We start from the raw sequence: 55,932 nt of genomic DNA, 5'->3' as shown, positions 1-55,932 counted from the left end.
TGATGTTGTCAGCCAGGACGCTGTCCAGGCCGAAGCTGTGTTCCAGACCGAAGCGTTCGCGGGTGACGGTGTCGTTGCCGGTACGGGATTTATAGAAGCCGAAACCGCGTCCTGCGTTGAACGGGCCGCCCACTGCGCTCAGCTGGTTGGTGTCGCGGTCATCCTTGTAGTGCTCGTAAGTCAGGCCGAAGCGCGCATCGTCGGCGTAGTCCCAGCCCAGTTTGGCCAGCACGTTGGTGGTGCGCACATCCTCGGGGTTGGCCTCGGTGCGGTTCAGGCCGGTTCCGCCGGTTTCACCGTAGGACTCTGTTTCATGACCATTGCGCTGACTCAAGTGCAACAGGCCGTCGAAGTCGCCGGTGCGGCCGGCCACGGTGCCGGAGGTCAACCAGCTGTCGTCGGCCGAGCTGTAGCCGGTTTTCAGGCGTGCGCCGACATCCTTGCCCGGTTTGATGATGTCGTCCGGGTCCAGCGTGTAGTAGCTGACCGCGCCGCCGATGGCGTTGCTGCCGTAAAGCACGGATGCCGGGCCGCGCAGAATCTCGACGCGCTTGACGATCTCAGGATCGACGTAGTTGCGGTTGGTCTGGGCGTATGGGCCGTTGAAGAAGCTGTCGGGCACTTGCACACCGTCGATCTGGGTCAGTACGCGGTCGCCGTCGATACCGCGGATGTTGTAGCCCGTGAGACCGGCGCGTTGACCGGCGCCGCCCACCGAAACACCGGGCTCGTAGCGCACCAGATCCTTGATGTTATTCACGTTGTTGCGGTCCAGCTCTTCGCGGGTGTAGACGGTGACAGTGCTCGGCACGCTGTTCACGTCCTGTTCCTGGCGGGTGGCGCTGATGGTCACCTGGTCCAGGTTGAGCGCGTTGCTGTTGCTGCGCTTCTCCAGCACGATGTTGTTGGTGCCCAGTTTGCGATAGCTCAGGTTGGTCCCCACCAACAGGCGATCGAGGGCTTTCTCTGGCGGCAGCGAACCCCGTACGCCCGGCGAGGCCACGCCTTCAGCCAGTTCTGCCGGCAAGCCGACTTGCCAACCCGTCACGGCGGTAAAGGCATTGAGCGCCGAGACCAGCGACTGCTGAGGGATGGTGAACGCGTAATCGCCCATGTTGCGGGTCGGTTGCTCTGCCGCGGTGGCGGCGCAGAGCTGCGCGCTGCCGGCCATCAGGATAGCGGCGGTCAGCAGCGACAGCACGCGAGAAGGTGAAGAAGGTTGGCGGGTAAGGCGAGAGGACATCGATAGCGCTCCGTGTCGCACGAATCTTTATAGGTGCTGATCCGAATCCGTAGATAAGAATCAATTGCATTGGCTATAACGAGACGTACGGGATTTGGCTATCGAGTAAAAATAATTCTCATTTAGTTCAAAATCACCAGCGCCGGGAATTCCCGGAGCCGCGCCGAAGTGATGTGAGCCAGCGAACGGACCACGTCCAACGGCTGGTCGAGGCGGTAATTGCCGGTGACGGAGATGTCGGCCAACTGCTCGTTGTTGTTGATGATCCAGCCTGGGTAGTAACGACTTAGCTCCGCCAGCACCTGGCTCAGCGGGCAGTTTTCGAACACCAGTCGACCCTGGACCCACGCCAGGTCGGTCGCGGCATCGAGTTTGGCGGGGCGATCGAAACCGTTTGGGCCGATGCGGACGCTTTCTCCGGCGGACAATCGGATTCGCGCGTCGTCGCGGGTCGCTCGCAAGTCGACATCCCCACGCTGCACCCGGATCTGTGCCACACCGTCCAGATAACGCACCGCAAACGCGGTGTCCCGAACGCTGGCCTTGACCGGCCCTGCGTCGATTTCCAGCGGCTGGCCACGATTGGCCGCGACCTCGAAAAACGCCTCGCCCTGATACAAACGGGCCACGCGCTGTTGATCGTTGATGGTGCTGGAGAAGGCCGAATTGGTATTGAGCAGGACCTTCGAGCCGTCCTCCAGTTGCAGCCGCTGGCGTTCACCGACCACGGTCAGGTGATCAGCCTGCAGGCGAATCGGCAGATTACTGAAGCTGAACAAACCGAGGATCAGCACGGCGGCGGTGGCCAAGGGTTTCCAGTGGGGGCGCAGGCGCGACAGGACGGTCACTTTCGGCGGCCGGGCGGCCAGGCTTTGCGCGCATTGCACGACCTGCGGGCCTTCCCAGATCGCCTGAGCCTTGGCGAACGCCTCGGCATGCAACGGATCGGCGGCCAGCCATTCGTGAAACTGTCGGGTCTGTTCCTCGCTCGGACTGTCCAGCACGATCAGCCAGTCCAGGGCCTGGTCCATCGCACTTGCGGGGTCCCGCGCCGGGGAGGGCGGAAGGGAGCGGTGGGTGTCCGTCACGGTGTTTCCTCGGCAGTGTCTTGGCACCGCTGTTTTTTTAGTGAAGCTTGAAAGTGGGGCAAGGGTAGCAAAGCCCGATAGTCAGTGCAGGTCATCCTCACACATGGAGAATTAACCTACAGATTCAGTCGCCGTTTAACCGTTCGGCCACGCCGATGCAGATCGCCATGATCAATTTCAGCTCCTTTTGCACGGTGCTCAATGACACGCCGAGCTTTTCGGCGATCTCCAGATAGCTGTGCCCGTGCAGACGGCTGAGGATGAAAATCTGCTGCTGACGGGCGCTGAGTTCATTGAGGCTCACGTTCAAGCGCTCGAGCAATTGTTCGGCATGGGCGGCGTCCTCGGCACTGCTGGCAGGGGCGGCGACGCTTTCCACCACGTCCAGCGGCACGTCGTCGAGCATCGTGCGCGACTGAATGCGCCGCGCACGCAAATGGTCCAGCGCCAGGTTGCGGGCGGTCTGGAAAACGAACGGTTCAAGGTGATCGATGGCCCGCTCACTGAGCGCCCGGGTCACTCGCAGGTAGGTCTCCTGCAGGAGGTCTTCGGCGGTGCTGTGATTGTTGACCATCCGCTCCAATGTGCGCAGCAGAGAGACTCGCTGGGCGATGAAGACGTGATTGAAGCGAGATTGACTCACGGGAGAACCTGATCCATTTCGAGCGAATGATAATGCTTATCATCCGCTCGAGTGGTCAAGTATTGATTTGTGAAGCTGATTTGCGAAGGGCTAGGCGCGGCCCAGCAGATAGGTCGCGTAATCGGGGATCCGATGTTCGTGCGCCTGCTCCATCATCGGGCTGCTGAGCAGGTAGTCGGCGCTGCATTCGTTGCAGGCGACGGGAATGTTCCAGACCGCCGCGACTCGTAATAACGCCTTGATGTCCGGGTCGTGCGGCTGTGGTTCGAACGGGTCCCAGAAGAACACCAGCATGTCGACCCGCTGCTCGGCGATTCGCGCACCGAGTTGCTGGTCGCCGCCCAATGGGCCGCTGATCATGCTCTCCACAGGCAAATCCAGGCGTTGTTGCAACAACAACCCGGTGGTGCCGGTGGCGACCAGTTCATGCTGTGCGAGCCTGTCTTTCTGCCGCTCGGCCCAGTCCAGCAAAAACACTTTGCAGTGGTCATGGGCGACCAAGGCAATACGCTTGCGCGCTGCCATGGTCTTTTGCGTAAAGCTGATACCGATCATCGGTTGCTGCTCCTACTCGTAAGCTTCGCTTACTCTGCGTTGCACAGCGCCAGGCAGTTATCGAGCATGCGGTTGGAGAAGCCCCATTCGTTGTCGTACCAGGCCAGTACCTTGAGCAGCTTGCCGCTGGACTTGGTGTGGTTGGCGTCAAAGATCGACGACAGCGGGTTGTGGTTGAAGTCGCTGGAGACCAGCGGCAGGGTGTTGTAACCGAGAATCTTCGAGTGCTGGCTGGCTTCTTTCAGCAGCGCGTTCACTTCATCGGCCGACGCTTCGCGTTTGAGTTGCACGGTCAGGTCCACCAGCGACACGTTGATTACCGGCACGCGCACCGACATACCGGTCAGTTTGCCCGCCAGTTCCGGCAGCACCAGACCGACCGCTTCAGCCGCGCCGGTTTTGCTCGGGATCATGTTCTGGGTGGCCGAACGCGCACGATACGGATCGACATGATAGACGTCGGTCAGGTGCTGATCGTTGGTGTAGGCGTGAATAGTGGTCATCAGGCCGCTTTCGATTCCCAGCTCGCGGTGTAACACCTGGGCCACCGGGGCCAGGCAGTTGGTGGTGCACGACGCGTTGGAAATAATCTGGTGCGATTGGCGCAGAATGTCGTGGTTAACGCCATACACCACCGTGGCGTCGGCGCCTTTGGCCGGGGCCGAGATGATCACTTTGCGTGCGCCGGCCGTAATATGCGCGGCGGCTTTGGCGCGGTCGGTGAACAAACCGGTGCATTCGAATACGACGTCGATCTGCTCGGCAGCCCACGGCAGCTCGGCCGGGTTGCGAATGGCGCTGACAGAAATACGGTCACCGTTGACGGTCAGGGTTTCCAGATCGTGCTGGACATCGGCATCGAACGTGCCGTGAACAGTGTCGTACTTGAGCAGATGAGCGTTCATCGCGCTATCGCCCAGGTCATTGATGGCAACGATCTGCAGATCCTGGCGATACCCTTGGGTATACAGTGCGCGCAGGACGTTACGGCCAATTCGGCCAAAACCATTGATTGCGATTCGAAGAGTCATTTAACAGGGCCGCCGTCGTTTTGTTGTTGGAATTACAAGATTATTCGCATAAAAATAGAAAACAAGCCTTTTTAATGGCAATATTTTGTTCAATCTACAACGAGTGACCTGAATCAACTGGTCCGACCGATCAAGAAAACCGTCTGTCATCCCATCGACAACGGCTCTTGTTCAGCATAGACAATCAGGTCGCCACATCCGTTAGCCTGGAGTTCTAAACATGCATCCCCGCGTCCTTGAGGTCACCGAACGGCTTATCGCCCGTAGCCGCGCCACGCGTGAGGCTTACCTTGCACTGATTCGTGGTGCTGCCAGCGACGGTCCCATGCGCGGCAAGCTGCAATGCGCCAACTTCGCCCACGGCGTGGCCGGTTGCGGCACCGACGACAAGAACAGTCTGCGGATGATGAACTCCGCGAACATTGCGATTGTTTCGTCCTATAACGACATGCTCTCGGCGCACCAGCCGTACGAAGTCTTTCCTGAACAGATCAAAAAGGCCCTGCGCGAAATCGGTTCCGTCGGCCAGTTCGCCGGCGGCACCCCGGCCATGTGCGATGGCGTGACCCAAGGCGAACCGGGCATGGAACTGAGCCTGCCGAGCCGCGAAGTGATTGCGCTGTCCACTGCCGTGGCGCTGTCTCACAACATGTTCGACGGCGCGCTGATGCTCGGCATCTGCGACAAAATCGTGCCGGGTCTGATGATGGGCGCGCTGCGCTTCGGTCACTTGCCGACGATCTTCGTGCCGGGCGGTCCGATGGTCTCGGGTATTTCCAACAAGCAGAAAGCCGACGTCCGCCAGCGCTACGCCGAAGGCAAGGCCAGCCGCGAAGAGCTGCTGGAATCGGAGATGAAGTCCTACCACAGCCCGGGTACCTGCACCTTTTACGGCACCGCCAACACCAACCAGTTGCTGATGGAAGTCATGGGCCTGCACTTGCCGGGCGCCTCTTTCGTCAATCCGAACACCCCGTTGCGTGATGCCCTGACCCGCGAAGCGGCGCATCAGGTCACGCGTCTGACCAAGCAGAGCGGCGACTTCATGCCGATCGGCGAAATCGTCGACGAGCGTTCGCTGGTCAACTCGATTGTCGCGTTGCACGCCACCGGCGGCTCGACCAACCACACCTTGCACATGCCGGCGATCGCCATGGCGGCGGGCATTCAATTGACCTGGCAGGACATGGCCGACCTCTCCGAGGTGGTGCCGACCCTGAGCCACGTCTACCCGAACGGCAAAGCCGACATCAACCACTTCCAGGCGGCGGGCGGCATGTCGTTCCTGATCCGCGAACTGCTGGAAGCCGGGTTGCTGCACGAAAACGTCAACACGGTGCTGGGCCACGGCCTGAGCCGCTACACCATGGAACCGTTCCTTGAAAACGGCGAACTGGTCTGGCGCGAAGGCCCGATCGAAAGCCTCGACGAAACCATCCTGCGTCCGGTCGCGCGCGCGTTCTCGCCAGAGGGCGGCTTGCGGGTCATGGAAGGCAACCTCGGTCGCGGTGTGATGAAAGTGTCCGCCGTTGCTTTGGAAAACCAGGTCGTCGAAGCACCGGCCATGGTGTTCCAGGATCAACAGGACTTGGCCGATGCGTTCAAGGCCGGTTTGCTCGAGAAGGATTTCGTCGCCGTGATGCGCTTCCAGGGCCCGCGCTCCAACGGCATGCCGGAGCTGCACAAGATGACGCCGTTCCTCGGCGTGCTGCAGGATCGCGGCTTCAAAGTCGCGCTGGTCACCGACGGGCGCATGTCCGGTGCGTCGGGGAAAATCCCGGCGGCGATTCATGTCAGCCCCGAAGCCTATGTGGGCGGCGCTTTGGCGCGGGTGCAAGAGGGCGATATCATCCGCGTCGATGGCGTCAAAGGCACTCTGGAGCTTAAGGTGGACGCCGACGAATTCGCAGCGCGCGAACCTGCCAAGGGCCTGTTGGGCAATAACATTGGCAGCGGTCGCGAACTGTTTGGTTTCATGCGCATGGCCTTCAGCTCGGCGGAGCAGGGCGCCAGCGCCTTTACTTCTGCCCTGGAGACGCTTAATTGAAACTGGCTTTGGTCGGTGACATCGGTGGGACCAACGCACGTTTCGCGTTGTGGAAAAACCAGCAGCTGGAATCGATCCAGGTGCTGGCAACGGCCGACCATGCCAGCCCGGAAGAGGCGATTGCCCTCTACCTGAGCGGGCTTGGCCTGGCGCCGGGTTCGATCGGTTCGGTGTGCCTGTCGGTGGCCGGCCCCGTCAGCGGCGATGAATTCAAGTTCACCAATAATCACTGGCGACTGAGCCGCAAGGGGTTCTGCCAGACCTTGCAGGTGGATCAACTGTTGCTGGTCAACGACTTCTCGGCCATGGCGCTGGGCATGACTCGTTTGCAGCCGGACGAGTTTCGGGTGGTCTGCGAAGGCACGCCGGAACCGTTGCGGCCGGCGGTGGTGATCGGTCCGGGGACTGGCCTCGGTGTTGGCACGTTGCTGGATCTGGGCGAAGGTCGTTTCGCCGCGTTGCCGGGGGAGGGCGGCCACGTCGATTTGCCGCTGAGCAGCCCACGGGAAACTCAGTTGTGGCAGCACATCTTCAATGAGATCGGCCATGTCAGCGCTGAAACGGCGTTGAGCGGCAGCGGTTTGCCGCGGGTCTATCGGGCGATTTGTGCGGTGGACGGTCATGAACCGGTGCTGGATTCCCCCGAGTCAATTACCGCGGCCGGACTGGCCGGCGATCCGATTGCCCTGGAAGTGCTCGAGCAATTCTGCTGCTGGCTGGGTCGTGTGGCCGGCAACAATGTGCTGACCACCGGTGCGCGTGGTGGCGTGTACATCGTGGGCGGGGTGATTCCGCGGTTCGCCGATTTCTTCATCGAAAGCGGCTTTGCCCGGTGCTTTGCCGACAAGGGCTGCATGAGCGATTACTTCAAAGGCATCCCGGTGTGGCTGGTGACGGCGCCGTATTCCGGCCTGGTTGGCGCGGGTGTTGCGCTCGAGCAGGCCTGAAATGCGATCAAAAATGTGGGAGCGGCGGTGCGACGATTCGACTTGCTCGCGAAAGCGGACTGACATTCAACATTGATGTCGACTGATACACCGCTTTCGCGAGCAAGCCCGCTCCCACATGGGTTTTGTGGTGTTTGTAGATTCCGCGCTTAAGGCATAATCCGCCCAATTCAAACAACAAGGACGCCGCCCCGTGAGCTCAGTCAACAAGTCGATTTTGTTGGTCGATGACGATCAAGAGATACGCGAGTTGCTGGACACCTACCTGACCCGCGCCGGTTTCCAGGTTCGTACCACGCCTGATGGTGCGGGCTTTCGTCAGGCGTTGAACGAGGCGCCGAGCGATCTGGTGATCCTCGACGTGATGCTGCCGGACGAAGACGGCTTCAGCCTCTGCCGCTGGATCCGTCAGCACCCGCGTCAGGCGCAGGTGCCAATCATCATGCTCACGGCCAGTTCCGACGAGGCCGACCGCGTCATCGGTCTGGAATTGGGCGCCGACGATTACCTCGGCAAACCGTTCAGTCCACGCGAATTACAGGCGCGCATCAAAGCCCTGTTGCGTCGCGCGCAGTTCGGTCAGGAGCGCTCCGGCAGTGAAGTGCTGGCCTTCGATGATTGGCGGCTGGACATGGTCAGCCATCGGCTGTTCCACATCGACGGCGAAGAAGTGATTCTCTCCGGCGCCGATTTCGCGCTGCTGAAACTGTTCCTCGATCACCCTCAGGAAATCCTCGATCGCGACACCATCGGCAACGCCACCCGTGGTCGTGATTTGATGCCGCTGGATCGCATCGTCGACATGGCCGTCAGCCGTTTGCGCCAGCGTCTGCGCGACACCGAAAAACCACCGCGACTGATCCGTACCGTGCGCGGCAGCGGCTACCAACTGGCTGCCAATGTGGTTGCCAGCAATGGCCACTGAGTTTTTCCGCAAGCTCGCCGCACGGATTCCCGTGCCGCGTTCGCTGCTCGGGCGGATGTTGCTGCTGACGCTGTTGGCGGTGTTGTTCGCCCAGACACTGTCGAGCGTGATCTGGGTCTCGCAATTGCGCGCCACGCAGCTTGAAGGCCTGGTCACCAGCGCTCGTAGCCTCGCTCATTCGATGACCGCCAGCGTCAGCTACTTCCGCTCTCTGCCGGTCGCGTTTCGGCCATTGGTACTCGACCAGCTGCGCAGCATGGGTGGCACCCGTTTTGTGGTGACGCTCAACGACAAACCCTTGGGCATGGAAGTGCTGCCGATCACCCCGCGCAAGCAAGCGGTGCTCAAAGCGGTGGACGAAGTGCTGCGCCAGTCCCTGGGTCAGGACACGGATATCTCGGTGACGTTCGTCAGCCCCGAAGACCTGCGGATCTTCAACGGCGGCCTGAAACTCGATGAATTGCCGCGCTCCTGGGCGCATTACGCGCTGACCCTGGAACCGGTGAACCCGCCGGTATTGGTCACCCAAATCCAGATGGCACCGGGCGAGTGGCTGTACATCGCCTCGCTGTTGCCCGAGCCCTACACCAGTCTTGAAGAACAAGGCCTGCCGGCGCAGCAAGTCTGGTTCATCGTGCTCACCAGCGGCTTTCTGCTGTTGTTCATCGGCCTGCTGGTGCACTGGCAGAGCCGGCCGCTCAAGCGCTTGGCGCGAGCTGCACGGGACATGTCCCTTGGCGCGGAAGTCGAACCCGTGGCGGAGGGCGGAGGCAGTGAAGTGGTCGAAGTCGGCCGCGCCTTCAATGCGATGCGCGAACGCATCAGCCGTTACCTGACCGAGCGCAGCCAGTTATTCAGCGCGATTTCCCATGACTTGCGCACGCCGATTACCCGCTTGCGATTGCGGGTTGAATTGCTCGAAGACGAAACGCTGCAAGCCAAGTTCGGCCGTGATCTGGATGAGCTGGAGCTGCTGGTCAAAGGCGCGCTGCAATGCGTGAAAGACACCGACATCCACGAAAACATCGAGCCGGTGGACCTCAACCATGTGCTTGATTGTCTGGTGGAACCGTATCTGGCGCCCAACGGCAATGGTCGCGTCACCCAGCAAGGGCGTGCGCTGGCGGCGTATCCGGGGAAGCCGCTGGCGCTCAAGCGTTGCATCGGCAACCTGATCGACAATGCCCTGAAATATGGGCAGAAAGCGCATTTGCACATTGATGACGACCAGAGTGCGTTCATCCTGCATGTGGACGATGAAGGGCCAGGCGTGCCGGAACAGCGGATGGAGCAGGTGTTCGAGCCGCACTTCCGCCTGGCCGGGCAGCAGCAGGGTTATGGGTTGGGGTTGGGGATTGCGCGAAATATTGCGCATAGCCATGGGGGGGAGGTCAGCCTGCAGAATTTGCGCGAGGGTGGGTTAAGGGTGACGTTGCATTTGCCTCGATCGATCGATTGACGCGGATCCTGTGGCGAGGGAGCTTGCTCCCGCTGGGGCGCGAAGCGGCCCCAAAAGAAGGACTGCTGCGCAGTCCAGCGGGAGCAAGCTCCCTCGCCACAAATAATCACCCACCACAAAATCTGTATGTCACAACCTGGTGACATAACTCGCCCCCTTCGTTACAAGGCCGCCATCGCCTGTTGTTTAGACTCCCTCCAGTCATAACAACAAAAAAGGCACCCCATGGACACCTTCCAACCCGCGTTCAGCAGTTGGCTGAACGCACCCGCCCATCAGCAATGGCTCGCCGCCGAAGGCCTGCGCCTGCTGGCGTTTGCCAAGGCTTCAAAGCTTCCCGAAGGCTTCGGTAATCTCGATGAAAAGGGCTGCCTCCCAGCCAACGCCCACGCCGAAACCATGAACACCGCGCGCATGACCCACAGCTTCGCCATGGCCCACATTCAGGGTCTGCCAGGTTTTGCGGAACTGGTGGATCACGGCATCAAAGCCCTCAGCGGCCCATTGCGTGACGCCGAACACGGCGGCTGGTTCGCTGCCCCCGAGCATCGCGACGGCAACACCGATAAAGCCGCTTACCTGCACGCCTTCGTCGCGCTGGCCGCCAGTTCTGCGGTCGTCGCTCAGCGTCCCGGCGCACAGGCCTTGCTCGACGATGCCATCCACATCATCGACGCGCATTTCTGGAGCGAGGAGGAGGGCGCAATGCGCGAATCCTTCAATCGCGACTGGAGTGAAGAGGAACGCTATCGCGGCGCCAACAGCAACATGCACGCCACCGAAGCCTTTCTCGCATTGGCTGATGTCACCGACGACAACCGCTGGCTGTGCCGCGCCCAGCGCATCGTCGAGCGCGTCATCCATGGTCACGCGGCTGCCAACGATTACCTGGTGGTCGAGCATTTCGACCGCGACTGGCAACCCTTGCGCGATTACAACCACGACAACCCGGCCGATGGTTTTCGCCCCTACGGCACCACGCCGGGCCACGGTTTCGAATGGGCCCGGCTGATGCTGCATCTCGAAGCGGCGCGGGTTAAGGCCGGGATGCTGACGCCGGGCTGGCTCGCCACCGATGCGCAGAAACTCTTCGACCACAACTGCCGACACGGCTGGGATGTCGACGGGGCGCCGGGGATTGTCTACACCCTCGACTGGGACAATCGCGCCGTGGTTCGCCATCGTCTGCACTGGACCCATTGCGAAGCCAGCGCCGCCGCCAGTGCGCTGCTTAAACGCACAGGCGATGCGCAATACGAACGCTGGTACCGACTGTTTTGGGAATTCTGCGACAGCCATTTCATCGACCGCGAAAGTGGCAGCTGGCGCCACGAACTCGATCCGCAGAACCGTCCGAGCGCCGATATCTGGGCTGGTAAGCCTGATCTTTATCACGCCTGGCAAGCCGTATTGATCCCGCGATTGCCCCTGGCGCCGAGTATGGCGACTGCCCTGGCACAGTTATCCCAGAGCGTTCCTGTGTAACCATGTGGTGACATTCGAACGTCCCTTCGTTACCTGCGAAGGGATCACTCCTGTTTAAAATCCTATGCAGCGCAAGCACCAGACTTGCATGCATAACAACAAGAAAGGTACTACTAGATGAATGCGATTTCTCGCCTCGCTACTGTCATTTCTCTCGCCTCACTGCTTCCCCTGTCTGCATTCCCGCTGAGTACGCTTGCTGCCGATTCCAAAGGTTCGGTGGAAGTCGTTCACTGGTGGACCTCTGGTGGTGAAAAGGCCGCGGTCGATGTCCTGAAGGCTCAAGTCGAAAAAGACGGCTTCACCTGGAAGGATGGCGCAGTCGCCGGTGGCGGCGGTTCCACTGCCATGACCGTACTCAAAAGCCGTGCCGTCGCCGGTAACCCGCCGGGCGTTGCACAGATCAAAGGTCCGGACATCCAGGAGTGGGGCAGCACTGGCCTGCTCAGCACCGATACCCTGAAAGACGTTTCCAAATCCGAAGGCTGGGATGGCCTGCTGTCGAAGAAAGTCTCCGACACCGTCAAATACGAAGGTGACTACGTCGCCGTGCCGGTGAACATTCACCGCGTCAACTGGCTGTGGATCAACCCGGAAGTCTTCAAGAAAGCCGGGATCGAAAAAGCCCCGACCACCCTCGCCGAATTCTATGCCGCTGGCGACAAGCTGAAAGCCGCAGGCTTCATCGCGCTCGCCCACGGTGGCCAGCCTTGGCAGGACAGCACCGTGTTTGAAGACGTGGTGCTCTCGGTCATGGGCGCTGACGGTTACAAGAAAGCCCTGGTAGACCTGGATCAGAAAACTCTCTCGGGTGCCGAGATGACCAAGTCGTTCACCGAGCTGAAAAAACTCACCGGCTACATGGACCCGAACCGCGCCGGTCGTGACTGGAACATCGCGGCGGCCGACGTCATCAGCGGCAAGGCCGGTATGCAGATGATGGGCGACTGGGCCAAGAGCGAATGGACCGCTGCCAAGAAAGTAGCGGGCAAGGACTACCAATGCGTGCCATTCCCGGGCACCGAAAAAGCCTTCACCTACAACATCGATTCCCTGGCCGTGTTCAAGCTCAAAGCGGATCGCAAGGGTGACATCGCCGCTCAGCAAGACCTGGCCAAGGTCGCATTGGGCACTGACTTCCAGAAAGTCTTCAGCATGAACAAAGGGTCGATCCCGGTGCGTAACGACATGCTGAATGAAATGGACAAGCTCGGCTTCGACGAGTGCGCCCAGAAGTCGGCCAAGGATTTCCTTGCAGACGAGAAGACTGGCGGCCTGCAACCGAGCATGGCGCACAACATGGCCACTTCCCTGGCCGTGCAGGGCGCGATCTTCGATGTGGTGACCAACTTCATGAACGACAAGGATGCTGACCCGGCCAAGGCCAGCGCCCAACTGGCATCGGCCGTCAAAGCCGCCCAGTAATCCCTGACACCGCGTGACTCCTGTGGGAGCGGGCTTGCTCGCGAATGCGGTCTGACATTCAACACGGATGTCGACTGATACACCGCCTTCGCGAGCAAGCCCGCTCCCACAAGGGATCGCCGTGCGGATTTCATTTCTCTTCACCTGGATTATCCCGATGAGCTCTGTGGCGGTTTTCAGCAAAGCCTCACCGTTCGACGCACTGCAGCGCTGGCTCCCCAAACTGGTTTTGGCGCCAAGCATGCTGATCGTCCTGGTTGGTTTTTACGGTTACATCATCTGGACATTCGTTCTGTCCTTCACCAACTCCAGCTTCATGCCGAGCTACAAATGGGTCGGCCTGCAGCAATACATCCGCCTGATGGACAACGATCGCTGGTGGGTCGCGAGCAAAAACCTCGCGGTCTTCGGCGGCATGTTCATCGGCATCAGCCTGGTGCTGGGGGTGTTCCTGGCGGTGTTGCTGGATCAGCGCATTCGCAAGGAAGGCTTCATCCGCACCGTTTACCTGTACCCGATGGCGCTCTCGATGATCGTCACCGGTACCGCGTGGAAATGGCTGCTCAACCCAGGCCTGGGCCTGGACAAAATGCTGCGTGACTGGGGCTGGGAAGGCTTCCGTCTCGACTGGCTGGTGGATCAGGATCGCGTGGTGTATTGCCTGGTGATCGCCGCCGTATGGCAAGCCTCCGGGTTTGTAATGGCGATGTTCCTCGCCGGTCTTCGCGGTGTCGATCAATCGATCATCCGTGCCGCGCAAGTCGACGGTGCGAGCCTGCCGACCATCTATTTGAGAATCGTGTTGCCGAGCCTGCGCCCGGTGTTCTTCAGCGCCTTCATGATCCTCGCGCACATCGCGATCAAGAGCTTCGACCTGGTGGCGGCCATGACGGCTGGCGGCCCGGGCTACTCGTCCGACCTGCCCGCGATGTTCATGTATTCCTTCACCTTCAGCCGTGGCCAGATGGGCATTGGTTCGGCGAGCGCCATGATGATGCTCGGCGCGATCCTGGCGATTCTGGTGCCGTACCTGTACTCCGAATTGCGAGGCAAACGCCATGAGTAATCAACTCGGAAAACCGGCGATCAGCTTCAGTCGCATCGCGATCTACGCAACCTTGTTGCTGGCCGCCGCGATCTATTTGATCCCGCTGGTGGTGATGCTGCTGACCAGTTTCAAATCCCCGGAAGACATCCGCACCGGCAACCTGCTGAGCTGGCCGCAAGTGATTGATGGCATCGGCTGGATCAAAGCCTGGGACGTCGTCGGCGGCTACTTCTGGAACTCGGTGAAAATCACCGTGCCGGCAGTGCTGATCTCCACGTTCATCGGTGCCATGAACGGTTACGTGCTGTCGATGTGGCGTTTCCGTGGTTCGCAACTGTTCTTCGGTCTGTTGCTGTTCGGCTGCTTCCTGCCGTTCCAGACCGTGCTGCTGCCAGCCTCGTTCACCGTCGGCAAACTCGGCCTGGCCAACACCACCACCGGTTTGGTGTTGGTGCACATCGTCTACGGCCTGGCGTTCACGACGCTGTTCTTCCGCAACTACTACGTGAGCATTCCGGATGCGCTGGTCAAGGCTGCACGCCTTGATGGCGCGGGCTTCTTCACGATTTTCTGGAAGATCCTGCTGCCGATGTCGATCCCGATCGTGATGGTCTGCCTGATCTGGCAGTTCACCCAGATCTGGAATGACTTCCTGTTCGGCGTGGTTTTCGCCAGTGGTGATGCCCAGCCGATTACCGTGGCCCTGAACAACCTGGTCAACACCAGCACCGGGGCCAAGGAATACAACGTTGATATGGCCGCCGCGATGATCGCCGGGCTGCCGACACTGCTGGTCTACATATTCGCTGGCAAGTATTTCCTGCGTGGGCTGACGTCCGGCGCGGTCAAGGGGTAGAACAATGGCAACTCTCGAATTACGCAACGTCAACAAGACCTACGGCGCCGGTTTGCCGGACACCCTGAAAAACATCGAACTGAAGATCGATGACGGTGAGTTCCTGATTCTGGTCGGTCCCTCGGGCTGCGGTAAATCCACGCTGATGAACTGCATCGCCGGTCTGGAAAACATCAGCGGCGGCGCCATCCTGGTGGACGACGCCGACATCAGCGGCATGAGCCCGAAAGATCGCGATATCGCCATGGTGTTCCAGTCCTACGCGCTGTACCCGACCATGAGCGTGCGCGACAACATCGCGTTCGGCCTGAAGATTCGCAAAATGCCCGCCGCTGAAATCGACGAAGAAGTCGCTCGCGTGGCCAAGCTGTTGCAGATCGAACATTTGCTCGGCCGCAAACCCGGCCAGCTCTCCGGTGGTCAGCAACAGCGCGTGGCGATGGGCCGTGCCCTGGCGCGGCGGCCGAAGATTTACCTGTTCGACGAACCGCTGTCCAACCTCGACGCCAAGCTGCGTGTCGAGATGCGCACCGAAATGAAACTGATGCACCAGCGCCTGAAAACCACCACGGTTTACGTGACCCACGACCAGATCGAAGCCATGACCCTGGGCGACAAAGTGGCGGTGATGAAGGACGGGATCATCCAGCAATTCGGCACGCCGAAAGACATCTACAACAACCCGGCCAACCTGTTCGTGGCGAGCTTCATCGGTTCGCCACCGATGAACTTCATCCCGCTGCGTTTGCAACGCAAGGACGGTCGTCTGGTGGCGCTGCTCGACAGTGGTCAGGCGCGCTGCGAATTGCCATTGGGCATGCAGGACGCCGGTCTTGAGGACCGCGAAGTGATCCTCGGCATGCGCCCGGAGCAAATCGTGTTGGCGGGCAGCGAGCCGAATGGTTTGCCGATCATTCGCGCCGAAGTCCAGGTCACCGAGCCGACCGGTCCCGACACCCTGGTGTTCGTCAATCTCAACGAAACCAAAGTCTGCTGCCGTCTGGCGCCGGACGTTGCACCGGCCGTGGGCGAGACCCTGACCCTGCAATTCGATCCATCGAAAGTGCTGCTGTTCGATGCCAAGACCGGTGAGCGCCTGGGGGTGGCCGGTCAACCGCAAGCCGAAACACGAGCTGCCAACGTCACCCAGTTCAAAGGCCGCTGAAGAACAAAATGTGGGAGCTCGCTCCCACAGGGGATCTAGATGTCACCGCGTTAAATAAAAACAGTTAATAACAATAAAACGAGGATGTAGGGATGAAGAAGAACAACAACGCTCAGCTTATCTGCCAGTTGTCAGCCGTTGCGGCAATGATGCTGGCCGGTAGTGTGCACGCGGCTGACGCGTTCAGCGCCGATTCCGAGTGGATGACCGGTGATTGGGGGGGCGAGCGGACCAGGCTGATCGAGCAGGGTATCGACATCAAGATGGACTACGTCGGTGAAGTGGGCGCCAACCTCCACGGCGGCTACAACGACGACAAGACTGCGCGTTACGCCGACCAGTTTGGGCTGGGCGTGGCGCTGGACCTGCAAAAACTGTGGGGCTGGGATAACACCCAGGCCAAGATCCAGTTCACCAACCGTAACGGTGAGAACATCTCCAATGACCGTGTTGGCGATCCGCGTGCCGGCACCTTGAGTTCGTCCCAGGAAGTCTACGGTCGTGGCCATATGGTCCGTCTGACTCAACTGTGGATCAAGCACCAGTTCCTCGACGGTAAACTGGACGTCAAGGCCGGTTACTTCGGCGAAGGCGAGGACTTCAACACCTTCCCGTGCGAGTTCCAGAACCTGGCGTTCTGCGGTTCCCAAGCGGGTAACTGGGCCACCAACATCTGGTACAACTGGCCGGTCATGCAGGCTGCGGTCCGCGTGAAGTACAACATCTCGCCAGAGTTCTATGCGCAGATCGGCGCGTACAACCAGAACCCGTCGCAACTGGAACACGGTAACGGCTTCAAGCTGAGTGGCAGTGGTACCGCAGGTACCGTGCTGCCGGTCGAACTGGTCTGGTTGCCGAACCCAGGCAACCTGCCGGGCGAATACCGTGTCGGTTACTACAAAAGCACGGCCAATGCCGATGACGTCCTCAAGGATGAAAACGGCAATGATGCAGCAACCAGCGGTAACGCTTATCGCAGCCACGATAGCAAGCACGGTTACTGGTTCGTTGCACAGCAACAACTCACCAGCCACAACGGTGATGCGTCCCGCGGTCTGAACATCGCAGCCAACGCCACTTTCCACGACAAGGACACCAACTTCGTCGACAACTACCAGTCGCTGATGTTTGTGTACAAGGGCCCGTTCGATGCACGTCCAAAAGATGACATGGGGATCGGTTTCGCCCGTATCCATGTCAACGATGACGTGAAGAAAAACGCCGAGCTGGTCAACGCCTCCAATGGTGTCACCGAGTACGAGGATCCACTGTTCTCGCCGCTGCGTAGCACTGAGTACAACTACGAGATCAACTACGGCTTCCACGTTACCAACTGGCTGACCGTGCGTCCTAACCTGCAATACATCACTCACCCGGGTGGTGTTGATGAAGTCGACAACGCGCTGGTCGCCGGCCTGAAAATTCAGTCGGTGTTCTAACGCTGTTGCGATAAGCTCCTCTCCATGTGCGCATTTTTGCGGACAGCCCAGGCTGTCCGCTTTTTTTTGGGGGCTGCGCACCCCGGGTGATTTTCAGGACCGTGGCACATGCATGAGCATCCGCTACAACGCTTCTTCAAATCCTTGCGCGAACGTCCGGTGTTTGCGTGGGAGCGCTATCAGAAGCGCGATGTGCTGGTGATCGACCATCCGCTGTGTCAGGCGGTGTTCAGTCGGCAGGGTGCGCAGTTGCTGCACTTCCAGCCAAAGGGTCAGAAACCCTGGCTCTGGTGCGCGGCGAAGTGGCCGCAGGTCGGCGCGATTCGTGGTGGCGTTCCGGTGTGCTGGCCGTGGTATGGCCGTCATCCGAGCGAAAATGCGTGGCCGTCCCATGGCTGGGCGCGGTTGATCGACTGGAAGCTGCTGGACAGCAGCACTGATGACGATGGCGTGCGCTTGCACTGGCAACTTCAGTTGTGCGACTGGCAAGTGGACCTGCACGCGCACTTGGGCGAACGCATGGATTTACGCCTGAGTACCGAGCATCAGGACAGCCTGCCGTGCCAATTGAGTCAGGCGTTGCATGCGTATTGGCGTATTGGTGACGTCGGCGAGGTAGCGCTGTCTGGCCTCGACGGGGCGCAGGGTTACGACCAGTTGAACCGCCAGATTTGTCATCAGGAAGGCGAGTTGCGGGTAGAGGGTGGCTGTCAGCGGGTGTTCCAGCATGACGGCGAATTACAGATCAAGGATCACGCCTGGCAGCGCGAGTTGTGCATCGATACCGGCAACCATGCGGACACGGTGGTTTGGCATCCGGGCTCACGGCCGTTGCTGGGGGTGAGCTGGAACGAGATTTCGGAGTTTGTCTGTGTGGAAGCCGCGAGTGGCGGGACCGATAGTCTGAGCCTGGCACCGGGGGAGAGGGCGCATTTGAGTTTGCAGGCAAGGGTTGGGGCGTAGGATCAAAAGATCGCAGCCTCGCTTCGCTCGACAGCTCCTACAGCGAAGCGAGGCTGCGATCTTTTTAATTAAACTCATCCCCAATCGGATACCGACTGGCATTCAGACTTTCCTTGATCTTGCGCAAATGCGGCTGGAAATCCACGCCTCGGCGCAAGGTCATGCCGGTGGCGAGCACATCCAGCACGGTCAGCTGAATGATCCGCGACGTCATCGGCATATAGATGTCGGTGTCTTCCGGCAGCGGAATGTTCAGGCTCAACGTGCTGGCCTTGGCCAGTGGTGAGCCCTCGGCCGTCAGGCCCAGTACCGAAGCGCCATTTTCCCGGGCAATACGCGCGACCTCCACCAGTTCGCGGGTACGGCCGGTGTAGGAAATGATCACGAACAACTCGCCGGTGTGCGCCACCGACGCAATCATGCGCTGCATCAGCACGTCCGCGTGGGCGGTGACCGCCAGGTTGAAGCGGAAGAACTTGTGCTGCGCATCCAGCGCCACCGGGGCCGAGGCGCCGAGGCCGAAGAAGTGGATCTGCCGGGCCTGGATCAACAGGTCGACGGCGCGGCTGATCAGGTTCGGGTCAAGCGCCTGTAAAGCACTGTCTAAAGAGGCGATGGCGCTGCCGAAAATCTTTTTGGTATAGGCTTCCGGATTGTCGTCAGCCTCGACCGCACGGCTGACATACGCCGCACCGCTGGCCAGGCTCTGGGCCAATTGAAGCTTGAGTTCCGGGTAGCCGCTGACGCCGAACGAACGGCAGAAACGGTTGACCGTGGGCTCGCTGACCTTGGAGGCCTGGGCGAGGGCGGCGATGCTGAACCGGGTGGCCTGCTCTGGGTTGAGCAGGATTACTTCGGCGACTTTGCGTTCCGCCTTGTTCAGGTCTTCAAGGCGATTCTGGATCTGTTCCAGTAAATTTCGCACGCGGTCCATATATGTTCCTTAGCTCCGCAAACATGAGAGCAATGCAAATAAGGGCCCCGGCTATGCAAATTGGGACTTTGATCGGGCCCGTAACGGTGGCCTATCCTACTGATGGCTCCGACCGACCACCACTCGGAATCTGTATTTTGCGAAAATGTTGTGGTTATTACTACATTTTCCCTTGAGTGATGCCTTAAAAAAAGGTATTTGTAGCTTAACTTGATAAAAGAACAAACATCATGCCTTCGATTACGGTTGAACCGTGCACCTTTGCCTTGTTCGGCGCCCTCGGCGATCTGGCCCTGCGCAAGCTGTTTCCTGCCCTTTATCAGCTCGATGGCGCAGGCCTGTTGCACGAGGACACGCGAATTATCGCGCTGGCCCGTGAGCCTGGCAGCGAGCAGCAGCATTTGGCGTTCATCGCCTCCGAGCTGCGTCGCTACGTCGTCGCCAAAGAGCTGGACGAAGCGGTGGTCGAACGCTTCCTGTCCCGCCTGAGTTACCTGCACGTCGACTTCCTCAAGGCTGACGATTACGTCGCCCTGGCCGAAATGGCCGGCAGCGCCCAGCGAGTGATTGCCTACTTCGCGACACCGGCCGCCGTTTACGGCGCGATCTGCGAGAACCTGTCGAAAGTCGGTTTGACCGAAAACACCCGCGTGGTGCTGGAAAAACCCATCGGTTCGGACCTGGAATCCTCGCGCAAGGTGAACGACGCCGTGGCGCAGTTCTTCCCGGAGAACCGCACCTACCGCATCGACCACTACCTGGGCAAAGAAACCGTCCAGAACCTGATCGCCCTGCGTTTCGCCAACAGCCTGTTCGAAACCCAGTGGAACCAGAATTATATCTCCCACGTGGAAATCACCGTGGCCGAGAAAGTCGGGATCGAAGGTCGCTGGGGTTACTTCGACAAGGCCGGCCAGCTGCGGGACATGATCCAGAATCACCTGCTGCAACTGCTTTGCCTGATCGCCATGGACCCGCCGGCCGACCTGTCCGCCGACAGCATCCGTGACGAGAAAGTCAAAGTGCTCAAGGCGCTGGCGCCGATCAGCCCGGAAGGCCTGACCACTCAGGTCGTGCGCGGTCAGTACATCGCCGGTTACAGCGAAGGCAAATCGGTTCCCGGTTACCTGGAAGAGCCGAACTCCAACACCCAGAGCGACACCGAAACCTTCGTTGCGCTGCGTGCCGATATCCGCAACTGGCGTTGGGCCGGTGTGCCGTTTTACCTGCGTACCGGCAAGCGCATGCCGCAGAAGCTGTCGCAGATCGTCATCCACTTCAAGGAACCGTCCCACTACATCTTCGCTCCCGAGCAGCGCCTGCAGATCAGCAACAAGCTGATTATCCGCCTGCAACCGGACGAAGGCATTTCCTTGCGCGTGATGACCAAAGAACAAGGCCTGGACAAGGGCATGCAGCTGCGCAGCGGTCCGTTGCAGCTGAATTTTTCCGACACTTATCGCAGCGCACGGATTCCCGATGCCTACGAGCGGTTGTTGCTGGAAGTGATGCGCGGCAATCAGAACCTGTTTGTCCGTAAAGATGAAATCGAAGCCGCGTGGAAGTGGTGTGACCAGTTGATCGCCGGGTGGAAAAAATCCGGTGATGCGCCCAAGCCGTACGCGGCCGGGTCGTGGGGGCCAATGAGCTCCATTGCATTGATCACGCGGGATGGGAGGTCGTGGTATGGCGATATCTGAATTGAAACTGCCTCAGGGCGTCAGCGCCCATGAGTTCAAAAGCCCGGTGCTGCTGGCCGAAGGCCTGGCGCTGAATGTAGCCAAGCAACTGAGTGACGCGATCGACGCGCGCGGCACCGCGACCTTGGTGGTTTCCGGTGGACGCAGTCCGGTGGCGTTTTTCCAGCACCTGGCCAAGCAGACGCTGGACTGGTCCAAGGTTGTCGTCACCCTGGCCGACGAGCGCTGGGTACCGGTTGAACACGCCGACAGCAATGCCGGTCTGCTCAAGCGTTACCTGTTGCAAGGTCCGGCGGCCAAGGCTCAGTTCCTGAGTCTGTACAGCGCCACTGCCAACCTTGAGCTGGCGGCCGAGCAGGCGGATCGCTTGCTCGCGGAATTGCCTTCGATCGACGTGCTGATACTCGGCATGGGCGACGACGGTCACACCGCCTCGCTGTTCCCCAACAGCCCGAACCTGAGCGATGCCTTGAAAGCCGACGGCACACGTCGTTGCTACCCGATGCTGGCGCCGACCGTGCCGCATCAGCGCCTGACCATGAGCCGCGCGCTTCTGGCCTCGGCCAAGGCCACCGTTCTATCGATTTCCGGTCAGTCCAAGCTGACCACCCTGAGTGCCGCATTGGCCGGTGACGATGTCGCCGCCATGCCGATTCGCGCGTTTCTGCAACCTACGTTAGAGATTTACTGGTGCCCATGAACCAAGGATCAGCCGCTATGACAACCCCATCCCCGACCGTTTCCATGGCGGACAAAGTTGCCCTGATCGACAGCCTCTGCGCCAAGGCGCGGATCCTGCCGGTGATCACCATCGCTCGCGAGCAGGACATCCTGCCGCTGGCCGACGCCCTCGCGGCCGGTGGCCTGACAGCCCTGGAAGTGACCTTGCGTTCACAGTTCGGCCTCAAGGCTATCCAGATTCTGCGCGAGCAACGCCCGGAACTGGTGACCGGTGCCGGCACTGTGCTGGATCGCAACATGCTGTCGGCTGCCGAAGCGGCCGGTTCGCAGTTCATCGTCACGCCGGGCATCACCCGTGACCTGCTCGAAGCCAGCGTCAACAGCCCGATTCCGCTGTTGCCGGGCATCAGCAACGCCTCCGGCATCATGGAAGGCTACGGCCTGGGTTATCGCCGCTTCAAGCTGTTCCCGGCGGAAGTCAGCGGCGGCGTCGCGGCCATCAAGGCCCTGGGCGGCCCGTTCGGCGAAGTGAAATTCTGCCCGACTGGCGGCGTCAGCCCGGCCAACATCAAGAGCTACATGGCGTTGAAAAACGTGATGTGCGTGGGCGGTAGCTGGATGCTTGATCCCGAGTGGATCAAGAACGGCGACTGGGCCCGCATTCAGGAATGCACCGCCGAGGCACTGGCCTTGCTGGACTGATCGGCTTTTACCAAACACTTCGTTGTGTGTTCTACGGCTTTACGGTGCGCTTGGTCGGTGCACCGTTTTTTTTGCCCGGTGAAAACCGTGCGGTGCGATAAATAATTACCGCACATCGGGTTTCGTCCCGCCCTAACCTGCGTTCATCTTATGGAAGAGAGAACGTCATGGACGACAACATCCCGGTTTCACCCGCATCAGCGGTTTACCTGCTTTCACCCGAACAGATCGCCGGTCCTTATTTCCGAAATCCGAAATTGATCAGACGAAACATCAGCGAAGGGATGGATGGCATCCCTTTGGTGCTGAGGCTGGCGATTGTCGATGCCATGACCGGTCAACCGGTGACTGACGCGTTGGTGGATATCTGGCACTGCAACGCACGCGGTGCATATTCGGGCTGGAGCAAGATCAATCCGGACAAGGAAGTCGACGCCGACGACATAGGCTCGATCCCGCGCACTGACGACGACACTTACCTGCGAGGCGGGCAATTTACGGACAAGCACGGCATCGTGCGGTTTACCACGATCTATCCGGGGTTCTATGCCGGTCGTGCCCTGCACATTCACGTCGTCGTACGCATTGCAGCAGGCAGTAACTATCTGGAAGAACGGCATGTCGCCTGGGTCGGTCAACTCTACTTTCCCGAGGTGGCCTCGCGCTCGGTACTCAACGCCAGGGAGTACCGGGGGCGGGCCGTTTCGCCACTGACCAACGATCAAGACTTTTTCTATGAAAGCATGGGCGGCGAAGCCTCGACCCTGAACGTTCACACCCTGGGTCGAGATTCGAAAGAAGACGGCTTTTTCGGGCACATGACCATCGCTATCGACACCTTCGCGGTGTCGACGCAGATCAAACCCGAGGACTTCGACAAATACACGGTGTGACGTCAGCGCAGTTCGGTGAGCGCCCGGGCCAGCAAATCCATGTCTGCAGCGGTGGTGGTGAGCCCCGGCGTTATGCGAATGCACGGACCACTCGCGGCACCACTGCGCGCCACCGTAAACAGGTTGTAGTCCTTGAGCAGCCGCTCGACCATCGCCTGTTGATCGGCATGCCGGGTAAAGCGCATCGAAGTGATGCCGCAATACAGTCGCGGGTCGTCCGGGGTCATGACTTCGATCCCCGGCAACTCGCGTACCGCGCTCACCCAGCGGTTGCGCAGGTAATTGAGCCGAGCGCCCTTGGCGGCGGAACCGCCCATGGCCTGATGTTCCTCGAACACCAGCGGCAGTGTCAGCAGCGCCGGGATGTTGGGCGTGCTGTACGGCGTGCGGGCGCGAATATCGGTAACCGGGAAATGCATCTCGCCCATGTCCGGGTCGATGTCGGCCAAGCGCTCGGGAGCGATATAAATGAAGCCCAGGGTCAGCGGCGCACCGATCCATTTGTGCAGGTTGTAGCCAGCAAAGGCGATGCCCAGTTCATCGAGATTGAACTCGAACTGGCCGAGCGCATGGGCACCGTCGAGGATCACGTCGATGCCATGTTCCCTGGCGGCTGCGGCAATGGCCTGCACCGGCATTACCAACCCGGAGCGATGGGTGACGTGGGTCAGGGCCATCAGTTTGAGTCGCGGATAACGCACGAAGGTTTCGCGGTAAGTGGCCAGCAAACTGTCGAAACTGGCGGGGTGCGAGTGTTCGATCTCGATCACCTCGACATCGCGATGACGTGCCAGCCAGCGCATGGCCCCTTTGACCGTGTCGTATTCCAGATCACAGATCAGCACCTGATCGCCCGGCGTCAGACGGTTGTAGTTGCGGATCAGCGATTGCAGACCGTCCGAGGCGTTGCGGGTGAGGGCGACGGTGTCGGCGGGTACGCCCACCAGATCGGCGAGCTGTTTGCGAATCTCCAGGCTTTCGCCCTGTTCGAAGCGTTGGCGCACGTGCACCGAGTTGCTGCGATTGATCAGTTCGATGTTGCGCTGATACTCCTCGACCACCGTGCGCGACATGCGCCCGAAGTATCCGTTTTCGAGGTTGACCGGGCCGGGTTCAACCGCGTATCGGTCGGCAAAGGTTCGCCAGAAAGCTTCATCACGGGCACGGCGGGTGTTATCGGGCATAGGCTACTCAATCAGGGGCCAGGTCTGGGTGTCGGGTCAATGGCGAGGGGCGGGTTTGCCATGTTTGGCACGCAGCGGTTCGAGCAGCTCCGACAGGCCGTTATGATCGATTTCCTGCATCAAGGCCAGCAAGCCGCCGAGTTCGCCATGGGGGAAACCTTCCCGAGCGAACCAGTTCAGGTATTGGCCGGGGAGGTCGGCAATGATTCGGCCCTTGTATTTGCCGAAGGGCATTTCACGGGTAATCAACAGTTCGAGTTTTTCAGGGTTCATCAATCAGTCGTCTTGATTCAAACAGTCTGGAAAATACAGGCATTCTGCATGCAGGCCAAATGACAGATCATGCAAAAAAAGCGGATACAGATTTCGCGTTAACCGATAAGCGATTGAAATATAAGTAGTAAGTAGTCGGTTCAAAGCTGGCATGCAGGGTGCAATACCTATTGCATCTCTCATCAACCCGCGAGGAACTGAAAATGACCGACATGAATAAAGAAGCCATCTCTGTACTCAACGACCTGATTGAAACCAGCAAAGACGGTCAGGAAGGGTTCAAGACTTGCGCTGAAGACATCAAGCACCCAGAACTGAAATCGCTGTTCATGCAGCGTTCGGCGGACTGCGCCACTGCGGCTTCCGAACTGCAAGCGCAGGTGCGTTCGCTAGGCGGCGATCCGGAAACCTCCACCAGCGTCAGCGGCGATATGCACCGTCGCTGGGTCGACGTGAAGGCGATGTTCACTGGCAAGGATGAAGAGGCAGTGCTGAACGAAGCCGAACGTGGTGAAGACCACGCGCTGAAGGCTTACAAGGACGCACTGGAAAAAATCAACAAGGACAACCTGGTGAGCATTCGTGACATCGTTGAACGCCAGTATCACGGCGTACAACGTAACCACGATCAGGTGAAAGCCCTGCGTAATCAGGCTCGCGCACGCTCATAAGCGTTCGTTATCTGTCAAAAACGCCAGCCAGCCTGGCGTTTTTTTGTGTTCGGCATTTAACGCTGGACGGAACATACGTGCCCATCACTTTGCAGGCCTTGTTCGCACCTGACCGCCGCGCCTTGCAGTTCGCGATCAAGACTTTGATCGACGGAGAACTGGCGCTGCAGAGCGTCACTAGTGGGGGTGAATTCTGGACAGCGTAATGGCTACTTAGTAGCATTCGCCGCATACGGATCTTTCTCCTGCACGTCGATCGACGTGGGTCAATCAAGGAATCGAAATGCACGACTTCACCCATGGCGATAAAACCGTTTCTTTCACTGTCTTGAGCGGTGAAGTGGTGGGCAGCGAAAAACTCAGCGAGACCCGCGTGACATCCACGGGCGGCGTTCATGTGAACGGTAACGATGGTGATGTGACGCCTGTGCGCATCAGTTCTGTTTCGATCATCAATCATGAGTTCTGGGTCAGAACCCCGGACGGCGTCGAGCACGATGTAAAGCTGCGCGGCGTGGACATTCCTTTGCGCACAGGTCAGGAAATCTCTTTGATCAGTGCCTTGAAGAAGGATGGTTCGCCGCTGCACACCATTTTGCAAAACCACACGGCGTCCAAGCGCTGGGTGCTGCGTGACGCGAACGCGCTGAATACCGAGTTGGAGCTGTCGCCCTTTAACTGGAAGACGGTGCTGATCGTGCTTGGATTGTGCGTCGCCGGTCTTGCTACAGCCGGGCTAGGCTTCCTGGCGGCGACGGGCTATTTTTGCTACGCGTGGTATCAGGGCTCCCAGCGCAAGAAACTGCTGATTAGCGATTTGAACGCCTACATCGAGAAGCTGGACAATCGGGTCGCCAGTCGCGGCCAGGCGCCAAGCCCTGTTCAAATTGAAAGCCCGGTCCAGGCTGAAATCTCTTTCCAGGTCGAAAGTCCTGCACCGGCGCAACCCCCTGCCGAGACTGAAAGCCCTGCGCTGAACAGTGAGAGCGTGCGCAGGGCGTTATCGCGCAATCTCTGATTTGGCTCAGAGGCAGCAAGGGGGAGCAAGCTCCCCCTTCAGTTTTTCCCGGACTCCAGTGACGCGGAGCCTGGGAACGATCAGCGGACTTGCAAATCAGCCGATGCTGATCGCCGGCAACGTCGGCAACGTCACGGTCTGTTGCTTACGCGGCGCCAGAATCTCCGCCTCGCCATCCACTACCAATTCATCGCGCTGGTTAAACACGCGAGTGGCAATCCGCACACGAAACTTCGGCAGCTTCTCAAGAATCTCCAGACGCACTGTCAGCGTGTCGCCAATTTTCACCGGCTTCTGAAAGCTCATTTGCTGACCGATATAAATAGTCCCCGGCCCAGGCAACTCGCAGGCAACGGCAGCACTGATCAGCGCACCGCTGAACATGCCGTGAGCAATGCGCTCCTTGAACATGGTGCCGGCGGCGAATTCAGCGTCCAGGTGCACCGGGTTGTGGTCGCCGGACATCGCGGCGAACAACTGAATGTCGCGCTCTTCGACCGTCTTGCTGTAGCTGGCGGTCTGGCCGACTTCAAGGGCCTCGTAAGGGGTGTTAGTAACCTGGGTCATCTGTTTCAATTCCTGTCACGAATAAATAAATTCAAAAAAACTATTCCGATCTGGGTGGTCGACGGTGGCTCAGCGCCTGGGCGATCCAGCTCAACACGTCATTGATCACTTCATCGCGGTTGCTCTCGTTGAACAGTTCATGCCGTGCCTGCGGGTAAATGGTCAGTTGCAGGCTCTGGCTGCCGGTAGCGCGTAGCGCATGGGCCAGATCTTTCAGACGCTTGCCTTCGCTCACCGGATCACATTCACCGCCGATGACCAGCAACGGCAGGCCCGGATCAATCTGAGCGAGATTGGACGCTTTGCTGATTTGCTGCAACCCACCGAGCAAATCGATCCACAGCTGATTGGTGCAGCGAAAGCCGCAGAGCGGGTCGTTGGCGTACAGGTCGACCTCCGCCGGGTCGCGGCTGAGCCAGTCGAACTTAGTGCGCGCCGGTTTGAATTTTTTGTTGAACGAACCGAACGACAACCATTCGATCAGCGCACTGCGACCCTTCGGGCCCTGGCGCAAACGTTCTAACCGCGCAATCTGCCGCGCCGCGCGATAGAGCGCCACCGGTTGGAAGTTCGACCCGCTGAGAACGGCCCCGTGCAGGCTGGCGCTGTGGTGCAGCAGATAGGCTTGGGCGATGTAGCTGCCCATGCTGTGACCGAGCAGCACAATCGGCACTCCCGGATGTTGTTGGCCGATGTGCTGGTTGAGGCTCGCCAAGTCGCCGACCACCTTGCACCAACCGTCATCGTCGGCGAAATGGCCGAGTGTCCCGTTTTCGGCAGTTTTGCCATGTCCACGCAGGTCCGGCGCGTACACGCCGTAGCCCTGATCACAGAGTTTTTCCGCCAGACGCGCGTAGCGGCCACTGTGTTCCGCCATGCCGTGGGCCAGCAGGATCACTGCTTTTAATGGCGCGGCGGGCAGCCACTGGTTGACGAAGAGGCGGCTGCGGTCGCTCGCGGTCAGCCAGAAAGTGTCGTGGATCATGGCGGTTCCTTTGCATAGGGCTGCATGTGGCATGGACGTCGTTGCATTGTATAGCGCATCCAAAGCGTGCCGTCTGATCAGGCCACGCCGTGGCAGCAAGATTCACACGATCAATGTCGACCGTGCGCATGTTTGCCTGATTCGCCATAGCTGCTAGTGTCCGTGAAGCTCCGTTTTTCGCTTTTTCTGCTTTTTGAGGGATAAGAGAGGAAGGACAGAAAAGCGGCCCCGGATAGGTTCAGGTAAAGAGGACAAGAACAATGCAACCTGATTTCTGGAATGACAAACGCCCGGCCGGCGTGCCCCTGGACATCGATCAAGGGGCCTATAAGTCGGTGATCGAGGTGTTCGAGCGTTCCTGCAAGAAATTTGCTGACCGCCCGGCATTCAGCAACATGGGTGTAACCCTGACCTACGCCGAACTGGAACGCTACAGCGCAGCGTTCGCCGGTTACCTGCAAGCCCATACCGACCTGGTGCCCGGGGATCGCATTGCGGTGCAGATGCCCAACGTCCTGCATTACCCGATTGCCGTATTCGGCGCCTTGCGCGCCGGGCTGATCGTGGTCAATACCAACCCGCTGTACACCGCGCGGGAGATGCGTCATCAGTTCAAGGACTCCGGTGCCCGGGCGCTGGTCTACCTGAACATGTTCGGAGCCAAAGTCCAGGAAGTGCTGCCCGACACCGACATCCAGTACCTGATCGAAGCAAAGATGGGCGACCTGATGCCCACCGCCAAGGGCTGGCTGGTCAATACGATGGTGAGCAAGGTCAAGAAGATGGTCCCGGCGTACTCCTTGCCGCAGGCCATTTCTTTCAAGAGCGCGCTGCGTCTGGGTCGGGGCCTGGGCATCAAGCCGCTGAACGTCAGTCTCAACGACATCGCCGTGCTGCAATACACCGGCGGCACCACCGGCCTGGCCAAGGGCGCGATGCTGACCCACGGCAACCTGGTGGCCAACATGCAGCAAGTGCGGGCGTGTCTGGAACAGTTCGGCAATGACGGCCAGCCGCTGTTGCGCGAAGGGCAAGAGGTCATGGTCGCGCCGCTGCCGCTGTACCACATCTATGCGTTCACGGCGAATTGCATGTGCATGATGGTGTCGGGTAACCACAACGTGCTGATCACCAATCCGCGAGACATCAAGGGCTTCATCAAGGAGCTGAAGAACTGGCGGTTCTCGGCGCTGCTGGGGCTCAACACTCTGTTCGTCGCGCTGATGGACCACCCGGATTTCAAGACCCTGGATTTCTCCAGCCTCAAACTCACCAACTCCGGCGGCACCGCGCTGGTCAAGGCCACGGCCGAGCGTTGGGAACAGCTCACCGGTTGCCGCATCACCGAAGGTTACGGCCTGACCGAAACCTCGCCGGTGGCCTGCACCAACCCGTACGGCGACAAATCGCGGCTCGGTACGGTCGGCCTGCCGGTGCCGGGCACCACGCTGAAGGTCATCAACGATGAAGGCGTCGAGCAGGCGCTGGGCGAGCGCGGCGAGCTGTGCATCAAGGGCCCGCAGATCATGAAGGGTTACTGGCAGAAACCCGAAGCCACCGCCGAAGTGCTGGATGCCGAGGGCTGGTTCAAGTCGGGCGACATCGCGGTGATCGACCCGGACGGTTTTGTGCGCATCGTCGATCGCAAGAAAGACATGATCATCGTCTCGGGTTTCAACGTGTACCCGAACGAGATCGAAGACGTGGTCATGGCTCACCCGAAAGTCGCCAACTGTGCGGTGATCGGGGTGCCGGACGAGCGTTCGGGGGAGGCGGTGAAGCTGTTTGTGGTGGCCCGTGAAACGGGTGTCAGCCTTGAAGAGTTGAAGGCTTACTGCAAGGAAAACTTCACGGCGTACAAAGTGCCCAAGCACATCGTCTTGCGTGAGTCGTTGCCGATGACGCCGGTGGGCAAGATATTGCGGCGGGAGTTGCGCGATATCGCGTAATGAATTGTTAGCGACGCAGCATCAAAAAGGGGCGGCCAAATACGGACGCCCCTTTTTTTGTCTTCGGAATTTGGCTGTAAGCCCTGTTCTAGAGGGCTTTCTGTCTGTATAGAATTTTTGCTCTAAAAAAGACCATTGATTGGTCTTGAGTCACAAATGTGACTGTAGAGGCTGTTTTTGGCTCTAGTCGGCCTCTGGCAAAGCTGCTACTCTCGGCGCGCTTTGTGACTTCTCGGCCTATATAAAAAGCCAGACTCACCAACACAGACACCAATAAAAAACATACACCAATAATAATCGCATCAAATGCGGTGATGAATTCGCGTTGCTGAGGAGTGGGCTTCCATGATCGAAGACTTTTGGAAGGATAAGTACCCTGCCGGGATTGCTGCCGACATCAATCCGGACGAGTATCCGAATATTCAGGCGGTGTTGAAGCAGTCCTGCCAACGCTTTGCCGACAAACCGGCGTTCAGCAACCTGGGCAAGACAATCACCTACGGTGAACTGTACGAATTGTCCGGTGCCTTTGCCGCTTACCTGCAACAGCATACCGACTTGCAGCCGGGCGATCGAATCGCCGTGCAACTGCCCAACGTGTTGCAGTACCCGGTCGCCGTCTTCGGTGCCATCCGCGCCGGGCTGATCGTGGTCAACACCAACCCGCTGTACACCGCGCGGGAAATGGAACACCAATTCAACGACTCCGGCGCCAAAGCACTGGTCTGCCTGGCCAACATGGCGCACCTGGCCCAGATCGTCGTGCCGAAAACCGGCGTCAAGCACGTGATCGTCACCGAAGTGGCCGACCTGCTGCCGCCGCTCAAGCGCCTGTTGGTCAACAGCGTCATCAAGTACGTGAAGAAGATGGTCCCGGCGTATCACTTGCCCAAGGCCATCAAGTTCAACGACGTACTGCGCAAGGGCCACGGCCAGCCAGTGGCTGAAGCCAACCCGGCCAGCAGCGACGTTGCCGTGCTGCAATACACCGGCGGCACCACCGGCGTGGCCAAGGGCGCGATGCTGACCCACCGCAACCTGGTGGCGAACATGCTGCAGTGCAAGGCGCTGATGGGTTCCAACCTCAATGAAGGTTGCGAGGTCCTGATCACGCCGCTGCCGCTGTACCACATCTATGCCTTCACCTTTCATTGCATGGCGATGATGCTGATCGGCAACCACAACATCCTGATCAGCAACCCGCGCGATTTGACGGCGATGGTCAAGGAACTGTCAAAGTGGAAATTCAGCGGTTTCGTCGGCCTCAACACGCTGTTCGTGGCGCTGTGCAACAACGAAGGCTTCCGCAAACTGGACTTCTCGGCGCTGAAAGTCACCCTGTCCGGTGGCATGGCCCTGCAACTGGCTGCGGCCGAGCGCTGGAAAGCGGTCACCGGTTGCGCCATCTGTGAAGGTTACGGCATGACCGAAACCAGCCCGGTGGCCACCGTCAATCCAATCCAGAACATCCAGATCGGTACCATCGGGATTCCGGTGCCTTCGACCCTGTGCAAAGTCATCGACGATGCCGGCGTTGAACAGCCAATGGGCGAAATCGGCGAGCTGTGTGTGAAAGGTCCGCAAGTGATGAAGGGTTACTGGCAGCGTCAGGACGCCACCGATGAAATCCTCGACAGCGAAGGCTGGTTGAAGACCGGTGACATCGCGCTGATCCAGCCTGACGGTTACATGCGCATCGTCGATCGCAAGAAAGACATGATCCTGGTCTCCGGTTTCAACGTGTACCCGAACGAACTGGAAGACGTGCTGGCGACCCTGCCGGGCGTGCTGCAATGCGCAGCCATCGGCGTGCCGGACGAGAAGTCGGGCGAGGCGATCAAGATCTTCATCGTCGCCAAACCGGGCGTGACGCTGACCAAGGAACAGGTGATGGAGCACATGCGTGCGAACGTTACGGGCTACAAGGTTCCGCGCTCGGTGGAGTTCCGCGATGCGCTGCCGACCACCAACGTTGGCAAGATCCTGCGCCGCGAGTTGCGCGATGAAGAGCTGAAGAAGCTCGGCGTCAAAAAGGTAAGCGCGTAACAAACAAAAAGCCCCGCAGAAGCGGGGCTTTTTGTTGGTGCTCTTGTGGCGAGGGAGCTTGCTCCCGCTGGGTTGCGAAGCGGCCCCAGATCAGACACCGCGATACTTCTGATGTATCTCCATCGCCTGGATGGCGACTGCTTCGCAGTCGAGCGGGAGCAAGCTCCCTCGCCACAGGGGATCGCTGTTACAGGCGGAACTGCGCGAAATTGACGTTGGTACCCGCCGGGCGCATGTCCTGGAGGTACGAGTCCTTGTCGGCGCTCAGTTCCAGGCTCAAGGCTGCTTTACGCTTGCCTTCGTTGCGCACCACCAGACCTTCCAGCTTCTCGCGCAGGAATACCGTCGGCACTTTCAGGTGCAACAGTTCGTCGGTATCCGGGGTGTGCATCAGCAGGTGAACCCACTCGTACTGACCAATGGCCAGCCGCGCGACCGGAATATCGAACCACCAGATGTTGCGGTTGCGGTTCAATTCGGTGAAATGGCAGTTGTTGACGCCAAGCACAGCACCGCCAAGTTCCTGGTTTCTGCGGGCAATGGCCTGCTTTTTATCGAGTTTCATAACATTCCTACGGGATTGGATCTTCAGCGCCATGGCCTGAATACGTTGCGCATTCTCGGGGGTTGGTCGGCAAACATAAAGCCCAACCTGCACTGAACGATGAAATGTCGCCCTGAAAATAAATGAAACTCCGTGCAAACGCCTTCGGTCAACCTTGTGTAACGACTTTCCCGTTGAATTGTTCACAGGAGAAACACTATGAGCAGCACTCAAAAAAGGCATCGACAAGGCATGATCAGGCCTTTGATGAGCAACAGAAACGGCCATCCGCGGATGGTCGTTTTTGTGTCAGCCTGAACTTGCACAAGGAAATTGTTTCAAACTCGCCAAGTAGGCTACTTTGATGTAGAAAACGGCCCCTGAGTCGCCACGACTTCGACCAAATTTGCGGCGAAAGGAGACGCTAATGTTTTTCCCACACATGAAAGGTCAGCGCCTGCACCGTGTCATGGTGCGCACGATCACCGAGTTCGTCGACGACGAGATGTCGACCTATGCCTCGGCGTTGGCCTATCAGATGCTGTTCTCGCTGTTCCCCTTCATTCTGTTCCTGATCGCCCTGATCGGTTTCCTGCACCTGCCGGACTTCTTCTCTTGGTTGCGCCTGCAATCGGAACTGGTCCTGCCGCCCCAGGCGCTGGAACAGGTGAACCCGGTCATCGACCAGCTCCAGCAATCCAAGGGTGGCTTGCTGTCCGTCGGTATCGTGATTGCTCTGTGGACCGCCTCCGCCGGTGTGCGGCTGATGATGAGCGCGATGAACGCCGCCTACGACGTGGTCGAAGGCCGTCCGGCGTGGAAGCGTTTCCCGCTGTCGATCATCTACACCATCGGCATCGCTGGCATGCTGCTGGTGGCCGCCGCGCTGATGGTGCTCGGGCCGCAGGTGATGGAATGGATCGCCTCGCAAGTCGGCCTTGAAGAATTCATCGTGACTGTCTGGACCATCGTGCGCTGGCCGGTGGTGGTGATTCTGTTGATGATGGCGGTGGCGTTGATTTACTACGTCATGCCCGACGTCAAACAAGAGTTTCGCTTCATCACCCCGGGTGCAGTGTTGTCTGTGGTGGTCTGGATCATCGCGTCGCTGGGGTTCGGTCTGTACGTCAAGATGTTTGCCAACTACAACGCCATGTATGGCAGTATCGGCGCGATCATCGTGTTGCTGCTGTACTTCTATATTTCCGCGGCAGTGCTGTTGCTCGGCGCGGAAATGAACGCGGTGATCGAGCACATGTCGAGCGAGGGAAAAGACCCTGGCGAGAAGGTCCCTGGCGAACACGGCCCCGGCCATGAAGAAAAACACCACGTGTCGGGACTGGGTCGGGACCACTCGATCAAGCCGACCACTGACGAAGTCATCAAATGATCCGTGAAATCCTGAAAATGGGCGACGAGCGTCTGTTGCGCATCGCCCCGCCGGTGCCGGCCGAAATGTTCGACAGCCCCGAGCTGTGGCAACTGATCGACGACATGTTCCAGACCATGGAAAGCGTTGGCGGGGTTGGCCTGGCCGCACCGCAGATCGGCGTCGACCTGCAACTGGTGATCTTCGGTTTCGAGCACAGCGAACGCTATCCGGATGCCGAAGCCGTACCGCAGACGATTCTGATCAACCCGCTGATCACACCGTTGACCCCGACGCTGGAAGAGGGTTTCGAAGGCTGCCTGTCGGTGCCCGGCCTGCGCGGCGCGGTGGATCGCTATCAGCAGATTCGGTACGAAGGTTTCGATCCCAAAGGGCAACCGATCGTACGCATCGCTTCAGGCTTCCACGCACGGGTAGTGCAGCATGAATGCGATCACCTGATCGGCCGGTTATACCCCTCGCGCATCAGTGACTTCAGCAAGTTCGGGTTTACCGAAGTGATGTTCCCGGATCTCGACCCGAACGCAGACGACTGATTCGAAAACACCACAAAACCCTGTGGGAGTGAGCCTGCTCGCGATGAGGGCGGGTCAGCTAATATTGTTTGCGACTGACACATTGCCATCGCGAGCAGGCTCGCTCCCACATTTTGATCTTCATAAGGCTTTAGAGCGTTATCTGGCCGGTTCCAATCCCATGGCGATCATCGGTTTGCTGCGCGCATAGCGGCTCAAGCGTTCCGCCATGGAGTAGGGCAGTGGCGGGTCGAAGGTAAAACCGCGACGTTCATAAAACCCGCGCAAGTCCGGATGACAAAACAGCCACACCGGGCCTTCAAGCTCCTTGAGTGCCTCGGCGATCAGCGCCGCAGCGATGCCCTGTTCACGGCAGGTCGGATCGACAAACAAACCCGTCAACCAATGCCCGTCCGCCACCGGTCGCAAACACAGTGCGCCAATGATCTCCTCGCGCCTGGCCACCCACAGTTGAGCGTCGCGGACGGCTTTCATCGACGATTGGTGAGCGCGATAAAACTTGTTCATCAAGGGCCACAAAGGCTCGGCGAGCAAGGTGTACTGGGTGCTGGGCATGGTCTTCGACTGTCGGTGCGCAAAGCGGGCGATTATAAAAGAACGTGCGCGCAGCGATAGGTGTATACCTGATCCCACACCCCGTATGAGTGGAGTACGTATCATGGCCAAAGGCATGGATTCAAAAAAAGCAGCGAAGAAGAAACCGGCAAAAACCGCCGATGAAAAGCGCGCGGACAAGAAGGCCAAGAAGGTGGATGTGTTCGGGCATTGATCCCGCCGCTGGTAAATGATCGTTCCCACGCAGACGGTTCGACGCCTCGACGTGGGAACGATCCTTAAAATAATCTGCAAGAAAACCCTGCGCCATTGCACAGAAGGGGACTGGCCCCCGATCTGAGCAACGCCATGCCCCATTACTTCGATACCGCCCACCGTGAAGAAATCGAAACCCTGCGCCAACGCCTGACCGCGCGCACCGAGTGGCCGACCTGGCTGCTGCTGGTCGGCGTGTACGTCGGCTGGTTCAGCATTGTTTTGGGGAGCCATCGGCTGGGGCTCTGGTGGAGCACGGTGTTGCTGATTCCGCTGGTGGTGCTCTGGTTATCGGTGCAGCACGAATTGCTTCACGGTCACCCCACTCGCTGGACATTCCTGAACAAGATCCTCGGCTACGCGCCGTTCGCCGTCTGGTATCCCTACACCCTGTATCGCGACAGCCATTTGCTGCATCACCGCGATGAAGACCTGACCCTGCCCGGTCTCGATCCGGAAAGTCGTTACCTGAGCGCCGAGCAGTGGCAGGGCAGTTCACTGTTCGAACAGAGTCTGCTCTGGCTGAACAAAACTGTGCTCGGACGCTTTGCCCTCGGAGCACCGCTGGCCTTGCTGGCGCTGGCCCGGGAGGAACTGCAACGTCTAAAAGCAGGTGAGCGGCAGGCCTGGTTGATGTGGCTGAGCCACGGCGCGCTGACCCTGCTGATGTTGCTGTTTATCGCCCGCTACAGCGTGTTGCCGGTGTGGCATTACCTGTTGCTGATCAGTGTGCCGGCGCTATCGATTGCGATGATTCGCTCCTACTATGAACACCGTCCCCACGCCGAGCCCGAGCAAAGGACGGTCATCAATGAAGCCGCCTGGCCGTGGCGCTGGCTGTTCCTCAACCTCAATCTGCATTAGGTGCATCACGACTTGCCGGGGCTGCCCTGGTACGACTTGCCCCGCGCCTACCACGCGCGTCGCGAGCAATGGCTGGCGCGCAGCGGCGGGTTTCTGGTGCAGGGTTATGGCCAGTTGTGGCGTCAGCATGGGGTGAAGGCTATCGACAGTCCTCGGCATCCGTTCAGTTGAGAAATCCAATGACTTCAGCCTACGCAGAACTGTTGATGTACGTCGCCCCCGAGCCGATCCGCGAGGCCAACGAGCGCTGGCTGACACGAATGCTCGAGCGACTGGGTGCCAGCCGCCGCAACGCCGAGGGCCTTTCGCTGATGGACCTCTGGCTGTCCCCGCACTTGCTGCTGACCCAAACCTGCGGCTACCCGCTGATGACCGCGTTGCGCGGTCGGGTCCGGGTCATCGGTCGTCCTCGTTATGAACTGCCGGACGCCAACGGTGGCAACCATTGCAGCCTGTTGTTGAGTCGCGTCGATGATCCACGGCGCAGCCTGCCGGCCTTTCGCGACAGTCGTGGGGTGATCAATGGCGAAGACTCCAACAGCGGCATGAACCTGCTGCGTCACCGACTGGCGCCGTTGCATCGAGACGGGCAGTTCTTCGCCAGTGTCGGTATCAGCGGCAGCCACCGCGAAAGCCTGCGCGGGTTGCGTGAAGGGACAGCGGACCTGGCGGCCATCGACAGCGTCACCTTCGCCTATCTCGCGCGGCACGCCGAAGAAGAAGTGGCTGGCCTACGGGTCATTGCGCGAAGTGCGTTCAGTCCGACTTTACCGTTCATCACCGCCGCGACCGTCACCGATGAACAGGTCGAGGCGCTGCGGCAGGTGATGAACACGGCGTTGCAGGAATTGCCCGAAGTCAGCGAAATTCTCGGTCTGCAAGAGGTATTACCGGCCGGCGAAAGCGACTATCAGATTGTGCTCGACTATCAGCAGGAGGCCGAAGCGCTGGGGTATGGGCGATTGCGGTAGGCGGTGTGACAAGATCGCAGCCTCGTTTCACTCGACAGCTGCTACAGGAAATCGGTGTGCATCTGTAGCAGCTGTCGAGCGAAGCGAGGCTGCGATCTTTTGATGTTTAATTTCATAATGGAATATAAAAATGCTTTTTAAGTATTATTAATGAATAAGGCTCCTTGCTAGGATCGCGTCACCGGATCACCGGACATTCAGCGACCCCTAACCCTTGGAGCCTCTATGTCCGGCACCGACCTTTCCCATCGCAACGACGTGGGCGGATTGTTCCACGCGCATTACCTTTGGCTGTGCACACGGTTGCGCCGGCATCTGGGCGCCAGTTCCAGCGTCGAAGACATCGCTGCCGAAACCTTTCTACAGCTGCTCGAAGCGCCGGGGCTGACCCCGATCCGCGAGCCTCGCGCCTTGCTCACCACCATTGCCCAGCGGTTGATCTATCAGCTCTGGCGCCGCCGCGATCTGGAACTCCAACACCTCGATCAGCTGCAACACCTCGATCAACCTCAAGCGATCTCGCCCGAAGAACGGGTGCAACTGAGCCAGGCCTTGCATGGCCTTAATCGCACGCTGGAGCGCTTGCCGGGCAAGGTTCGCGCAACTTTCCTGTTGTCGCGAGTCGACGGTCTGACCTATCCGCAAATCGCCGCCGAACTGGGCATTTCCCAACGCTCGGTCAGCGTTTACATGACGCGTACCCAAGCCCTGTGCGCCCGGCACAGTGCCAACCAATCCTTGAATTCCCTGACCCGGAGGTCCGCTTGAGATCGATCAAAACCCTGCTCGGCAGTTCACTGCTGGCCCTGAGCCTTGTGGCAACCCACGTTCCCGCCGCGGAGAAAACTGCGCCGATCCACTTCGGTGACATCACCTGGGAAAGTGGCAGCCTGATCACCGAAATCCTGCGCTTGATTGTCGAGAAAGGTTACGGCTACCCGACAGATACCTTGCCGGGCAGCACCGTCAGCCTTGAAGCGGCGTTGGCCAAGAACGATATTCAAGTGATCGGCGAAGAGTGGGCAGGGCGCAGTCCGGCGTGGGTCAAAGCCGCCTCGGAAGGCAAAGTGTTTGGGCTGGGCGACACGGTCAAAGGCGCCACCGAAGGCTGGTGGGTGCCGGAATACGTGATCAAGGGCGATCCCGAACGCGGCATCAAACCCCTCGCTCCGGAACTGAAATCCGTCGCCGACCTGGCGCGCTACAAGGACGTGTTTCGCGACCCGGAAGACCCAAGCCGTGGGCGCTTCCTCAACAGCCCGACCGGCTGGACCTCGGAGATCGTCAACAGTCAGACTCAAGGCCTATGACCTGACCGGCAGCTTCGTCAACTTCCGCACGGGTTCTGGTGCCGCGCTGGATGCCGAGGTGGCTTCGTCGATCCGTCGTGGCAAACCGGTGTTGTTCTACTACTGGTCGCCGACGCCGCTGTTGGGGCGATTCAAACTGGTGAAACTCGACGAGCCGGCCTTCGACGCCGAAGCCTGGAAGACCCTGGCCGACGCCAACAACCCGAATCCAAAAGGCACGCGTTCGATGCCGGCAAGCCTGGCGATTGGGGTGTCCGCGCCGTTCAAGGCGCAGTACCCGGACCTGGTGGCGTTCTTCGAAAAGGTCGACCTGCCGATCGATTTGCTGAACCACACGCTTGGTCAGATGAGCGAAAAGCGCCTGCAACCGCGTCAGGTGGCGGAAGCGTTTTTGCGTGATCAGCCGCAGGTGTGGAAGGGCTGGGTTCCCGGTGAAGTGGCCACTAAGGTGAGTGCGAGTTTGTAAATTTGTAGTGCCTGGTCTTGAGGCCTACACCAACTCAGCGGCCAATGCAGCCTTCACGGCTGGCCGCTGATCAACCCGCGCCTGAAACCGCGCCAACGCCGGCCACTCGTTCAAATCGATGGCAAACAGGTGCGTCCAGCGCAACACCGTAAACAAATACGCATCGGCAATGCTGAACCCGTCAGCCATCAAATAATCCTGGCGCTCCAGCGTCTGACACAACACCGCAAATCGCTTGAACAGTTTCTCCTTGATCAGCGCTTTGACCTCATCCGGGAACTGCGAACTGAACAGCCAGCCCAGCCCGCCATGAATCTCGGTCGAAATGAAATTCAGCCATTCCTGCAACCGTACCCGTTCGAACGTTCCGCTCGCGGCTGCCAGGTTCACTTCGGGTCGCAGGTCTGCCAGGTATTGCAGGATCGCCGGACCTTCGGTCAATACTTGGCCATTGTCCAATTGCAGTGCCGCGACGTAACCCTTTGGGTTGATGGCGAGGAAGTTGCCGCCGCTGGCGGTTCGCTTGGTGGTGTTGTCGACGCGGATCAACTCGAACGGCAAATCCAGTTCGCGCAGCACGATGTGCGGCGCGAGCGAGCAGGCGTGTGGGGCGTAATACAACTTCATCGGCAGGGCTCTGGCTGGGGATTTGCGCCAGTGTCATAGTGCGCGGCACCCTCGGTAAAATTAATCTTTCAGAAAGCCGCCATAAGGAAAGCTACTGCCATGATGAATCTGATGCACTGGCGAATGGTGGTGGCGGTGGCTGACACGGGCAACATTACCCGGGCTGCCGAGCGGGTCGGCATGACCCAGTCCGGTGCCAGCCAGGCCTTGGCATTGATCGAAGAAACCCTGGGCGTTCAACTGTTCAGTCGGGAGAACCGCCAGACCTTGCCGACGGCAATCGGCCTGTCTGTGATCGAACATGCGAGAACCATGCTCGGTGCCCTGGAAACCATTCGCAGTACTGTCGATTCCACCAAAGACATTCAGCGCGGGACGATTCGCCTGGCCAGTTTCCCCATGGTGTTGGCGACTTTCCTGCCGCCGCTGTTGCGTCAGTTCAATCGGCTTTATCCCGGCATTCAAGTGGTCGCGCTGGAGGTTAGCGACGATGAAGTGGAAACACTGCTCGGCGCCGGACTGGTGGATGTCGGCGTGGTGTTGAACCCGGCGCCCGAGCGCAATGCCGGTCGCCTGGGACGTGATGCCTGGATGGCCGTGGTGCCCGGCGGTCATCCTTTGGCCCGTCGTTCAAATGAAGAAGGGGTCTCCCTGGCGGAGTTGGCGGAGCAACCTTTTGTACTGGCCACGGGCGGTTGTTCGACCAACGCTCGAAGCCTGGCAGAGGATGCCGGGCTGCAACTGCTTGATGTGCGGGTCGAGGTCCGTGAATGGAGCAGTGCGTTCACCCTGGTGCGGGAAAACATCGGTGTGACGCTGGTGCCGGAAATGACGCTGCCGAGTCAACTTCAGGGGCTGCGCGTGGTGCCGGTCAAACCGCGTATCGATCGCGAATTTACTTTGGTGGCCGCTGCGAACAAGCAACCTTCGGCGGCGGTGCAGGCGTTGATGGGCATGCTCGCTGAGAAATGACGCATACCGAAGCTGAACCGATTTTGTCCTCAATACTGGCCGAATAGTGGCCTTGCTTACCTGCCTTGCCTGTCTATGCTGACTCGTAACTAACTATGTCGGCCGCCCTGTGAAGGCCGTCATACAGGTTAAAAGTGTGCGCAACCCAAGGCACCGACGCTGAACAACACGGAGCTGTCCGGTCAATGGAATGTCTTATCAGAACGTTAGGGCTGGCCCGATTCCGGGCTATCAAGAGAAGGATGTCTTGATAAGAGCGTTGCTGCATGGACTCTCCGATTAAACATCATTGATCACCTGACCAAGTCCTTCCTGTGGAGGGATGCGTGTGCCTGTTCCCTGGAACGTAGTGGTGGAGCTGTTGAAAGATCAAAGAACTTTCATCAAACAAAAGACCGCGCTGAAGGTGATACGACTATGTTTAACCGACGTCACAAGACTGACCTGCTGGAAATCGAACGATTCAGTTGCGCGCTGACCGAGGCTAACGCGAAGTTGGCCGCAGTCAGCCGCTCGATGGCGATGATTGAGTTCACCCCCGAAGGGATCGTGCTCGATGCCAACGACAACTTTTGCAGTGCCATGGGATACAGCGCCGAAGAAGTGCGCGGAAAACATCACCGGATATTCTGCGAAGAAGCGTTTTATCGAAGTGAAGCCTACGCCAGGTTGTGGCGTGACCTGGCCCGTGGTGAACCGGTGAGCGGGACCTTTTTACGCCTGAACAGGAGCGGCAAGGAGATCTGGCTCGAAGCCAGCTATATGCCGGTGTTCGGCGCTGATCGTCAGGTCAGGAGTGTGATCAAAGTCGCCACTGACATCTCAGCCAGAACCTACAAGGAACACGAAAACGAGAGCATGCTTGAGGCGATCGGTCGCTCCATGGCCGTGATCGAATTCACCCCGGATGGCAAAGTCATCACGGCCAACGACAACTTCTTGAAGACGATGCATTACTCGCTCAACGAAGTGATTGGCCAGCACCACAGCCTGTTTTGTCATAGAGCCGAAGCCGAATCTCAGGCCTACAAGGCGTTCTGGGCCTCGCTCAATCGCGGCGAATATAACTCGCACCGTTTCGAGCGCAAAGACAAGCACGGTCATACGGTTTTCCTGGAGGCCTCTTACAACCCGCTGTTCGACACCAAGGGTCGTTTGTACAAAGTGGTCAAGTTCGCCAGCGACATCACCCAGCAAGTCACCACCCTGCAAACCGCCGCGGAATCGGCCCACAGCACTTCGGTACAAAACGACGCCTGCGCTCAGAAAGGTTCTCAGGTGGTGCAGCAAACGGTGCAGACCATCCAGGACATTTCCAAAGACTTGAACGAAGCGGCGCTGAGCATTGATGCCGTCAGCAAACAGTCCGACATCATCGGCACCATCGTCCAGACCATTCGTGGCATTGCCGATCAAACCAACCTGCTGGCGCTCAACGCCGCGATCGAAGCGGCCCGTGCCGGGGAGCATGGACGCGGGTTTGCGGTAGTCGCCGATGAAGTTCGCAGCCTTGCGGCACGAACGAGCCAGGCTACGGTGGAGATCGTTGAAGTGGTGCGCAAGAATCACGATTTGTCATTGAGTGCGGTGTCGAGCATGCAATCGAGTTTGAGTCGCACCGGGTTAGGCGTGGAACTGGCGAACGAAGCGGGGGAGGTGATCCTGGAGATTCAGCAAGGGTCGCGGCATGTGGTGGATGCGATCAGTCAGTTTAATTCGACGTTGCAGATAAGTTGATAGCGGCACATTAAAAAGGGTCCCTCGAAGGGTAATGCCGATCAGTTAAGCCATTTCAGCCGCAACGCAAACCTTGTAGCAGCTGGCGAAGCCTGCGTTCGGCTGCGCAGCAGTCGTAAACCCTATGTACCCGGTGGGTCTGACGCAACGCAGTGTCTGACTTTACGACTGCTTCGCAGCCGAACGCAGGCTTCGCCAGCTGCTACGGATTGTGTCGTTCCATAACTGATCGGCATTACCCTCGAAGGGACCCTTTTTTGACTTCCGCACTGTTAAAGCGAAGCGAGAAACTTGTCGACCACCTGGCTGCTGCCATTTTCGCTGCTGCTGTTTTCTTTCTCGACCTGCGCCAGTTTGGTCTTGTCTTGCATGCGCTCGGCAATCTCTTTACCGATCGCCAGTTGTTTTTCCGGCGGCATGGTTTTAGGTCATTTTCCGTCAGACCCATCTCTTGCAAAATACTGTCGCGCAACCGCTGTTCCGGTGTTTTGCTCATGTACTCCTTGAATGCTTCTACGGCTCGACGATAACGAAGGATTGAGGTCAACATTTGCCGCCTGACGGCAGAGGCCGACCGCACGGTGGATCAGCGATGGGCTTATGGCGCAATCGGGATATCGAAGGTCTGAAACGCATCATCCACCGGACTGTAACCCAACACCCGCGTGGTTTCGCTGAGATCCAGGCGCTTGAAGCGGTTGTTGGAAATGCCGTGGGCGATCAGGTGTTGCACGCCTTCGACCTCCACCGAACGTTGCAGCAATTGCACTGCATCGCGCGGGCTCAGCCAGGCGCTCAGGTCTCGGGCATTGGTCAGTTCATGACGGTCCGGGAATTCGAAAGCACCGATCCGTATCGCGATGGTCGAAAGGTTGCGTTTGGCAGCATAGAACGCACACAACGCTTCGCCATAACACTTGCTGACGCCATACAGATTGGCCGGCATGACCTGCATGCCCGGGGTGATCTGCCGGTCCACCGGATAGCCTTCGATGGTTTGCGCACTGCTGGCGAACACCACTCGTTTGCAGCCAGCCGCTGCCGCAGCTTCGAACAGGTAAGTGGTGGCCAGAATGTTATTGGGCAGCAGCTCATTGAAAGCGGCAGTGGCGTGAGGAATGCCGGCCAAGTGCACGATGACGTCGATCCCTTTCAATACTTCGCCCATGGCCGCGAGGTCGGACAGGTCCAGGCTGACAAAACGGTGAGGCGCATCGACCGCAAAGTCGGGCTCGATGCGATCCGTCAGGACGAAGGTGTAGCGGTCTTTTGAGGCTTCGAAAAAGGTTTTGCCGATTCTGCCGCAGGCACCGGTCAGCAGTACGTTGAGTCCGTTCATGAGTCTCTCTTTTCAGGGTAGGAGTGTTGCGGGTTTGGCGTTATGGCAGGCCATTGCAGCCGTGTTTCAGGAATCCCGGGCGTTGTGCTAACCGTTGGAAATACTCGTCGATGGCCGGGTAGTCGGGGCGCTCCATCGGTGTCATCAGCCAGCGATTGACCGACAGCCCGATGACAATGTCCGCCAGTGTGAAGTGTGGCCCGGCGACATACGCTTTGGTGGCCGCGAGCTGATGCTCGAGGATGCCCATTTTCTGATTCCAGCCGTGTACACCGGCTGCAATGTGATGCGGGTCCCGGAATTCCGGATCTTTGCGTACCAACGCCGTGAACGCGTAGCTCCAGGAGGCATTGAGTTCGGTCGCTTGCCAATCCATCCACTGTTCCACCCGAGCGCGGGCCGCCGGTTCGTGGGGCAGCAGATCGGTGTTGTGGTGTTTGCCGGCCAGATAGCGGCAAATGGTGTTGGACTCCCACAGCACGCCGGCCTCATCGATGATCACGGGCACCAGTGCGTTGGGATTGAGCCTGAGAAACTCCGGCGTGTGGGTCGACGCATAACCGCCGCCCCAGTCTTCACGTTCGTAGGCAACACCCAGTTCCTCACAGGTCCACAGGACTTTTCTGACGTTGATGGACGAGGCTTTTCCCAGAATCTTCAGTGCATGTTCCATTGAGCTACTCCGTTAGCGATTCGACGCTTCAGGAATCTAACAGACATTCAGCGTTTTCGAACCGGGTCCGGCAGCGCCGAAGTTGGCAAACCAAACGTGCGATCAAACAGCCAGTTGAAGGCGAAGGTGTAGCACGGGATGAAAATGATCAGCGCCGCGTCCAGCAGGAAGGCTTGCACCAGGCTGATGTTCATCCACCAGGCGATCAACGGGATGAGGAACACTAACAAGATTAGTTGAAAACCCACGGCATTGGTGGCCCTTGCCCGGAAGCTCTGCCGGGTGGCATTTGCCCTGATGAAAAATCAGAGCGAATACCACCCGGCCTGAAGTTGCGGGGTTGCCCTGCAACATAGAATCTCCCACAGTGGCTAAGTACTCTCGCGCACCTTCAACTCAAACCCCATGTCCTGCACCGGTTTCGCAACCGTATTACCCGCCATCAACGTCAACATCTGCTCCGCCGCGCGGCGTCCGATGGCTTCTCGCGGGGTGCTGATGCTGCTCAGGCGCGGCACCATGTGGGCCGAGGCCGGCAGGTCGTTGAAGCCGAGGATCGCCACTTGTTCGGGGATCTTGATCCCGCAGCGCATGGCTTCGAGCAGTGCGCCCTGGGCCAGGTCGTCGTTGCCGAAGAAGATCGCATCGACATCGGGATGAGTGGCGAGCAGTTGCAGGAACAGTTCGCCACCAAGGCCGACGGAGGAGGCGCGAGGTGTCAGCACTTCCAGGTCCGGGTCATACAAACCGGCCTTTTGCAGGGCTTTGCGGAAACCTTCGCCGCGCAGCAACGTGCGTTGATCGAGTTGCGCGCCGATGTAGGCCAGACGCTTACGACCGCGCGACAGCAAATGCCCGGCCGCTGTCTCGCCAGCCGCGAGTTGCGAAAAACCCACGCAATTCAGGCCGGCGGCGCTGTCCAGTTCCATCATGTACACACACGGAATGTTGCTGGCCTCGATCATCCGGCGCGAACTTTCGGTGCGGTCGAAACCGGTCAGCAGCAAACCGCGAGGTTGATACGCCATGTAGTTGCGCAGCAGGTTTTCTTCTTCATCACGTGAGTAATGGAAGTTCCCGATCAGCACTTCGAAGCCTTTTTGGCGCAAAACCTGATGAATGGCTTCCAGCGTGTCGATGAACAACAAGTTGGACAGCGACGGCACCAAAACCACCACCGAATGGCTCTGGGCCGAGGCTAACGCGCGGGCGGCGGGGTTGACCACGTAGTTGAGGTCAAGCGCCGCTTTCTGCACTTTTTCCACCAGTTCGGTGGCCACCGTGCTGACCCCGCGCAGGGCGCGAGAGGCGGTGATCGGGCTGACACCGGCCAGGCGTGCGACTTCGTTCAAAGTGGGGCGGCCAGTGGTGCGCGTATTTTTATCGTTTTTAGGAGAGATCATCGGACGGCTTGCCAAACAAAATTCGAGGCACTAAGGTAGCGCTGTCTCGACGCAGCTGCAAATGCGTGAGCGGGGTTTGCCTGATCCCCGTTTTTTGGCGTTGGGAACGAACATGCTGCAACCCACAAAAATGACAAGAAGGCGTCGGCAACTTCTGCTTTTGCTCTAGAGTCATAACTGGCAAAGGTAGCGCTGTCTGCGCGCTGAGGTGTTACATGAATCATCCCATCACCGCCCTGGTCATCATGGGCGTTGCCGGTTGCGGCAAGACTTGCGTCAGCGAGGCCTTGTGCCAACTCAGCGGCGCGACCGCCATTGAAGGCGACACTTTCCACCCTGCCGCCAATATCGAAAAGATGAGCGCGGGTATCCCCCTGAACGACGACGACCGTGCCGGCTGGCTCGACAGCCTGTGCGATGAATTGCGCCGCATTGACGCCAAGGGCGAACGCCCGGTGCTGACCTGTTCGGCCCTCAAACACATTTACCGTGAACGTCTGCGCAGCGCCTTGCCGGGCCTGGGCTTCGTGTTCCTGGAACTGACCCCTGAAGTCGCCGCCGATCGTGTCTCCCATCGACCGGGCCACTTCATGCCGTCGACGCTGATCGACAGCCAGTTCGCCACCCTTGAATCGCCCGTTGGCGAGCCCCTGACCCTGGCTCTGGACGCTTCGAACCACAGCGTCGACCAATTGGCGAAGCAAGCTCACGACTGGTGGCAGGCTCATGGCCTGAAACACGCCGTATGAGTTTTGCTCGAAGAGATAGCGCTGTCCTGATGGCTTGCGAATTCCCCGCTTTAATAACAACAACAACCAGGAGACACCCCTAATGTTTGGCATGTCCCACGAGACGTTCCTGCTGCTCGATGCAGTGGTCACGGTGATCGGGCTTATCGTCCTGATTACCAAGTTCAAGTTTCACCCGTTCATTGCCCTGATCATCGCCGCAGCCTTTCTCGGGCTGACCTCCGGCATGCCGATCGGCACCATCATCAAGGCGTTCCAGGACGGCTTCGGTGGGGTGCTCGGGTTCGTCGGGATCATCCTGGCGCTGGGCACCATGCTCGGCAAAATGATGGCCGAGTCGGGCGGGGCGGATCAGATTGCCCAAACCCTGATTCGCGCGTTCGGCAAGGACAAGGTGCAGTGGGCGATGATGTTCGCGGCCTTCCTGGTCGGCATTCCGCTGTTCTTCGAAATCGGCTTCGTGCTGCTGATCCCGCTGGTGTTCATCGTGGCCCGGCGTACCGGCGTGTCGATCATCAAGATCGGTATCCCGCTGCTGGCCGGTCTGTCCGCCGTGCACGGTCTGGTTCCGCCGCACCCGGGTCCGTTGCTGGCCATCGGCGTGTTCGGTGCCGACATCGGTAAAACCATTCTGTACGGTCTGATCGTTGCGCTGCCGACGGCCATCATCGCCGGCCCGATCTACGGCACGTTCATCGCCAAGTACATTCCGGGTCATCCTAACCAGGAACTGGTGGATCAACTGGCGCGTGATGACGATTCTGCCGATCTCCCGAGCTTCGCCATCACCTTGATCACCGTGCTGTCGCCGGTGTTCCTGATGCTGCTCAAGACCTTTGCCGATGTGGTGCTGCCGGACGGCAACTTCTTCCGCACTTTCATGGACCTGATCGGTCATCCGATCTCGGCACTGTTGCTGGCGTTGCTACTGTCGCTGTACACCTTCGGTTACAAGCAGGGCATTGGCTCCAACCAGATGCTCAAATGGCTGGATGCCAGCCTTGCGCCAACCGCCGCCATCATCCTGATCATCGGTGCCGGTGGTGGCTTCAAGCAGATGCTGGTAACCAGCGGCGTTGGTAATGTCATCGGTAACATGGCGGTGGCCGCGCAGATTTCGCCAATCCTTCTGGCGTGGCTGGTGGCGGCGGTGATCCGTATCGCGACCGGTTCTGCAACCGTGGCGACTATTACCGGCGCGGGCATTGTGGTGCCGGTGGTGGGGATGATTCCGGGTGTGAACCGTGAGCTGCTGGTGTTGGCCACGGGTGCCGGTTCGTTGATCCTGTCTCACGTCAACGACGCGGGTTTCTGGCTGGTGAAGCAGTACTTCAACATGACCGTAGCGGAAACCTTCAAGACCTGGACCGCGATGGAAACCATCCTGTCCGTGGTGGGCCTGGGCTTCATACTGCTGTTGTCACTGTTCGTCTAAGCACACCGCAAAACAACTGTGGGAGCGGGCTTGCTCGCGAAAGCGGACTTACATTCAACATTTACTTTGAATGTAAGTCCGCTTCGCGAGCAAGCCCGCTCCCACATTGTTATGTGTCAGGCATCAGGATTTGCTGACTAACCCATCCGCCCGGAACATCCCGCGAATCCCGCGTATGGCCTGACGAATCCGGTCCTGGTTTTCGATCAGCGCGAAGCGCACGTGATCGTCCCCATACTCACCAAACCCCACGCCCGGCGACACGCAAACCTTGGCCTCGGCCAGCAGCTTTTTGGCGAACTCCAGCGAGCCCAAGTGCGCATACGCCTCGGGGATCTTCGCCCAGACATACATCGACGCTTTCGGGTTCTCAACCATCCAGCCCAGTTCATGCAGGCCTTTGACCAGCACGTTACGGCGCTGACGATACTGCTCGGCAATGTCTTTGACGCACTGCTGATCACCTTCCAGCGCCGCAATCGCCGCGACCTGCAGCGGGGTGAACGTGCCGTAGTCGTGGTAGCTCTTGATCCGCGCCAGGGCGTTGACCAGTTCGGCATTGCCAACCATGAAACCGATGCGCCAGCCCGCCATGTTGTAGCTCTTGGACAAGGTGAAAAACTCCACCGCAATGTCCTTGGCGCCCGGCACTTGCATGATCGACGGGGCTTTCCAGCCGTCATAGACGATGTCGGCGTAAGCCAGGTCGTGAACCACCAAAACGTCGTACTGCTTGGCGAGGGCGATCACTCGCTCGAAGAAGTCCAGCTCCACGCACTGGGCAGTGGGGTTGGACGGGAAGCCGAGGATCATCATTTTCGGTTTCGGGATCGAGCCGCGAATGGCGCTTTCCAGTTCGGCGAAGAAGTCCACGCCTGGAATCAACGGCACCGAACGCACCTGGGCGCCGGCAATCACCGCGCCGTAGATGTGAATCGGGTAACTCGGGTTCGGCACCAGAACGGTGTCGCCCTGGTCGAGGGTGGCCAGCATCAAATGCGCCAGGCCTTCCTTGGAACCGATGGTGACGATGGCTTCGCTTTCCGGGTCGATGTCGACCTCGTAGCGATCCTTGTACCAATTGGAAATTGCCCGGCGCAGACGCGGAATGCCCTTGGACGTCGAATAACCGTGGGTGTCTTCGCGCTGGGCGACGGTGACCAGTTTTTCGACGATGTGCGGCGGAGTAGGGCCATCAGGGTTGCCCATGCTGAAGTCGATGATGTCTTCGCCACGACGACGGGCGGCCATCTTCAGTTCGGCAGTGATGTTGAATACGTAAGGGGGGAGTCGATCTATGCGCGCAAAGCGGCGCGGCGAACCTGGGTTAGCCATTATTGCCTCGGATAACGTGAGCGCCCGGAACCGTCCGAGCGACGCTGGTCACTGCGGTGACCTGTGGCGGAATGTAAGGGCTGATGTGGCAAACTGTCCAGCGACTATGTAAACAAATTTATCCGAAGGAAATCGGTTGATGGAATTTACCAGTGGCTTCTTGCTGAGCCTTTCGCTGTGCCTGGACATCGGCGTGGCCAACATCGCGATGATCACGTTGGCGATGCAACGTGGCTATTTTCAAGGCTTTGCGCTGGGTTTGGGGACCTGTGTCGGCGACCTGATCTACGCCGTGCTGGCCTTGGCCGGGATGACCGTTTTGCTGCAATACGAAAGCGTGCGCTGGGTGCTGTGGATCGGAGGTTCGGCGCTGTTGTTCTACTTCGCGGCGAAGATGATCTATTCGGCGATCCACCATGAAGCGGTACTGGCGCAGGCCGAAGACGTGGGTCAGAACTCCCATCGGCGAGAGTTTTTTCGCGGGATCTTCCTCGCCATGTCGTCTCCCAGCGCCATTCTCTGGTTCGCGGCGGTGGGCGGCACATTGATCGCTCGATCCGGCGGCGGTGGCGCCCTCAGCTCGGCGCTGTTTCTTGGCGGATTTCTGTGCGCCGGGGTGCTCTGGTGCGTGGCTTTGTGCTTCGCGGCGAGTCACGGCGGCAAGTTGCTGGGCGACAAACTGCTGCGTTACTCCTATATGGCATCGGCGGCGATCTTCTGCTATTTCGCGGTCTACGTGATCCTATCGGGTTATAACGAGTTTGTCGGCGCAGTTGCTGTCGAGCAGTTGCATGCACTGTAACTGGGCGAATTCGGTTTGGGTTCTATACTCCCAGCCGAACCCACTTTTTTGTTCCAGGAGTTGAGTCATGGATGAGCAAACAGGCGACGACACCGCCAAGCCACGCTTCGAGTACGGGCACTTCCTGCTCATTGCAGGACTTGGCGGGCGATTTACCGCAGACACCACTAAAGGCATTCCCGATCTCTGGGAGAAATTCATTCCCGAGATTGGCAAAATCCCCGGTCAAAAAAGCGAAGTGACCTACGGCATCTGCTGCAATCCGGATGGCAAGGGCGGCTTTGAATACATTGCCGGCGTTGAAATCAGCAAGCTCGACGACCTGCCGGATAAATACCGTTGGGTCGAGGTCCAGCCTCAGCACTACGCCGTGTTCGAGCACAAGGGCTCGCTCGATCAGTTGCCCCAGACCTTCCAATACATCTGGAAAACCTGGCTGCCGCAGTCCGGTTATCAGGCGGCGGACGCGCCGGAATTCGAACGCTACAGCGAAGACTTCAACCCGAAGCTCAACACCGGTGTGCTGGAAATCTGGCTGCCGCTCAAAGCGTAATGAGCGGGTCGAGCGGCGGATCGGCGGTCCGCCTCTCTGATCGATATGAACACCTTATTAATTTATGATCCCCCGCCTTTCCATCGCTGATCCCGAGCTGCCATGAACACCGTCATCCGTCACGTCACACCTGCTGATCTGGACCGCTGCTACGCCATCGAAACCGTTGCCTACGAAGGCGACGAAGCCGCCACCCGCGAAAAAATCGCCAGGCGCATTGCCACCTGGCCCGAAGGTTTCATCGTGGCCGAAGTCGACGGCGTCGTAGCCGGTTTCATCAATTCCGGTGCGGCGTTTCAGGTCGAGATGTCGGACGAGGCGTTCAAGGAACTGATCGGCCACGACCCGGCCGGCCCGCACGTGGTCATCATGTCGGTGGTGGTGCACCCGGATTATCAAGGGCAGGGGCTAGCGAAACAGTTGATGGGCGAATTCATCGAGCGGATGCGCGCGCTGGGCAAGACCAGCATCCATCTGATGTGCAAGGAGCGGCACATTCCGCTATATGCCGGGTTTGGCTTTGCCTACATCAAGCCTTCAGCGTCTGACCATGGCGGGATGGCGTGGCATGAGATGGTGCTCGAGTTGTAACCAATCTATCGAACACCGACGATTCACTGTGGGAGCGGGCTTGCTCGCGAATGCGGTGTGTCAGTCAACATCATTCGTGACTGACACACCGCATTCGCGAGCAAGCCCGCTCCCACAGTGATTCGGTGTTGTGTCAGTAGAGACTATCCCGCACTCTCGCCGGCGCTTCCCGGTCATACGTCTCGGCATCGAACTGCCCATCGTTCAACCGCTTGTGAAACGCACCCGCCGTCGGCAGGGCAGAGCGTTCGAGGTGCTTTTGCGGGTTCCATAAATCCGAACGAACGATGGCCTTGGAGCAGTGGAAATACGCCGCTTCCACCGTCACCAGCATCACCGTGCGCGCCGGTTTTCCGTTCACCGCAAAGCTCTCCAGCAACCCAGGTTCGGCGCTGATCTTTGCCGTGCCGTTAACCCGCAATGTTTCGCCAATCCCGGGAATGATGAACAGCAGCGACACCCGCGAATTGAGCACGACGTTACGCAGCGTGTCGATGCGGTTGTTGCCCGGCCGATCGGGGATCGCCAGGGTGCGTTCATCAATGATCCGCACGAAACCCGCCGTGTCACCCCGTGGCGAACCGTCCATCCCGTCAGGCCCCACCGAGCTGACGATCACCAGCGGCGAGGCGCGGACCATTGCCTGATAGTCCTCGTTCAGAAAGGGGATCTGCTTGCGCACGGCGCGGTCGTGGGGTTGGCCGTAGAGGGCTTCCAGTTCTTCGATGCTGTTGAGCATAACCACCTCAGAAAATCAGACCCATGCGCCGTTCGTAACCGATCCGGCCCTTGTAAGCTTCGCCGCTGTCGACCCAGCCGAATTTTGCGTAGAGCGCGATGGCCGATTCGTTGTCCGCATCCACCGACAACTCCAGCCCCTTTATTTCCGGAAACGCCTGACGCGCCACGTCGGGCAGGGCTTGCAGACAGGCCTTGCCATAACCTTTGCCCTGAGCCCGTTGATCGACTTGCAGTGCGTGAAGGGTGGCGCTGTGTTCATCGGCCCAGGCCGGCAATACGGGCGGGCGCTTGAGCAGCAGAAAGGCCACGGGAACATCCTCGACCAGAAGCGCGAATCCTTTGACGCCGGGGCCGGGTTTGGACAGCAAGGTGTGCAACGCACCGTGAATATCGCCGGAGAACCTGATTTGTTCTTTGTGAACTTCAATGGCCTCGACCTGCTGGCGCTGGAGCGCGTTCAGGCTGTCGTAAGGCACGAGTCTGGCTGTCACTGGAGTGTCCTTTTTCCAACAAAATGTGTTTCGAATTCTAACGAGTTTGCGTCCATGGATTATTTTTATTTCTACTGTCGATTTGGCTTTTCGCCAGACGACTAAGGGTGTCTTCACAACAAAAACCACGGAGAACCACCATGAACGCTACCCACGAAATCCAGACCCTGATCGACACCTATCGTCAGGCGGTCATCGCCAAGGATGTCGAGAAACTCATGCCCCTGTATGCCGAAGACATCGTCTCCTACGACGCGGTCAAGGCCCTGCAATTCCGCGGGAAGGCAGCCTACCGCGCGCATTGGCAGGAATGCATGGAAATGTGCCAGGGCGCGCACACGTTTGATTTCGACCATATGAACATCGTCGCGGACGAGCACATCGCCTTCGCCCATTGGCTGGCCCATTGCGGTGGCACCAACGAGAAGGGCGAAACCCAGGCCTGCTGGATGCGCGTGACCGCCTGCTATCGGCGCGACGAAGGGCAATGGCGCATCGTCCACGAGCACTGGTCGGCTCCGTTCGACATGATGAGCGGCACGGTGCTGTTCAACCTGGAACCCTGAGCATCAGGCCGATTCGTCGGGAATGTCGCGAAAGCGTCAATCTGCAGCCATAGTTGATCCGTTCGATTCAGGAGAGCCCCATGAAGTACTTATGCCTGGTCTACAGCGACGAACATACGTTGCACTCGCTGCCCGAGAGCCCGAACGACGCTGAATGCATGGCCTACGGCGAGGCGATCCAGGGCAGCGGCCGAATGGTCGCCGCCGAGGCGCTGGAGTCGGTGCAGACCGCGACCACCGTGCGCATGCGCAACGGGAAGATGTCGATCACCGATGGCCCGTTCGCCGAAACCAAGGAGCAATTGGCCGGCTTCTACCTGATCGATGCCAAGGACCTCAATGAAGCCATCCAGGTCGCCGGCAACATCCCGGCGGCCCGGGTCGGCTGTGTCGAGGTTCGTCCCGTTCGCCAGTTGAATCCCGGCGCCTGATGTCGGCCGAGTCGGTACGGGCGCAGGTCGAGCAGGTTTACCGCGACGACTCACGGCGGATTCTGGCGACCCTGATCCGTTTGCTTGGCGATTTCGATCTCGCCGAAGAAGCCTTGCACGAGGCGTTTTTCGTCGCGGTCGAGCGCTGGCAGCGTGACGGCGTGCCGGACAATCCGCGTACCTGGCTCGTGTCCACGGGGCGCTTCAAGGCCATCGATGTGTTGCGTCGGCGCGCACGCTTCATCGCGTCGCAACCGATGTTGATCGCTCAACTGGAGGCGCTGGAGCAGGCCGACTGGAGTGACGAAGACGTGGAAGACGATCGCCTGCGCCTGATCTTCACCTGTTGTCACCCGGCACTCGCGGCGGACGCCCAGGTGCCGCTGACGCTGCGCGAAGTCTGCGACCTGACCACGGAAGAAATCGCCCGGGCCTTTCTGTCGGCGCCAGCGACCATCGCCCAGCGCATCGTGCGTGCCAAGGCCAAAATCCGTGACGCAAAAATTCCTTATCAAGTGCCAACCCTGGCGGAATTGCCCGAGCGCCTGGACAGCGTGCTGCGAGTGATTTACCTGGTGTTCAACGAAGGCTATTCCGCGTCCATGGGCGCGGAACTGACCCGTGAGGATTTGACCCGTGAGGCGATTCGGCTCGGTCGTTTGTTGATGGAACTGTTGCCCGAACCCGAGGTGATGGGGCTACTGGCGCTGATGCTGTTGCATGAGTCCCGACGCCCGGCTCGGACATCGGCGAGCGGAGAGTTGATCGTGCTGGATGAGCAGGACCGTTCGTTGTGGGACGTCGAGATGATCGCTGAAGGTTGCGCGTTGGTAGAGCGGGCGCTGACGACTCGGCAATTCGGGCCTTATTGCCTGCAAGCGGCGATAGCAGCGTCGCATGCCGAAGCGCCCACGGCGGCGGAAACGGACTGGCTGGAGATTGTGGGTCTGTATGACGTGCTGTTGCGGGCGGTGCCTTCGCCGGTGATCGAATTGAACCGTGCGGCGGCGATCTCCAAACGGGATGGACCGTTGGCGGGGCTGACGTTGATTGAAGGGATTCTGGCGCGGGGTGATTTGCTGGATTACCACTTGGCGCACACGGCGCGGGCGGAGTTTTGTCGGCAGTTGGGAAGGGTAGATGAGGCGCGGGCGGCTTATGAGCGGGCGTTGGAGTTGACGCAGCAAGTGCCGGAGCGGCGGTTTATCGAGGCCCGGTTGCGGGAGCTGAAGTGATGATGATCTTGCGGGCCTCTTCGCGAGCAAGCCCGCTCCCACAGTTGACCGAGTTCCTTCAACAGAAATGCGGTTGAATGTGGGAGCGGGCTTGCTCGCGAATGGCAGCACCGCTATTCCAACATCTTGCCGAGCAACCAACTCCCCGCCGGCCCCGGCGGATGCAGCCGCGACCACAGCGCATCGACGAACACCGGTTTCGGCCAGCCGCGCACGTCCAGTTCCTGCAACGTCCCAGGCCCAAACCGCTCCACCAGCCACCGCGGCAACGGCGCCCAGCCGAACCCGCCCTGGGCCATTTCCAGCAGCATCAGATAACTCGGCGCCGACCAGACGCGCCCCTTCGCACGGCTTTCATACGGATTGACGATCGTCGCCAGACGCAGCTCCCGGTGTTGTTGCAACACGTCTTGATCAATGTGGCTCAGCGCCGCCAACGGATGCTCGCGGGACACGAACAGGGCAATCTCCGTCCGTTCTTCCACGGTCGAACTGACCAGGTCCGGCGGGTAACTGTCCTGTTTTTCGGCGAAGGCCACATGCGCCCGACCCCGTTGCACCAAGGCCACCAGGTCATCGCACTCGGCGATCAGGCATTCAAGTTCCAGATCCGGATAGCGCTGCTCGAAGGCACTGAGCGCTGCTTCGAAACGGTCGGACTGATACGTGTCGGAAATCGCCACGGTCAGTTTTGGCTCGACCCCTTGGGACAGTTGGCTGGCGGTCATTTCCAGTCGGCTGGTAGCGGCCAGGATTTCCTCGGCCCGTTGCAGCATCACGTGCCCGGCCGGGGTCAGGCTCGGCTTGCGGCTGCTGCGGTCGAACAGTGTCAGGTTCAAGTCGATTTCAAGGCTGGCCACGGCGGCGCTGATGGTCGACTGACTGCGGCCCAATTTGCGCGCCGCGGCGGAAAACGAGCCTTGAGTCGCTGCCTGAACGAAGGCCTGCAACACTTCTTGAGAGGCCATGAACTATCGCCTTGATCGATGGTTATTGGTTATGAAGTATCGGTGTGAAGAAGGATCATGGCAACCACAGTCACTCAGAGGAGTCTGGCCATGAGCGCCAACAAATCCATCACTGAACGTATTTTCCAGGCCATCGGTTTTGAATTGCTGGCCATCCTGATCTGTACCCCGTTGCTGGCCTGGATCATGGACAAACCGATGCTCGACATGGGCGTCGTGACCATGGCTATCGCGGCACTTGCCCTGGCTTGGAACGTGGTCTTCAACGGATTGTTCGACCGTGCGCTCAAACACTACGGCATCGTGCACAACGCGTGGGTGCGTGTTGTCCATGCGCTGTTGTTCGAAGGCGGTCTGGTCGCGGTGGGCGTGCCGTTGATTGCCTGGTGGCTGAAGGTCAGCCTGTGGCAAGCGTTCGTGCTGGATATCGGCGTGCTGCTGTTTTTCCTGCCGTACACCTACGTTTATCAC

Annotated in this window: 55 protein-coding genes and 6 pseudogenes (2 of these 61 cut by a window edge); 39 read left to right on the top strand and 22 right to left on the bottom strand. The window is 59.2% G+C overall.

What is annotated here, in order from left to right; genetic code table 11:
- From ACSQ87_RS25240 to gap, 5 genes are all read right to left on the bottom strand, one after another.
- Positions 1-1,243, bottom strand: the start of a protein-coding gene (locus tag ACSQ87_RS25240; RefSeq protein WP_436274616.1) for a TonB-dependent receptor. Its footprint begins 1,322 nt before the window's first position; the window shows 1,243 of its 2,565 coding nt (coding positions 1-1,243); the start codon lies at positions 1,241-1,243; the stop codon falls past the left edge of the window.
- Positions 1,244-1,365: 122 nt separating this feature from the next.
- The gene (locus ACSQ87_RS25235) at positions 1,366-2,331 is read right to left on the bottom strand and encodes a FecR family protein (RefSeq protein WP_436274615.1); all 966 of its coding nucleotides are present in this window, start codon (positions 2,329-2,331) and stop codon (positions 1,366-1,368) included.
- 124 nt (positions 2,332-2,455) lie between these two features.
- On the bottom strand, positions 2,456-2,974 hold the full coding sequence (locus ACSQ87_RS25230) for an RNA polymerase sigma factor (RefSeq protein WP_033056830.1): 519 nt from the start codon (positions 2,972-2,974) through the stop codon (positions 2,456-2,458).
- 90 nt (positions 2,975-3,064) lie between these two features.
- The gene (locus ACSQ87_RS25225) at positions 3,065-3,529 is read right to left on the bottom strand and encodes a methylglyoxal synthase (protein WP_008155845.1); all 465 of its coding nucleotides are present in this window, start codon (positions 3,527-3,529) and stop codon (positions 3,065-3,067) included.
- A 29-nt stretch (positions 3,530-3,558) separates the two neighbouring features.
- On the bottom strand, positions 3,559-4,560 hold the full coding sequence (gene gap, locus ACSQ87_RS25220) for a type I glyceraldehyde-3-phosphate dehydrogenase (protein ID WP_046049477.1): 1,002 nt from the start codon (positions 4,558-4,560) through the stop codon (positions 3,559-3,561).
- Positions 4,561-4,780: 220 nt separating this feature from the next.
- On the opposite strand from gap, the gene edd reads away from it, so the two are divergent.
- From edd to ACSQ87_RS25165, 11 genes are all read left to right on the top strand, one after another.
- Entirely contained in the window at positions 4,781-6,607 is a 1,827-nt protein-coding gene (gene edd / locus ACSQ87_RS25215; protein WP_046049478.1) for a phosphogluconate dehydratase, read from the top strand.
- Positions 6,604-7,554, top strand: coding sequence for a glucokinase (locus ACSQ87_RS25210; RefSeq protein ID WP_436274614.1), 951 nt, complete (start codon positions 6,604-6,606; stop codon positions 7,552-7,554). Before edd ends, ACSQ87_RS25210 begins: the two co-directional genes overlap by 4 nt.
- A gap of 193 nt (positions 7,555-7,747) precedes the next feature.
- Complete coding sequence (locus ACSQ87_RS25205) at positions 7,748-8,479, top strand: response regulator (protein WP_007903365.1); 732 nt, start codon at positions 7,748-7,750, stop codon at positions 8,477-8,479.
- The gene (locus ACSQ87_RS25200) at positions 8,469-9,938 is read left to right on the top strand and encodes an ATP-binding protein (RefSeq protein WP_223431811.1); all 1,470 of its coding nucleotides are present in this window, start codon (positions 8,469-8,471) and stop codon (positions 9,936-9,938) included. The genes ACSQ87_RS25205 and ACSQ87_RS25200 overlap by 11 nt, the downstream gene beginning before the upstream one ends.
- Positions 9,939-10,163: 225 nt before the next feature.
- Positions 10,164-11,423, top strand: coding sequence for a D-mannose isomerase (locus tag ACSQ87_RS25195; protein WP_436274613.1), 1,260 nt, complete (start codon positions 10,164-10,166; stop codon positions 11,421-11,423).
- A gap of 117 nt (positions 11,424-11,540) precedes the next feature.
- The gene (locus ACSQ87_RS25190; protein ID WP_223431813.1) at positions 11,541-12,848 is read left to right on the top strand and encodes an ABC transporter substrate-binding protein; all 1,308 of its coding nucleotides are present in this window, start codon (positions 11,541-11,543) and stop codon (positions 12,846-12,848) included.
- A 157-nt stretch (positions 12,849-13,005) separates the two neighbouring features.
- Complete coding sequence (locus tag ACSQ87_RS25185; RefSeq protein ID WP_008155860.1) at positions 13,006-13,914, top strand: carbohydrate ABC transporter permease; 909 nt, start codon at positions 13,006-13,008, stop codon at positions 13,912-13,914.
- Entirely contained in the window at positions 13,907-14,752 is an 846-nt protein-coding gene (locus tag ACSQ87_RS25180; RefSeq protein WP_150657234.1) for a carbohydrate ABC transporter permease, read from the top strand. Before ACSQ87_RS25185 ends, ACSQ87_RS25180 begins: the two co-directional genes overlap by 8 nt.
- Positions 14,753-14,756: 4 nt before the next feature.
- Positions 14,757-15,917 (top strand): ABC transporter ATP-binding protein, encoded by a 1,161-nt coding sequence (locus tag ACSQ87_RS25175; protein WP_283188957.1) that lies wholly within the window; start codon positions 14,757-14,759, stop codon positions 15,915-15,917.
- Between the two features lie 92 nt (positions 15,918-16,009).
- A complete protein-coding gene (locus ACSQ87_RS25170; protein WP_150657232.1) occupies positions 16,010-17,356 on the top strand; it encodes a carbohydrate porin in 1,347 nt (448 codons plus the stop codon).
- A gap of 108 nt (positions 17,357-17,464) precedes the next feature.
- Positions 17,465-18,319, top strand: a complete 855-nt coding sequence (locus tag ACSQ87_RS25165) for a D-hexose-6-phosphate mutarotase (RefSeq protein WP_140676751.1) — start codon at positions 17,465-17,467, stop codon at positions 18,317-18,319.
- A 64-nt stretch (positions 18,320-18,383) separates the two neighbouring features.
- Here the strand turns inward: ACSQ87_RS25165 and ACSQ87_RS25160 are convergent, their stop codons facing one another.
- Positions 18,384-19,244: a MurR/RpiR family transcriptional regulator gene (locus ACSQ87_RS25160; protein ID WP_173667542.1), complete on the bottom strand. Its 861-nt coding sequence runs from the start codon at positions 19,242-19,244 to the stop codon at positions 18,384-18,386.
- Positions 19,245-19,483: 239 nt separating this feature from the next.
- On the opposite strand from ACSQ87_RS25160, the gene zwf reads away from it, so the two are divergent.
- The 4 genes from zwf to ACSQ87_RS25140 all read left to right on the top strand — a co-directional run bounded on the left by zwf (position 19,484) and on the right by ACSQ87_RS25140 (position 23,229).
- A complete protein-coding gene (zwf, locus tag ACSQ87_RS25155; RefSeq protein WP_223431815.1) occupies positions 19,484-20,953 on the top strand; it encodes a glucose-6-phosphate dehydrogenase in 1,470 nt (489 codons plus the stop codon).
- Complete coding sequence (gene pgl, locus ACSQ87_RS25150; protein ID WP_436274612.1) at positions 20,940-21,653, top strand: 6-phosphogluconolactonase; 714 nt, start codon at positions 20,940-20,942, stop codon at positions 21,651-21,653. Before zwf ends, pgl begins: the two co-directional genes overlap by 14 nt.
- 17 nt (positions 21,654-21,670) lie before the next feature.
- A complete protein-coding gene (locus tag ACSQ87_RS25145) occupies positions 21,671-22,336 on the top strand; it encodes a bifunctional 4-hydroxy-2-oxoglutarate aldolase/2-dehydro-3-deoxy-phosphogluconate aldolase (protein ID WP_223431817.1) in 666 nt (221 codons plus the stop codon).
- Between the two features lie 167 nt (positions 22,337-22,503).
- Entirely contained in the window at positions 22,504-23,229 is a 726-nt protein-coding gene (locus ACSQ87_RS25140; RefSeq protein ID WP_436274611.1) for an intradiol ring-cleavage dioxygenase, read from the top strand.
- 2 nt (positions 23,230-23,231) lie between these two features.
- Here ACSQ87_RS25140 and ACSQ87_RS25135 read toward each other — a convergent pair whose 3' ends face one another.
- Positions 23,232-24,413 (bottom strand): aminotransferase class V-fold PLP-dependent enzyme, encoded by a 1,182-nt coding sequence (locus ACSQ87_RS25135; RefSeq protein ID WP_436274610.1) that lies wholly within the window; start codon positions 24,411-24,413, stop codon positions 23,232-23,234.
- A gap of 36 nt (positions 24,414-24,449) precedes the next feature.
- Positions 24,450-24,686 carry a DUF3820 family protein gene (locus tag ACSQ87_RS25130; protein WP_007949456.1) on the bottom strand — a complete coding sequence of 79 codons (237 nt, stop codon included), beginning with the start codon at positions 24,684-24,686 and terminating at the stop codon, positions 24,450-24,452.
- 203 nt (positions 24,687-24,889) lie between these two features.
- Here ACSQ87_RS25130 and ACSQ87_RS25125 point away from each other — a divergent pair, with 203 nt between their 5' ends.
- From ACSQ87_RS25125 to ACSQ87_RS25115, 3 genes are all read left to right on the top strand, one after another.
- Positions 24,890-25,357, top strand: coding sequence for a PA2169 family four-helix-bundle protein (locus ACSQ87_RS25125; protein WP_150657226.1), 468 nt, complete (start codon positions 24,890-24,892; stop codon positions 25,355-25,357).
- Positions 25,358-25,434: 77 nt separating this feature from the next.
- A complete protein-coding gene (locus ACSQ87_RS25120; RefSeq protein ID WP_263596415.1) occupies positions 25,435-25,563 on the top strand; it encodes a hypothetical protein in 129 nt (42 codons plus the stop codon).
- A gap of 77 nt (positions 25,564-25,640) precedes the next feature.
- Entirely contained in the window at positions 25,641-26,375 is a 735-nt protein-coding gene (locus tag ACSQ87_RS25115) for a hypothetical protein (protein ID WP_150657225.1), read from the top strand.
- 96 nt (positions 26,376-26,471) lie between these two features.
- On the opposite strand, the gene ACSQ87_RS25110 is transcribed toward ACSQ87_RS25115, so the two are convergent.
- Entirely contained in the window at positions 26,472-26,942 is a 471-nt protein-coding gene (locus tag ACSQ87_RS25110) for a MaoC family dehydratase (RefSeq protein WP_008151121.1), read from the bottom strand.
- Between the two features lie 40 nt (positions 26,943-26,982).
- On the bottom strand, positions 26,983-27,927 hold the full coding sequence (locus tag ACSQ87_RS25105; protein WP_436274609.1) for a lysophospholipase: 945 nt from the start codon (positions 27,925-27,927) through the stop codon (positions 26,983-26,985).
- Positions 27,928-28,187: 260 nt separating this feature from the next.
- On the opposite strand from ACSQ87_RS25105, the gene fadD2 reads away from it, so the two are divergent.
- Both fadD2 and fadD1 read left to right on the top strand, forming a co-directional pair.
- Entirely contained in the window at positions 28,188-29,876 is a 1,689-nt protein-coding gene (gene fadD2, locus ACSQ87_RS25100; protein WP_436274608.1) for a long-chain-fatty-acid--CoA ligase FadD2, read from the top strand.
- A 345-nt stretch (positions 29,877-30,221) separates the two neighbouring features.
- Positions 30,222-31,922, top strand: coding sequence for a long-chain-fatty-acid--CoA ligase FadD1 (gene fadD1 / locus ACSQ87_RS25095; protein WP_223431822.1), 1,701 nt, complete (start codon positions 30,222-30,224; stop codon positions 31,920-31,922).
- 187 nt (positions 31,923-32,109) lie between these two features.
- On the opposite strand, the gene ACSQ87_RS25090 is transcribed toward fadD1, so the two are convergent.
- On the bottom strand, positions 32,110-32,487 hold the full coding sequence (locus tag ACSQ87_RS25090; RefSeq protein ID WP_033056806.1) for a hypothetical protein: 378 nt from the start codon (positions 32,485-32,487) through the stop codon (positions 32,110-32,112).
- A 406-nt stretch (positions 32,488-32,893) separates the two neighbouring features.
- On the opposite strand from ACSQ87_RS25090, the gene ACSQ87_RS25085 reads away from it, so the two are divergent.
- Together ACSQ87_RS25085 and def are read left to right on the top strand one after the other, a co-directional pair.
- Positions 32,894-33,856 (top strand): YihY/virulence factor BrkB family protein, encoded by a 963-nt coding sequence (locus ACSQ87_RS25085; RefSeq protein ID WP_223431824.1) that lies wholly within the window; start codon positions 32,894-32,896, stop codon positions 33,854-33,856.
- Complete coding sequence (gene def / locus ACSQ87_RS25080; protein ID WP_436274607.1) at positions 33,853-34,392, top strand: peptide deformylase; 540 nt, start codon at positions 33,853-33,855, stop codon at positions 34,390-34,392. The genes ACSQ87_RS25085 and def overlap by 4 nt, the downstream gene beginning before the upstream one ends.
- 138 nt (positions 34,393-34,530) lie before the next feature.
- Here the strand turns inward: def and ACSQ87_RS25075 are convergent, their stop codons facing one another.
- Positions 34,531-34,947 (bottom strand): GNAT family N-acetyltransferase, encoded by a 417-nt coding sequence (locus ACSQ87_RS25075; protein WP_436274606.1) that lies wholly within the window; start codon positions 34,945-34,947, stop codon positions 34,531-34,533.
- Positions 34,948-35,295: 348 nt separating this feature from the next.
- On the opposite strand from ACSQ87_RS25075, the pseudogene ACSQ87_RS25070 reads away from it, so the two are divergent.
- From ACSQ87_RS25070 to ACSQ87_RS25055, 4 genes and pseudogenes are all read left to right on the top strand, one after another.
- Positions 35,296-36,237 (top strand): annotated as a pseudogene (locus ACSQ87_RS25070) (fatty acid desaturase).
- An 8-nt stretch (positions 36,238-36,245) separates the two neighbouring features.
- Positions 36,246-37,037, top strand: coding sequence for a phosphate/phosphite/phosphonate ABC transporter substrate-binding protein (locus tag ACSQ87_RS25065; RefSeq protein ID WP_223431828.1), 792 nt, complete (start codon positions 36,246-36,248; stop codon positions 37,035-37,037).
- Positions 37,038-37,262: 225 nt separating this feature from the next.
- Positions 37,263-37,805: a sigma-70 family RNA polymerase sigma factor gene (locus ACSQ87_RS25060; protein WP_436274605.1), complete on the top strand. Its 543-nt coding sequence runs from the start codon at positions 37,263-37,265 to the stop codon at positions 37,803-37,805.
- Positions 37,802-38,813 (top strand): annotated as a pseudogene (locus ACSQ87_RS25055) (ABC transporter substrate-binding protein). Before ACSQ87_RS25060 ends, ACSQ87_RS25055 begins: the two are co-directional and overlap by 4 nt.
- 24 nt (positions 38,814-38,837) lie before the next feature.
- Here ACSQ87_RS25055 and gstA read toward each other — a convergent pair.
- On the bottom strand, positions 38,838-39,440 hold the full coding sequence (gene gstA, locus ACSQ87_RS25050; protein WP_436274604.1) for a glutathione transferase GstA: 603 nt from the start codon (positions 39,438-39,440) through the stop codon (positions 38,838-38,840).
- Positions 39,441-39,539: 99 nt separating this feature from the next.
- Between gstA and ACSQ87_RS25045 the strand changes: the two genes are divergently transcribed.
- The 3 genes and pseudogenes from ACSQ87_RS25045 (at position 39,540) to ACSQ87_RS25035 (ending at position 42,149) form a co-directional block, all read left to right on the top strand.
- Complete coding sequence (locus tag ACSQ87_RS25045) at positions 39,540-40,412, top strand: LysR family transcriptional regulator (RefSeq protein ID WP_436274603.1); 873 nt, start codon at positions 39,540-39,542, stop codon at positions 40,410-40,412.
- A 417-nt stretch (positions 40,413-40,829) separates the two neighbouring features.
- Positions 40,830-41,606, top strand: a pseudogene (locus ACSQ87_RS25040) (PAS domain-containing protein); the annotation flags it as partial.
- Positions 41,607-41,690: 84 nt separating this feature from the next.
- Complete coding sequence (locus tag ACSQ87_RS25035; RefSeq protein WP_436275115.1) at positions 41,691-42,149, top strand: methyl-accepting chemotaxis protein; 459 nt, start codon at positions 41,691-41,693, stop codon at positions 42,147-42,149.
- A 272-nt stretch (positions 42,150-42,421) separates the two neighbouring features.
- Here the strand turns inward: ACSQ87_RS25035 and ACSQ87_RS25030 are convergent.
- The 4 genes and pseudogenes from ACSQ87_RS25030 to ACSQ87_RS25015 form a co-directional block, all read right to left on the bottom strand.
- A pseudogene (locus ACSQ87_RS25030) lies at positions 42,422-42,669 on the bottom strand (hypothetical protein); the annotation flags it as partial.
- A 78-nt stretch (positions 42,670-42,747) separates the two neighbouring features.
- A complete protein-coding gene (locus tag ACSQ87_RS25025) occupies positions 42,748-43,488 on the bottom strand; it encodes an NAD-dependent epimerase/dehydratase family protein (protein WP_223431833.1) in 741 nt (246 codons plus the stop codon).
- A gap of 40 nt (positions 43,489-43,528) precedes the next feature.
- Positions 43,529-44,161, bottom strand: a complete 633-nt coding sequence (locus tag ACSQ87_RS25020) for a glutathione S-transferase family protein (RefSeq protein WP_046049512.1) — start codon at positions 44,159-44,161, stop codon at positions 43,529-43,531.
- A 47-nt stretch (positions 44,162-44,208) separates the two neighbouring features.
- Positions 44,209-44,415, bottom strand: a pseudogene (locus ACSQ87_RS25015) (chlorhexidine efflux transporter); the annotation flags it as partial.
- Here ACSQ87_RS25015 and ACSQ87_RS25010 point away from each other — a divergent pair.
- A pseudogene (locus ACSQ87_RS25010) lies at positions 44,411-44,517 on the top strand (IS110 family transposase); the annotation flags it as partial. The pseudogenes ACSQ87_RS25015 and ACSQ87_RS25010 overlap by 5 nt on opposite strands.
- Positions 44,518-44,532: 15 nt before the next feature.
- Here the strand turns inward: ACSQ87_RS25010 and ACSQ87_RS25005 are convergent.
- Positions 44,533-45,564: a LacI family DNA-binding transcriptional regulator gene (locus ACSQ87_RS25005; protein WP_436274602.1), complete on the bottom strand. Its 1,032-nt coding sequence runs from the start codon at positions 45,562-45,564 to the stop codon at positions 44,533-44,535.
- Positions 45,565-45,779: 215 nt separating this feature from the next.
- On the opposite strand from ACSQ87_RS25005, the gene ACSQ87_RS25000 reads away from it, so the two are divergent.
- Both ACSQ87_RS25000 and ACSQ87_RS24995 read left to right on the top strand, forming a co-directional pair.
- Complete coding sequence (locus tag ACSQ87_RS25000) at positions 45,780-46,313, top strand: gluconokinase (protein WP_046049516.1); 534 nt, start codon at positions 45,780-45,782, stop codon at positions 46,311-46,313.
- An 82-nt stretch (positions 46,314-46,395) separates the two neighbouring features.
- Positions 46,396-47,748: a GntP family permease gene (locus ACSQ87_RS24995; RefSeq protein WP_223431835.1), complete on the top strand. Its 1,353-nt coding sequence runs from the start codon at positions 46,396-46,398 to the stop codon at positions 47,746-47,748.
- 123 nt (positions 47,749-47,871) lie between these two features.
- Here the strand turns inward: ACSQ87_RS24995 and alaC are convergent, their stop codons facing one another.
- A complete protein-coding gene (alaC, locus tag ACSQ87_RS24990; protein WP_436274601.1) occupies positions 47,872-49,083 on the bottom strand; it encodes an alanine transaminase in 1,212 nt (403 codons plus the stop codon).
- A gap of 139 nt (positions 49,084-49,222) precedes the next feature.
- Here alaC and ACSQ87_RS24985 point away from each other — a divergent pair, with 139 nt between their 5' ends.
- The 3 genes from ACSQ87_RS24985 to ACSQ87_RS24975 all read left to right on the top strand — a co-directional run bounded on the left by ACSQ87_RS24985 (position 49,223) and on the right by ACSQ87_RS24975 (position 51,029).
- Positions 49,223-49,885, top strand: coding sequence for a LysE family translocator (locus ACSQ87_RS24985; RefSeq protein WP_436274600.1), 663 nt, complete (start codon positions 49,223-49,225; stop codon positions 49,883-49,885).
- Positions 49,886-49,952: 67 nt separating this feature from the next.
- Positions 49,953-50,438, top strand: a complete 486-nt coding sequence (locus ACSQ87_RS24980; protein ID WP_223431838.1) for a GyrI-like domain-containing protein — start codon at positions 49,953-49,955, stop codon at positions 50,436-50,438.
- Between the two features lie 102 nt (positions 50,439-50,540).
- Positions 50,541-51,029, top strand: a complete 489-nt coding sequence (locus ACSQ87_RS24975; protein WP_436274599.1) for a GNAT family N-acetyltransferase — start codon at positions 50,541-50,543, stop codon at positions 51,027-51,029.
- Positions 51,030-51,162: 133 nt separating this feature from the next.
- Here the strand turns inward: ACSQ87_RS24975 and ACSQ87_RS24970 are convergent, their stop codons facing one another.
- Together ACSQ87_RS24970 and ACSQ87_RS24965 are read right to left on the bottom strand one after the other, a co-directional pair.
- Positions 51,163-51,768, bottom strand: coding sequence for a pyridoxamine 5'-phosphate oxidase family protein (locus ACSQ87_RS24970; RefSeq protein WP_436274598.1), 606 nt, complete (start codon positions 51,766-51,768; stop codon positions 51,163-51,165).
- A 7-nt stretch (positions 51,769-51,775) separates the two neighbouring features.
- Entirely contained in the window at positions 51,776-52,261 is a 486-nt protein-coding gene (locus tag ACSQ87_RS24965; protein ID WP_223431841.1) for a GNAT family N-acetyltransferase, read from the bottom strand.
- Positions 52,262-52,401: 140 nt separating this feature from the next.
- On the opposite strand from ACSQ87_RS24965, the gene ACSQ87_RS24960 reads away from it, so the two are divergent.
- From ACSQ87_RS24960 to ACSQ87_RS24950, 3 genes are all read left to right on the top strand, one after another.
- Entirely contained in the window at positions 52,402-52,827 is a 426-nt protein-coding gene (locus ACSQ87_RS24960) for a YybH family protein (protein ID WP_436274597.1), read from the top strand.
- Positions 52,828-52,907: 80 nt separating this feature from the next.
- Positions 52,908-53,258 (top strand): YciI family protein, encoded by a 351-nt coding sequence (locus ACSQ87_RS24955; RefSeq protein ID WP_223431843.1) that lies wholly within the window; start codon positions 52,908-52,910, stop codon positions 53,256-53,258.
- Positions 53,258-54,493: an RNA polymerase sigma factor gene (locus ACSQ87_RS24950; protein WP_436274596.1), complete on the top strand. Its 1,236-nt coding sequence runs from the start codon at positions 53,258-53,260 to the stop codon at positions 54,491-54,493. Before ACSQ87_RS24955 ends, ACSQ87_RS24950 begins: the two co-directional genes overlap by 1 nt.
- Positions 54,494-54,606: 113 nt before the next feature.
- Here the strand turns inward: ACSQ87_RS24950 and ACSQ87_RS24945 are convergent, their stop codons facing one another.
- On the bottom strand, positions 54,607-55,461 hold the full coding sequence (locus tag ACSQ87_RS24945; RefSeq protein ID WP_283188928.1) for a LysR family transcriptional regulator: 855 nt from the start codon (positions 55,459-55,461) through the stop codon (positions 54,607-54,609).
- 90 nt (positions 55,462-55,551) lie between these two features.
- Between ACSQ87_RS24945 and ACSQ87_RS24940 the strand changes: the two genes are divergently transcribed.
- Positions 55,552-55,932, top strand: partial view of a multidrug/biocide efflux PACE transporter gene (locus ACSQ87_RS24940; RefSeq protein WP_436274595.1) — the 5' portion only. It continues 63 nt past the right edge of the window; only the first 381 of its 444 coding nucleotides appear in the window; its start codon is at positions 55,552-55,554; the stop codon falls past the right edge of the window.

Source organism: Pseudomonas sp. LjRoot277, from assembly GCF_964253845.1.
Classification (GTDB): Bacteria; Pseudomonadota; Gammaproteobacteria; order Pseudomonadales; family Pseudomonadaceae; genus Aquipseudomonas.
Note: the sequence above shows the minus strand (reverse complement) of the source record. Positions and strands in the feature narration are given on the sequence as shown.

Bases quoted from the DNA above. Each gene is read 5' to 3' on its own strand.
- ACSQ87_RS25225 (WP_008155845.1), bottom strand. From the start codon at position 3,529: ATGATCGGTATCAGCTTTACGCAAAAGACCATGGCAGCGCGCAAGCGT.
- gap (WP_046049477.1), bottom strand. From the start codon at position 4,560: ATGACTCTTCGAATCGCAATCAATGGTTTTGGCCGAATTGGCCGTAAC.
- edd (WP_046049478.1), top strand. From the start codon at position 4,781: ATGCATCCCCGCGTCCTTGAGGTCACCGAACGGCTTATCGCCCGTAGC.
- ACSQ87_RS25200 (WP_223431811.1), top strand. From the start codon at position 8,469: ATGGCCACTGAGTTTTTCCGCAAGCTCGCCGCACGGATTCCCGTGCCG.
- ACSQ87_RS25195 (WP_436274613.1), top strand. From the start codon at position 10,164: ATGGACACCTTCCAACCCGCGTTCAGCAGTTGGCTGAACGCACCCGCC.
- ACSQ87_RS25190 (WP_223431813.1), top strand. From the start codon at position 11,541: ATGAATGCGATTTCTCGCCTCGCTACTGTCATTTCTCTCGCCTCACTG.
- ACSQ87_RS25185 (WP_008155860.1), top strand. From the start codon at position 13,006: ATGAGCTCTGTGGCGGTTTTCAGCAAAGCCTCACCGTTCGACGCACTG.
- ACSQ87_RS25180 (WP_150657234.1), top strand. From the start codon at position 13,907: ATGAGTAATCAACTCGGAAAACCGGCGATCAGCTTCAGTCGCATCGCG.
- ACSQ87_RS25175 (WP_283188957.1), top strand. From the start codon at position 14,757: ATGGCAACTCTCGAATTACGCAACGTCAACAAGACCTACGGCGCCGGT.
- ACSQ87_RS25170 (WP_150657232.1), top strand. From the start codon at position 16,010: ATGAAGAAGAACAACAACGCTCAGCTTATCTGCCAGTTGTCAGCCGTT.
- ACSQ87_RS25165 (WP_140676751.1), top strand. From the start codon at position 17,465: ATGCATGAGCATCCGCTACAACGCTTCTTCAAATCCTTGCGCGAACGT.
- zwf (WP_223431815.1), top strand. From the start codon at position 19,484: ATGCCTTCGATTACGGTTGAACCGTGCACCTTTGCCTTGTTCGGCGCC.
- pgl (WP_436274612.1), top strand. From the start codon at position 20,940: ATGGCGATATCTGAATTGAAACTGCCTCAGGGCGTCAGCGCCCATGAG.
- ACSQ87_RS25145 (WP_223431817.1), top strand. From the start codon at position 21,671: ATGACAACCCCATCCCCGACCGTTTCCATGGCGGACAAAGTTGCCCTG.
- ACSQ87_RS25140 (WP_436274611.1), top strand. From the start codon at position 22,504: ATGGACGACAACATCCCGGTTTCACCCGCATCAGCGGTTTACCTGCTT.
- ACSQ87_RS25135 (WP_436274610.1), bottom strand. From the start codon at position 24,413: ATGCCCGATAACACCCGCCGTGCCCGTGATGAAGCTTTCTGGCGAACC.
- ACSQ87_RS25130 (WP_007949456.1), bottom strand. From the start codon at position 24,686: ATGAACCCTGAAAAACTCGAACTGTTGATTACCCGTGAAATGCCCTTC.
- ACSQ87_RS25125 (WP_150657226.1), top strand. From the start codon at position 24,890: ATGACCGACATGAATAAAGAAGCCATCTCTGTACTCAACGACCTGATT.
- ACSQ87_RS25115 (WP_150657225.1), top strand. From the start codon at position 25,641: ATGCACGACTTCACCCATGGCGATAAAACCGTTTCTTTCACTGTCTTG.
- ACSQ87_RS25110 (WP_008151121.1), bottom strand. From the start codon at position 26,942: ATGACCCAGGTTACTAACACCCCTTACGAGGCCCTTGAAGTCGGCCAG.
- ACSQ87_RS25105 (WP_436274609.1), bottom strand. From the start codon at position 27,927: ATGATCCACGACACTTTCTGGCTGACCGCGAGCGACCGCAGCCGCCTC.
- fadD2 (WP_436274608.1), top strand. From the start codon at position 28,188: ATGCAACCTGATTTCTGGAATGACAAACGCCCGGCCGGCGTGCCCCTG.
- fadD1 (WP_223431822.1), top strand. From the start codon at position 30,222: ATGATCGAAGACTTTTGGAAGGATAAGTACCCTGCCGGGATTGCTGCC.
- ACSQ87_RS25090 (WP_033056806.1), bottom strand. From the start codon at position 32,487: ATGAAACTCGATAAAAAGCAGGCCATTGCCCGCAGAAACCAGGAACTT.
- ACSQ87_RS25085 (WP_223431824.1), top strand. From the start codon at position 32,894: ATGTTTTTCCCACACATGAAAGGTCAGCGCCTGCACCGTGTCATGGTG.
- def (WP_436274607.1), top strand. From the start codon at position 33,853: ATGATCCGTGAAATCCTGAAAATGGGCGACGAGCGTCTGTTGCGCATC.
- ACSQ87_RS25075 (WP_436274606.1), bottom strand. From the start codon at position 34,947: ATGCCCAGCACCCAGTACACCTTGCTCGCCGAGCCTTTGTGGCCCTTG.
- ACSQ87_RS25065 (WP_223431828.1), top strand. From the start codon at position 36,246: ATGACTTCAGCCTACGCAGAACTGTTGATGTACGTCGCCCCCGAGCCG.
- ACSQ87_RS25060 (WP_436274605.1), top strand. From the start codon at position 37,263: ATGTCCGGCACCGACCTTTCCCATCGCAACGACGTGGGCGGATTGTTC.
- gstA (WP_436274604.1), bottom strand. From the start codon at position 39,440: ATGAAGTTGTATTACGCCCCACACGCCTGCTCGCTCGCGCCGCACATC.
- ACSQ87_RS25045 (WP_436274603.1), top strand. From the start codon at position 39,540: ATGATGAATCTGATGCACTGGCGAATGGTGGTGGCGGTGGCTGACACG.
- ACSQ87_RS25025 (WP_223431833.1), bottom strand. From the start codon at position 43,488: ATGAACGGACTCAACGTACTGCTGACCGGTGCCTGCGGCAGAATCGGC.
- ACSQ87_RS25020 (WP_046049512.1), bottom strand. From the start codon at position 44,161: ATGGAACATGCACTGAAGATTCTGGGAAAAGCCTCGTCCATCAACGTC.
- ACSQ87_RS25005 (WP_436274602.1), bottom strand. From the start codon at position 45,564: ATGATCTCTCCTAAAAACGATAAAAATACGCGCACCACTGGCCGCCCC.
- ACSQ87_RS25000 (WP_046049516.1), top strand. From the start codon at position 45,780: ATGAATCATCCCATCACCGCCCTGGTCATCATGGGCGTTGCCGGTTGC.
- ACSQ87_RS24995 (WP_223431835.1), top strand. From the start codon at position 46,396: ATGTTTGGCATGTCCCACGAGACGTTCCTGCTGCTCGATGCAGTGGTC.
- alaC (WP_436274601.1), bottom strand. From the start codon at position 49,083: ATGGCTAACCCAGGTTCGCCGCGCCGCTTTGCGCGCATAGATCGACTC.
- ACSQ87_RS24985 (WP_436274600.1), top strand. From the start codon at position 49,223: ATGGAATTTACCAGTGGCTTCTTGCTGAGCCTTTCGCTGTGCCTGGAC.
- ACSQ87_RS24980 (WP_223431838.1), top strand. From the start codon at position 49,953: ATGGATGAGCAAACAGGCGACGACACCGCCAAGCCACGCTTCGAGTAC.
- ACSQ87_RS24975 (WP_436274599.1), top strand. From the start codon at position 50,541: ATGAACACCGTCATCCGTCACGTCACACCTGCTGATCTGGACCGCTGC.
- ACSQ87_RS24970 (WP_436274598.1), bottom strand. From the start codon at position 51,768: ATGCTCAACAGCATCGAAGAACTGGAAGCCCTCTACGGCCAACCCCAC.
- ACSQ87_RS24960 (WP_436274597.1), top strand. From the start codon at position 52,402: ATGAACGCTACCCACGAAATCCAGACCCTGATCGACACCTATCGTCAG.
- ACSQ87_RS24955 (WP_223431843.1), top strand. From the start codon at position 52,908: ATGAAGTACTTATGCCTGGTCTACAGCGACGAACATACGTTGCACTCG.
- ACSQ87_RS24950 (WP_436274596.1), top strand. From the start codon at position 53,258: ATGTCGGCCGAGTCGGTACGGGCGCAGGTCGAGCAGGTTTACCGCGAC.
- ACSQ87_RS24945 (WP_283188928.1), bottom strand. From the start codon at position 55,461: ATGGCCTCTCAAGAAGTGTTGCAGGCCTTCGTTCAGGCAGCGACTCAA.